Annotated in this window: 41 protein-coding genes and 1 pseudogene (1 of these 42 running past the window's edge); 6 read left to right on the top strand and 36 right to left on the bottom strand. The window is 59.5% G+C overall.

Going from position 1 to position 57,671, the window contains the following annotated elements:
- From LNV06_RS00210 to LNV06_RS00185, 6 genes are all read right to left on the bottom strand, one after another.
- On the bottom strand, window positions 1–1,043 hold the beginning of the coding sequence (locus tag LNV06_RS00210) for a FimV/HubP family polar landmark protein (RefSeq protein WP_263536238.1). Its footprint begins 1,747 nt before the window's first position; 1,043 of the gene's 2,790 nt are visible here — the first part of the coding sequence; the start codon lies at window positions 1,041–1,043; the stop codon falls past the left edge of the window.
- A 283-nt stretch (window positions 1,044–1,326) separates the two neighbouring features.
- Window positions 1,327–2,457 carry an aspartate-semialdehyde dehydrogenase gene (gene asd / locus LNV06_RS00205; RefSeq protein ID WP_263536237.1) on the bottom strand — a complete coding sequence of 377 codons (1,131 nt, stop codon included), beginning with the start codon at window positions 2,455–2,457 and terminating at the stop codon, window positions 1,327–1,329.
- 101 nt (window positions 2,458–2,558) lie between these two features.
- Window positions 2,559–3,650: a 3-isopropylmalate dehydrogenase gene (gene leuB / locus LNV06_RS00200; protein ID WP_263536236.1), complete on the bottom strand. Its 1,092-nt coding sequence runs from the start codon at window positions 3,648–3,650 to the stop codon at window positions 2,559–2,561.
- A gap of 14 nt (window positions 3,651–3,664) precedes the next feature.
- Complete coding sequence (gene leuD, locus LNV06_RS00195; protein WP_263536235.1) at window positions 3,665–4,315, bottom strand: 3-isopropylmalate dehydratase small subunit; 651 nt, start codon at window positions 4,313–4,315, stop codon at window positions 3,665–3,667.
- Window positions 4,316–4,345: 30 nt separating this feature from the next.
- Window positions 4,346–5,758: a 3-isopropylmalate dehydratase large subunit gene (leuC, locus tag LNV06_RS00190; protein WP_263536234.1), complete on the bottom strand. Its 1,413-nt coding sequence runs from the start codon at window positions 5,756–5,758 to the stop codon at window positions 4,346–4,348.
- Window positions 5,759–5,793: 35 nt separating this feature from the next.
- Window positions 5,794–6,687 carry a LysR family transcriptional regulator gene (locus LNV06_RS00185; protein ID WP_263536233.1) on the bottom strand — a complete coding sequence of 298 codons (894 nt, stop codon included), beginning with the start codon at window positions 6,685–6,687 and terminating at the stop codon, window positions 5,794–5,796.
- Window positions 6,688–7,058: 371 nt separating this feature from the next.
- Here LNV06_RS00185 and LNV06_RS00180 point away from each other — a divergent pair, with 371 nt between their 5' ends.
- Entirely contained in the window at window positions 7,059–7,850 is a 792-nt protein-coding gene (locus tag LNV06_RS00180) for a substrate-binding periplasmic protein (RefSeq protein WP_263536232.1), read from the top strand.
- A gap of 17 nt (window positions 7,851–7,867) precedes the next feature.
- On the opposite strand, the gene LNV06_RS00175 is transcribed toward LNV06_RS00180, so the two are convergent.
- The 8 genes from LNV06_RS00175 to scpA form a co-directional block, all read right to left on the bottom strand.
- Window positions 7,868–8,305, bottom strand: a complete 438-nt coding sequence (locus tag LNV06_RS00175) for a PaaI family thioesterase (RefSeq protein WP_263536231.1) — start codon at window positions 8,303–8,305, stop codon at window positions 7,868–7,870.
- Window positions 8,302–8,784: a VOC family protein gene (locus LNV06_RS00170; RefSeq protein ID WP_263536230.1), complete on the bottom strand. Its 483-nt coding sequence runs from the start codon at window positions 8,782–8,784 to the stop codon at window positions 8,302–8,304. The genes LNV06_RS00175 and LNV06_RS00170 overlap by 4 nt, the downstream gene beginning before the upstream one ends.
- 14 nt (window positions 8,785–8,798) lie before the next feature.
- Window positions 8,799–10,889 (bottom strand): acetyl-CoA carboxylase biotin carboxylase subunit, encoded by a 2,091-nt coding sequence (locus LNV06_RS00165; protein WP_263536229.1) that lies wholly within the window; start codon window positions 10,887–10,889, stop codon window positions 8,799–8,801.
- Window positions 10,890–10,927: 38 nt separating this feature from the next.
- The gene (locus tag LNV06_RS00160) at window positions 10,928–11,419 is read right to left on the bottom strand and encodes a hypothetical protein (RefSeq protein WP_263536228.1); all 492 of its coding nucleotides are present in this window, start codon (window positions 11,417–11,419) and stop codon (window positions 10,928–10,930) included.
- Complete coding sequence (locus tag LNV06_RS00155; RefSeq protein WP_102766911.1) at window positions 11,416–12,948, bottom strand: acyl-CoA carboxylase subunit beta; 1,533 nt, start codon at window positions 12,946–12,948, stop codon at window positions 11,416–11,418. Before LNV06_RS00155 ends, LNV06_RS00160 begins: the two co-directional genes overlap by 4 nt.
- Window positions 12,949–13,026: 78 nt before the next feature.
- On the bottom strand, window positions 13,027–14,067 hold the full coding sequence (meaB, locus tag LNV06_RS00150; protein WP_263536227.1) for a methylmalonyl Co-A mutase-associated GTPase MeaB: 1,041 nt from the start codon (window positions 14,065–14,067) through the stop codon (window positions 13,027–13,029).
- Entirely contained in the window at window positions 14,064–14,606 is a 543-nt protein-coding gene (locus LNV06_RS00145; protein ID WP_263536226.1) for a GNAT family N-acetyltransferase, read from the bottom strand. The genes meaB and LNV06_RS00145 overlap by 4 nt, the downstream gene beginning before the upstream one ends.
- Window positions 14,607–14,625: 19 nt before the next feature.
- Window positions 14,626–16,803 (bottom strand): methylmalonyl-CoA mutase, encoded by a 2,178-nt coding sequence (gene scpA / locus LNV06_RS00140; protein WP_263536225.1) that lies wholly within the window; start codon window positions 16,801–16,803, stop codon window positions 14,626–14,628.
- 89 nt (window positions 16,804–16,892) lie between these two features.
- Here scpA and LNV06_RS00135 point away from each other — a divergent pair, with 89 nt between their 5' ends.
- Entirely contained in the window at window positions 16,893–17,558 is a 666-nt protein-coding gene (locus tag LNV06_RS00135) for a GntR family transcriptional regulator (protein ID WP_263536224.1), read from the top strand.
- A gap of 29 nt (window positions 17,559–17,587) precedes the next feature.
- Here the strand turns inward: LNV06_RS00135 and LNV06_RS00130 are convergent, their stop codons facing one another.
- The 6 genes from LNV06_RS00130 to LNV06_RS00105 form a co-directional block, all read right to left on the bottom strand.
- A complete protein-coding gene (locus LNV06_RS00130) occupies window positions 17,588–18,760 on the bottom strand; it encodes a DegT/DnrJ/EryC1/StrS family aminotransferase (RefSeq protein WP_263536223.1) in 1,173 nt (390 codons plus the stop codon).
- A complete protein-coding gene (locus LNV06_RS00125; protein WP_263536222.1) occupies window positions 18,757–19,704 on the bottom strand; it encodes a GDP-L-fucose synthase family protein in 948 nt (315 codons plus the stop codon). The genes LNV06_RS00130 and LNV06_RS00125 overlap by 4 nt, the downstream gene beginning before the upstream one ends.
- Window positions 19,701–20,834, bottom strand: coding sequence for a GDP-mannose 4,6-dehydratase (gene gmd, locus LNV06_RS00120; protein WP_263536221.1), 1,134 nt, complete (start codon window positions 20,832–20,834; stop codon window positions 19,701–19,703). The genes LNV06_RS00125 and gmd overlap by 4 nt, the downstream gene beginning before the upstream one ends.
- A gap of 71 nt (window positions 20,835–20,905) precedes the next feature.
- Window positions 20,906–22,270, bottom strand: a complete 1,365-nt coding sequence (locus LNV06_RS00115; protein ID WP_263536220.1) for a bifunctional glycosyltransferase/class I SAM-dependent methyltransferase — start codon at window positions 22,268–22,270, stop codon at window positions 20,906–20,908.
- 12 nt (window positions 22,271–22,282) lie between these two features.
- The gene (locus LNV06_RS00110) at window positions 22,283–22,879 is read right to left on the bottom strand and encodes an acyltransferase (RefSeq protein ID WP_263536219.1); all 597 of its coding nucleotides are present in this window, start codon (window positions 22,877–22,879) and stop codon (window positions 22,283–22,285) included.
- A 68-nt stretch (window positions 22,880–22,947) separates the two neighbouring features.
- Entirely contained in the window at window positions 22,948–23,904 is a 957-nt protein-coding gene (locus tag LNV06_RS00105) for a glycosyltransferase family 2 protein (protein ID WP_263536218.1), read from the bottom strand.
- Between the two features lie 502 nt (window positions 23,905–24,406).
- Between LNV06_RS00105 and LNV06_RS00100 the strand changes: the two genes are divergently transcribed.
- Window positions 24,407–34,150, top strand: coding sequence for a beta strand repeat-containing protein (locus LNV06_RS00100; protein ID WP_263536217.1), 9,744 nt, complete (start codon window positions 24,407–24,409; stop codon window positions 34,148–34,150).
- 135 nt (window positions 34,151–34,285) lie between these two features.
- The gene (locus LNV06_RS00095; protein ID WP_263536216.1) at window positions 34,286–34,762 is read left to right on the top strand and encodes an acyltransferase; all 477 of its coding nucleotides are present in this window, start codon (window positions 34,286–34,288) and stop codon (window positions 34,760–34,762) included.
- Between the two features lie 44 nt (window positions 34,763–34,806).
- Here LNV06_RS00095 and LNV06_RS00090 read toward each other — a convergent pair whose 3' ends face one another.
- From LNV06_RS00090 to LNV06_RS00030, 13 genes are all read right to left on the bottom strand, one after another.
- Entirely contained in the window at window positions 34,807–35,928 is a 1,122-nt protein-coding gene (locus tag LNV06_RS00090; RefSeq protein ID WP_263536215.1) for a DegT/DnrJ/EryC1/StrS family aminotransferase, read from the bottom strand.
- Entirely contained in the window at window positions 35,918–36,796 is an 879-nt protein-coding gene (locus tag LNV06_RS00085; RefSeq protein WP_263536214.1) for a WxcM-like domain-containing protein, read from the bottom strand. The genes LNV06_RS00090 and LNV06_RS00085 overlap by 11 nt, the downstream gene beginning before the upstream one ends.
- 204 nt (window positions 36,797–37,000) lie before the next feature.
- A complete protein-coding gene (locus LNV06_RS00080) occupies window positions 37,001–37,633 on the bottom strand; it encodes a hypothetical protein (RefSeq protein ID WP_263536213.1) in 633 nt (210 codons plus the stop codon).
- 305 nt (window positions 37,634–37,938) lie between these two features.
- A complete protein-coding gene (locus tag LNV06_RS00075) occupies window positions 37,939–38,733 on the bottom strand; it encodes a glycosyltransferase family 2 protein (RefSeq protein ID WP_263536212.1) in 795 nt (264 codons plus the stop codon).
- Between the two features lie 16 nt (window positions 38,734–38,749).
- A complete protein-coding gene (locus LNV06_RS00070) occupies window positions 38,750–40,015 on the bottom strand; it encodes a TolC family protein (RefSeq protein ID WP_263536211.1) in 1,266 nt (421 codons plus the stop codon).
- A 352-nt stretch (window positions 40,016–40,367) separates the two neighbouring features.
- Window positions 40,368–41,129 carry an O-fucosyltransferase family protein gene (locus LNV06_RS00065; RefSeq protein ID WP_263536210.1) on the bottom strand — a complete coding sequence of 254 codons (762 nt, stop codon included), beginning with the start codon at window positions 41,127–41,129 and terminating at the stop codon, window positions 40,368–40,370.
- A 2-nt stretch (window positions 41,130–41,131) separates the two neighbouring features.
- Window positions 41,132–42,025 carry a transketolase family protein gene (locus LNV06_RS00060; protein ID WP_263536209.1) on the bottom strand — a complete coding sequence of 298 codons (894 nt, stop codon included), beginning with the start codon at window positions 42,023–42,025 and terminating at the stop codon, window positions 41,132–41,134.
- Window positions 42,018–42,848: a transketolase gene (locus LNV06_RS00055; RefSeq protein WP_263536208.1), complete on the bottom strand. Its 831-nt coding sequence runs from the start codon at window positions 42,846–42,848 to the stop codon at window positions 42,018–42,020. Before LNV06_RS00055 ends, LNV06_RS00060 begins: the two co-directional genes overlap by 8 nt.
- Window positions 42,845–43,900 (bottom strand): NAD-dependent epimerase/dehydratase family protein, encoded by a 1,056-nt coding sequence (locus LNV06_RS00050; protein WP_263536207.1) that lies wholly within the window; start codon window positions 43,898–43,900, stop codon window positions 42,845–42,847. The genes LNV06_RS00055 and LNV06_RS00050 overlap by 4 nt, the downstream gene beginning before the upstream one ends.
- Before the next feature lie 8 nt (window positions 43,901–43,908).
- Complete coding sequence (rfbH, locus tag LNV06_RS00045; protein WP_263536206.1) at window positions 43,909–45,261, bottom strand: lipopolysaccharide biosynthesis protein RfbH; 1,353 nt, start codon at window positions 45,259–45,261, stop codon at window positions 43,909–43,911.
- Complete coding sequence (gene rfbG, locus LNV06_RS00040; protein ID WP_263536205.1) at window positions 45,258–46,355, bottom strand: CDP-glucose 4,6-dehydratase; 1,098 nt, start codon at window positions 46,353–46,355, stop codon at window positions 45,258–45,260. Before rfbG ends, rfbH begins: the two co-directional genes overlap by 4 nt.
- A 2-nt stretch (window positions 46,356–46,357) precedes the next feature.
- On the bottom strand, window positions 46,358–47,131 hold the full coding sequence (rfbF, locus tag LNV06_RS00035; RefSeq protein ID WP_263536204.1) for a glucose-1-phosphate cytidylyltransferase: 774 nt from the start codon (window positions 47,129–47,131) through the stop codon (window positions 46,358–46,360).
- Between the two features lie 21 nt (window positions 47,132–47,152).
- Entirely contained in the window at window positions 47,153–48,229 is a 1,077-nt protein-coding gene (locus tag LNV06_RS00030) for a 2Fe-2S iron-sulfur cluster-binding protein (protein ID WP_263536203.1), read from the bottom strand.
- Window positions 48,230–48,565: 336 nt separating this feature from the next.
- Here LNV06_RS00030 and LNV06_RS00025 point away from each other — a divergent pair, with 336 nt between their 5' ends.
- Complete coding sequence (locus tag LNV06_RS00025; protein WP_263536202.1) at window positions 48,566–50,707, top strand: glycosyltransferase family 10 domain-containing protein; 2,142 nt, start codon at window positions 48,566–48,568, stop codon at window positions 50,705–50,707.
- 130 nt (window positions 50,708–50,837) lie between these two features.
- Here LNV06_RS00025 and LNV06_RS00020 read toward each other — a convergent pair whose 3' ends face one another.
- From LNV06_RS00020 to LNV06_RS00010, 3 genes are read right to left on the bottom strand one after another with little or no spacing between them, the layout of a single operon-like run.
- The gene (locus LNV06_RS00020) at window positions 50,838–52,040 is read right to left on the bottom strand and encodes an HlyD family type I secretion periplasmic adaptor subunit (protein WP_263536201.1); all 1,203 of its coding nucleotides are present in this window, start codon (window positions 52,038–52,040) and stop codon (window positions 50,838–50,840) included.
- Window positions 52,041–52,065: 25 nt separating this feature from the next.
- A complete protein-coding gene (locus LNV06_RS00015; RefSeq protein WP_263536200.1) occupies window positions 52,066–54,426 on the bottom strand; it encodes a type I secretion system permease/ATPase in 2,361 nt (786 codons plus the stop codon).
- A gap of 19 nt (window positions 54,427–54,445) precedes the next feature.
- Window positions 54,446–56,344 carry an O-linked N-acetylglucosamine transferase, SPINDLY family protein gene (locus LNV06_RS00010; protein ID WP_263536199.1) on the bottom strand — a complete coding sequence of 633 codons (1,899 nt, stop codon included), beginning with the start codon at window positions 56,342–56,344 and terminating at the stop codon, window positions 54,446–54,448.
- A gap of 516 nt (window positions 56,345–56,860) precedes the next feature.
- Here LNV06_RS00010 and LNV06_RS00005 point away from each other — a divergent pair.
- Window positions 56,861–57,671: pseudogene (locus LNV06_RS00005) on the top strand (heme utilization protein); the annotation flags it as partial.

Below are 57,671 nucleotides of genomic sequence, written 5' to 3'. Positions count from 1 at the left end.
TGCACCTTACCTTTGGCCTGGCGCTCGCTCTGGTCCTTTTCCAAGGTCGGGGCGGCGCTGCTCAAACGCAAGCGGTAAGCGCTGAAATCAGCACTCTGGGCGCGAATCACCTCACGCGCTTCTGGCTCAGGCAGGGCACTCAAGGTTTCACTGCCAGGCACTTGCAGCACCACGCCCGACTTGAGGCGGTTCATATTGCCGCCCAAGAAGGCATCTGGATTGTTGCGATACAGGCCCACCAACATTTGATCCAGGGACACACCGGGCACTTGAGTCTTGTTGGCAATGCGAGCCAGATAGTCGCCCGGCTTGACCTTGTACTCTGACGCACCGCTGGCCGACGAGGCAGCCGACGCCGCGGGCTGAGCCGACTGCGCTGCACGAGCGGCGCTGGCTTCAGCGCGAGACCGAGCGGACTCCAGGGACGGGCGGCTGCTTGGAGCCACTGCCGTTGGTGCAGGAGCCGGCAGCGGCGCCGGTGAAGGCGCGATCGTCTGCGTCTGAGCCGGAGCAGGCGGACTCACCGGCTCGGGACTTGCCGCAGAGATCACGGGTGAAGCCACCACGGCGGGTGCCGTGTTGGCTGGCTTGGGATTCGCCGGGGGGTCAAACAAGAGCGTGTATTCACGCACCAAGCGGCCGCTCGCCCAGGTCAGTTCAAGAATGACATCGACAAAGGGTTCCTGCACCGCCCTGTCACTGCTCACGCGCAAAAAGCTACGACCGTTGCTCTTGGCGATTTGAACTTGAGTGCTGGTCAGAACCGCGTTGTATTCAACGCCGGTGGCTCGGTAAGACTCAGGCGGCGCAATCCGAACCTTCAGCGTGCCCGCTTCTTCTGGGCTCAAGCTGGTGATATCAATCTCGGCCTTGAGAGTTTCGCCCAATGCCGATTGCACCGACAAGCGCCCCAGACCCAAACCCCAAGCCGTGCTGCTGGCCATGGCCAACACAGCGGCTGCGGCAGCCGCCACTTGGGTTCGACCATAACGAGGGCGGCGAAGGCCGCGCTGCGGATTCTGCGAATGTTGCGAGTCTTTCATCGCCAAGCCTTGGGCCAGAGCCCCTGCGCAAATATTTGGTTTCAAGGCGTCCCCCAAAGCAACAAGGCGGGCACCCTTGGGTGTCCGCCTGTTTCGACGATGTTTGTTGTCTGCTCAACAGCGCTCACGATGCCATCCCCATGCGCACTTTCGATTGGAAATCTGAATAGTGGCAAGCATATACGCATAGAAGCTCAGGCAAAGGCTGAAAAGCTCTATAGACGCCGCTCTGATTCAGCCCGTTACAAGCTTGTCGCTTGCCGGCAACGGGCTGTCAGTGGAATTAATTCGCCAGTAGGATGCGCAACATGCGACGCAGCGGCTCGGCCGCGCCCCACAACAACTGGTCGCCAATGGTGAAAGCACCCAGGTACTCGGGGCCCATGGCCAGCTTGCGCAAGCGACCGACAGGAATCGTCATGGTGCCAGTCACGGCCACGGGGGTCAGGTCTTGCACCGTCGCCTCGCGGGTATTCGGCACCACCTTCACCCACTCGTTATCAGCGGCGATCATGGCCTCGATGTCGGCCAGGGGCACGTCCTTCTTCAGCTTGAAGGTCAGGGCCTGGCTGTGGCAGCGCATGGCGCCTACGCGCACGCAGAAGCCGTCCACGGGGATGGCGCTGGAACCGAAGCCCTCGCCGATGCCGAGAATCTTGTTGGTCTCGGCCATACCCTTCCACTCTTCCTTGGACATGCCGTTGCCGAGGTCCTTGTCGATCCAGGGGATCAGCGAACCGCCCAGAGGCACGCCGAAGTTGGCGGTCTCGGCGGCGCTCAAGGAGCGCTGGGTGGCGATGACTTGGCGGTCGATTTCTAGGATGGCGCTCTTGGGGTCATCCAGCAAGGCGCGCACGGATGCATTCAGCGTGCCGTACTGCGTCAGCAGTTCGCGCATGTGCTGGGCACCGCCGCCGCTGGCGGCCTGGTAGGTCTGGGTGCTCATCCACTCGACCAAGCCGGCCTTGTAGAGCGCGCCCACGCCCATCAGCATGCAGGACACGGTGCAGTTGCCGCCGACCCAGTTCTTGCCGCCCTTGGCCAAGGCATCCTTGATCACCGGCAGATTGACCGGGTCCAGAATGATGACGGCGTCCGATTCCATGCGCAGCGTCGAAGCGGCATCGATCCAGTGGCCGTTCCAGCCGGCGGCGCGCAGCTTGGGGAAGACTTCGCTGGTGTAGTCGCCGCCCTGGGCGGAGATGATGATTTCGCAGCGCTTGAGCTGCTCGATATCAAAGGCGTTCTGCAGCTTGGTCTCGTTCTTGGCCTGAGCCGGGGCGGCGCCGCCGGCATTCGAGGTGCTGAAGAACAGCGGCTCGATCAGGTCAAAGTCTTTTTCTGCGCTCATCCGGTCCATCAGGACCGAACCCACCATGCCGCGCCAGCCTACCAATCCAACAAGTGTCGTCATCGCTGTTACCTCTATCGCCCTAAAAAAGAAAAAAGCCTTGGACTTCTTCTTCCCCGGCTTGTGTCGCCGGGGGTGTAGGGGCGAGACAAACCGGAGCTGAACTAGCCCTTAATGGTTTTGGTCATGGTGATGGCCGCAACGACCGCATCACCCATCTCGCGCGTGCCCACTTTTTGAGTGCCCTCACTCCAAATGTCTGCGGTACGCAAACCTTGGGACAACACCGAGCCCACAGCGGCTTCGATACGAGCAGCAGCTTCGGGTTGGTTGAGGGAGAACTTGAGCATCATGGCAGCGGACAGGATTGTAGCCAAAGGATTGGCGATGCCCTTGCCCGCGATGTCCGGCGCACTGCCGTGGCTGGGCTCGTAGAGGCCCTTGTTGTTCTTGTCCAGCGAGGCCGAGGGCAGCATGCCGATGGAGCCGGTCAGCATGGCGGCCGCGTCGGACAAGATGTCGCCGAACATATTGCCGGTCACCATCACGTCGAAGCGTTTGGGCGCCTTGACCAGTTGCATGGCGGCGTTGTCCACATACATATGGTCGAGCTCCACATCGGGATACTCGGCGCCGACTTCGATCATCACGTCCTTCCAGAACTGGAAGGTCTCCAGCACATTGGCCTTGTCCACGGAGGTCACGCGCTTGTTGCGTTTGCGTGCCGCTTGGAAGGCCACATGGGCGATGCGCTCGATCTCCGGGCGCGAATAGCGCATGGTGTCAAAGGCTTCTTCGCTGCCGGGGAAATGCCCGTCGACGGCCGTGCGGCGACCACGCGGCTGTCCGAAATAGATGTCACCGGTCAGCTCACGGATGATGAGGATGTCCAGGCCCGCCACCAACTCGGGCTTCAAGCTCGAGGCATGCGTCAGCTGCTCGTAGCAAATGGCCGGGCGGAAGTTGGCGAACAGGCCCAGGTGCTTGCGCAGGCCCAGAATGGCCTGCTCGGGGCGCAGCGGCCGATCCAACTTGTCGTACTTCCAGTCGCCCACCGCGCCGAACAAAACTGCATCGGCGTCCTTGGCTAGTTGCAGCGTGGAATCGGGCAGCGGATGGCCCGCCGCCTCGTACGCCGCGCCACCCACAGGGGCGGTCTCCAGCTCGAACTTCAAGTCCAAGACATTCAAGACCTTGACGGCCTCGGCCACGATTTCAGAACCGATGCCATCACCGGGAAGAACTGCGATCTTCATTTGCTGGGGCCTCCTCAGGCAATCAAACGGTTGTTCAGCCAGGGCTTGCTGGCCATGCGTTCAGCTTCGTAAGCCTTGATCTTGTCGGCATGACGCAAGGTCAAACCAATATCGTCAAAACCGCCCAGCAAGCAGAACTTGCGGAAGGGCTGGACATCAAAAGGCAGCTCAGCGCCATCCGGCTTGATCACCACCTGGCGCTCCAGATCGATGCTCAGTTGGTAGCCGGGGAATGCCAAAACCTCATCGAACAACTGCGCCACCTGCGACTCCGACAACTGGATCGGCAAGACGCCATTCTTGAAGCAATTGTTAAAAAAGATATCGGCAAAGCTAGGCGCGATCAAGGCACGAAAGCCGTATTGCTCGAGAGCCCAAGGCGCATGTTCACGGCTGGAGCCGCAGCCAAAATTGGCCCGCGCCAGCAGGATGGAGGCGCCTTGATAGCGCGCCTGATTCAGCACGAAATCCGGGTTAGGCCGACGGCTGGCCGGGTCTTGACCGGGCTCGCCCGCGTCCAGATAGCGCCACTCATCGAACAAGTTAGGGCCGAAGCCGCTGCGCTTGATGGACTTGAGGAATTGCTTGGGGATGATGGCATCGGTATCGACGTTCTCGCGATCCATCGGGGCCACCAAGCCCTTGTGCAGATTGAACTTTTCCATGTTTCAGTTCCGGGTTCGTCTAGCGGAGCGTCAAGCCAGTCGGCTGACATCAACGAAATGGCCGCGCATGGCGGCTGCAGCGGCCATGGCCGGGCTGACCAGATGGGTGCGGCCGCCAGCGCCTTGGCGCCCTTCGAAGTTGCGATTGCTGGTGGAGGCGCAGCGCTCGCCGGGCTCCAAGCGGTCGGCATTCATGGCCAAGCACATCGAACAGCCGGGCTCGCGCCATTCAAAGCCTGCAGCCTTGAAGACCTGATCCAAGCCTTCGGCCTCGGCTTGCGCCTTGACCAGACCCGACCCCGGCACCACCAATGCCAATCTCACATTGCTGGCCAAGCGCCCGCCGATGCGGCGCACGACTGCCGCAGCTTCGCGCATGTCTTCAATGCGGCTGTTGGTGCAAGAACCGATGAAAACCTTGTCGATGCGGATGTCGGCCACCGCCTTGTTGGGTTCCAGCGCCATGTATTGCAAGGCGCGTTCGATGGCACCGCGCTTGACTGAGTCTTTTTCTTTGTCCGGATCGGGCACGCGCTGATCAATGCCCAAGACCATTTCGGGCGAAGTGCCCCAGGTGACTTGCGGGCGAATCTGGCTGGCATCCAAATCCACCACGGTGTCGAACTTGGCGCCGGCGTCCGAGTGCAGGCCGCGCCAGTACTGAACCGCCAGGTCCCATTCCACGCCGCTGGGCGAGAAAGGCCGGCCCTTGCAGTAATTGATGGTGGTGTCATCCACGGCGATCAGGCCAGCGCGGGCGCCGGCTTCGATGGCCATATTGCAAACCGTCATGCGGCCTTCCATCGACAGCGCACGGATGGCCGAGCCGCCGAACTCGATGGTGTAGCCAGTGCCGCCGGCGGTGCCGATCTTGCCGATGATGGCCAGCACGATGTCTTTGGCGCCGCAACCGGCCGGCAATGTGCCTTCCACCCGCACCAACATATTCTTGGCCTTCTTGGCCAAGAGCGTTTGCGTGGCCAGCACATGCTCCACTTCGGAGGTGCCGATGCCGTGCGCCAAGGCGCCAAAAGCACCGTGCGTGGAGGTGTGGCTGTCGCCGCAAACCACGGTCATGCCGGGCAGCGTGGCGCCCTGCTCCGGGCCGATCACATGGACGATGCCCTGGCGCTTGTCGTTCATCTTGAACTGGGTCACGCCGTGTCGGTCGCAGTTTTGATCCAGGGTGTCGACCTGCAACTTGGAGATGGGGTCGCTGATGCCGCCACTGCGGTCGGTGGTGGGCACATTGTGGTCGCTGACGGCCAGATTGGCGGACAGGCGCCAAACCTTGCGCGAAGCCAGCTCCAGGCCTTCAAAAGCTTGTGGGCTGGTCACCTCATGCAGCAGATGGCGGTCGATATAGAGCGTGGCCGTGCCGTCCTCTTCGGTGTGGACCACATGCTCGTCCCAAAGCTTGTCGTACAAGGTGCGTGCGTTCATCGCGGGCTTCCTTTGGATTTAGGGGAATTCGTTATTCAGGTTTTTGATTGAGGACACAGCGCATCCACAAAGCGCTGTACCACCGCGGGCAAGCGCTCTTGGCGCATCACACCCAAACAGTATTCGCGCTCGGCCCAGGGCTCGTCCAGACGCAGCAGCTTGACCTCAAACACGCGAGAAAAGCGCTCCGCCGGGCCTTCCGGCAAGACGGCCACGCCCAGGCCGGCTTCAACCAATTGCGCGATGGCATCAAAGCCGCGCACCTGCAGCCGAGCATTCAAGGTTTGTCCGCGCGCAAGCGCTTGCTCGCGCATCAGTTCCTGGGCCGAAGCACCGGCATGCAAGCCGACCAGGTCATAGGCCAGCAAGTCGCTGAAGCTGACTGCATCTTTGCCAGCCAAGTCATGATTCTTGGGCACCAGCACCGCCAAACGGCCGTTGCGGTAGCGCCAGGTCTGCAAGCGGTTGTCCAACATCGGCGGGGTGAAGATGCCCACATCGGCGCGGCCCTCGGCGACAGCCGCCTGCACTTCGGCACTGGTTTGATCTTCCAGGCTGATGCGAATCTGCGGATGCGCTTGGCTGAAGGCGGCCAAATCAGGTGGCAGGCACTCGGCAATCGAGCCGCTATTGGCGGCGATGCGCAAATGGCCCTTGATGCCACGGGCGAACTCCACCACTTCACTTTCCAGTGCGTGCAGCGAGGCATGCAAGGAGCGGATGTGGCGAACAAGCGCGCGGCAGGCTTCCGTGGGTTCAACGCCCCGGGAACGACGCTCAAACAACTGCACACCGAGACGAGCCTCAAGATCCGACACTCGCTTGCTGGCAGCCGCCAGAGCCAAATGCTCACGCTCCGCTCCGCGCGTGATCGAGCGGGTCTGCTCGATGGCCAACACGAGATTGAGGGTGGTGAGGTCCAGGCGCATGGGCAGTGTCTTGTGTGGGGACTGGGAACGGCAATGCAGCTTGATTGAAGGGATAGCGCGCAGGCGCCTTCAAAAAGTCGAACTCGGTTTTTTCAGGTTCGTTAATCTAGCTTTCGCCAACAACTCCTGCAGACCGCAATTTACAAGCGATGCTTCGTATTCTACGAACACAAGCCGAATTTTCACAGCTTTGTGGGCCGCAGCGCTGAATTGAGCCCATCAGCTGCGACTCACACCAGGAACAGAGGGCAAATCGGATGGCACCAAGATCGAATCGATTGAACTCACTCGCCCTAGCATGGCAGGAGCCGCGCTCGCCTGTCCCCAAGCTGGGGCGAGTTGGCTTTCAACGCAATCAATTGGAGTCCTTCATGTCTCGAACTTCCCGAAGCTTGGCGATTGCCGGCCTGATCTTGCAGGGCTCAACCCTGGCCCTGGCCCAAACCGCGCCAGACGTGATTCATATCTGCCACGAGAACGAAGACGCTTACCCCTGGCTGCTCAAGGACAAGCCCGGCTACAGCCAGATCATGATGACGCAGCTAGAAAAGCAATTGGGAACGCCGATCAAGCTGATGCCCATGCCCTGGAAGCAATGCTTGGCCGAACTCAAGGCCGGCAAAGTTGAAGGCGCCATGAACGCAAGCTTCAGCGCCGAACGCGCGGAGTTTGCCCATTACCCCTTGAAGCTTGACGGCGAACCCGACGCGACCAAACGCATGTACCGCGCGACCTATGCTTTGTACAAGACCAAGGGAGCCACGCTCAGCTGGGACGGCAAGACGCTGGGCGCCAATGGCACCGTGGGCGCACAGACAGGCTTTTCCATCGTGGCGCAATTGAAGCAACTCGGCGCCAAGGTGGAAGACAGCTCGCCCACTGCGGATGAATTGCTAGGCCGCGTGGCCTCCGGCCGCTATCTGGCAGCCGCCCTGCAGACCACAGAGGCCGAAGCCTCTTTGAGCAGCGTGCCTTCGCTGCAAGCCAAGATTGAGCGGGTCAACCCGGCGTTGATCGAGAAGCCCTATTTCACCGTTTTCTCTAAACCATTTTTCGCCAAACATGGACAAACGGCGCGGGAAATCTGGCGAATTCAAGGCAAGTTGCGCGAGTCTCCGGAGTTCAAAACTCAGGTTTCGCACCTGATGAAATCGGTCGACTGACGGCCGGAAATCAGAGCTCAAGCACGCGGGATGGCATAGGTGCCAACCGCGTGCGCCACCGGCTCCGGGTCCCCCTCGGAGAACAAATCCACCTCGCCCACCGCCAGCGATTTGCCCACTTTTTTCATGCGGCAAACGCCGATGATGTCTTTGTCGGCTGAGGGTTTGCGCAAGAAGTTGATGTTCAGATTGGTGGTCACCGCCAGCGGTACGATGCCGATCTGGCTGAGCAGGGCCACATAGAGCGCCACATCGGCCACCGTCATCATCACCGGACCGGAAACGGTGCCGCCTGGCCGCAACTCGGCTGGGCCCACCGGATGCCGAATGGTGGCGGTGCCCGCAGCCGCTGCCTCAATACTGCAGCATGTTTGCGGGAACTGCTCCAGCAAAAAGGCCGCCAAGCGGGCCTGGTCGACGCCAGGCTCAGGCGATTGATGTGGGCCGGCGCTCATGCCGAATGCGGGTTGCCAAGCGCTGCAATGACCTCGGCCGGCGCCTGCACCAGCTCGATCAACACGCCCTCGCCACCGATCGGAAACTCGGCGCTGGACTTGGGGTGGATGAAGCAGATGTCGTAACCCGCCGCACCCTTGCGGATGCCGCCCGGCGCGAAGCGCACGCCGTTCGCCGTCATCCACTCGACAGCCTTGGGCAGGTCGTCCACCCACAGGCCCACATGGTTGAGCGGCGTGGTGTGCACGGCCGGCTTCTTCTCGGGATCGAGCGGCTGCATCAGATCGACCTCGATCTTGTGAGGGCCCTGGCCGATGGCGCAGATGTCTTCGTCGACGTTCTCGCGCTCAGAGACGAAGTTGCCGGTGACCTGCAGACCCAGCACATCGACCCAGAGCTTGCGCAAGGCCTGCTTGTCGGGGCCGCCGATGGCGATCTGCTGGATGCCGAGGATCTTGTAAGGCTTGTTGCTGCTCATGGACGCCGCCTCACTCACTCAAAACGCAGGATCAGCTGATCCACCGACAGGCTCTCGCCCACTTTGGCCAGCACCTCGGCCACCTTGACGTCGCGCTCGGCGATCAAGATGTTCTCCATCTTCATGGCCTCGATCACAGCCAGGCGCTCACCGGCTTGCACCGTCTGGCCCGGCTGCGCGGCGATTTGCACCAGCAGGCCCGGCATCGGCGAAAGCAGGAACTTGCTGGTGTCCGGCGGGGCCTTGAAGGGCATTAAGGCCTGCAGCTCGGCGGCACGCGGCGAAAGCACATTGACGAGGATGGCGTAGCCGTTGTGCTGCAGGCGGTAGGCCAGCGGCTGCTTGGCCGTGCCACGCTCGGCCTGGGCCACAAAGGGCTGGCCGTTCACGGTGCCGGTCAGGCGGATGTCGTTCAGGCGCGAGTTGCAGACGATGCGGTAGCTCTTGGCCTCGGCGCCTTCACCGACGCGTACCAGTGCCTCACCCAGGTGCCCCACGAACTCGGAAATGTGCAGGGCGTGGCGGGCTTGCTGGCCGGCCGTGCCCTCGGACACCAGGGCCACGTAGTCGTGCTCGATGCGCACCTCGTGGCCCGGCAGTTGGCCGCTGATGCCGGCCTCGCGTTCCCGCGCCTTGCGGCGGATGAAGCCGGCCAGGGCGACCAGGAACAGCGGATCGCTGTGCGGCACATCCTCGGCGCGGAAGCCACCGCCGTAATGCTGGGCGATGAAGCCGGTGTTGAAATTGCCGGACTTGAAATCCTCATGCGCCAGCAGGGCCGACTGGAAGGGGATGTTGCTGGAAATGCCGCGAATGACAAAGCCATTCAGGGCTACTCGCATCTTGGCGATGGCGTCGGCCCGATCACGTCCATGGACGATGAGCTTGGCGATCATTGAGTCGTAGAACATCGGGATCTCGCCGCCTTCGTAGACGCCGGTGTCGACCCGAACCCCACCGAACGAACCTTGGGCATAACTTTCACCCTGAAGGGTCAGCGTGCTCTGCTCCAGATTGGCCTGCGGCGGTTGGTACTTGACCAGGCGGCCGGTGGAGGGCAGGAAGTTGCGGAAGGGGTCTTCGGCATTGATGCGGCATTCGATCGCCCAGCCTTCGCGCTTGATGTCCTCCTGCTTGAGGCTCAACGGCTCGCCGGCGGCCACGCGGATCATCTGCTCGACCAGGTCCAGGCCGGTGATGCACTCGGTCACCGGGTGCTCCACCTGCAGACGGGTGTTCATCTCCAGGAAGTAAAAGCTCTGATCCTTGCCGACCACGAACTCCACCGTGCCCGCGCTCTGGTAATTCACCGCCTTGGCCAAGGCCACGGCCTGCTCGCCCATGGCCTTGCGGGTGGCTTCGCTGATGAAGGGCGACGGCGCTTCTTCGATCACCTTCTGGTGGCGGCGCTGGATGGAACATTCGCGCTCCCACAGATAGAGCGTGTTGCCCTGGCTGTCGCCAAGCACCTGGATCTCGATGTGGCGCGGCTCCTCGACAAACTTCTCCATGAAGACGCGGTCATCCCCAAAGCTGTTGCGTGCCTCGTTGCGGCAGCTGCTGAAGCCTTCGAAGCATTCCTTGTCGTTGAAGGCGACGCGCAAGCCCTTGCCACCACCGCCGGCGCTGGCCTTGATCATCACCGGGTAGCCGATGCCCTGGGCGATCTTGACCGCCTCTTCAGGCGAGAGGATGGGCTCGTTGTGGCCCGGAATGGTGTTGACCTGGGCCGCATTCGCCAGCTTTTTGGAGGCGATTTTGTCGCCCATGGCGGCGATGGAACCATGCTTGGGGCCGATGAAGGCGATGCCCTCTTCCTCGACCCGGCGCGCGAACTCTTCGTTCTCGCTCAAAAAGCCGTAGCCGGGGTGGATGGCCTGAGCGCCGGTCTGCTTGGCCGCCGCAATGATCTTGTCGGCCACCAGATAGGACTCGCGGCTGGGCGCCGGGCCCAGCAGCACGGCCTCATCGGCCAACTCCACATGGCGGGCGTCCTTGTCGGCCTCGGAGTAGACGGCCACGGTCTTGATGCCCATCTTGCGGGCCGTCTTGATCACTCGGCAAGCGATCTCACCCCGGTTCGCGATCAGAATTTTTTCAAACATGATGTCTTGTCCCCATCAGTAAATTGGTTCGGCCGGCTTCAGCGCGGTTTCGAGAAACGCAGGCGCCCAGCCAGGCAGAGATCGGTCCATTCGACGACGCGGCGCTCGATCCAGGCAGCGCCCTGCCCCTTGGCCGCCGCAGCGCCCTGGTAGGCAAAGCTCAGCATGGCCGGCGCGCGCTGGGCGTACTCGCTGCCATCGCTGAGCGCACCTTCGCGCTGCAGATCGGCCAGGGCCTGGCTGCGCGTCAAGCCATCGACGCGATAAAGCAGAATCACCGGCAGGCTGGCCAGATCGTTGCCGCATGCTTCCACGCGGCTGGCGGCCGATGCGCCGTAGCGCTGCAAGGCGCAGGCCGCGAATTGCTGCTGGGCCGAGGCGGCTTCTGGCGCCGAAGCAGGCTGTGATGCTGCCTCGGCATGGGCTTGCGCGTGGCTCGCCACGCAGTCCGCTGCAGGCAAAGCAGCGTGTACGCTGCCGCAAACCAGCAGCTGCCCGGCCCAGACTACGAGCGCCTTGGCGAAATTCACAGCGGAATGTTCCCGTGCTTGCGCCAGGGGTTGTCCAGCTTCTTGTCCTTGAGCATGACCAGGGAGCGGCAGATGCGCTTGCGGGTTTCATGCGGCTGGATCACATCGTCGATGAAGCCGCGCGCACCGGCGACAAAGGGGTTGGCGAAGCGGGCCTTGTATTCGGCTTCCTTGGCGGCCAGTTTCTCCGGGTCGCCCTTGTCTTCGCGGAAGATGATCTCGACTGCGCCCTTGGCACCCATCACCGCGATTTCGGCGTTAGGCCAGGCGAAGTTGACGTCGCCGCGCAGATGCTTGGAGGCCATCACGTCATAGGCGCCGCCGTAAGCCTTGCGGGTGATGACGGTCACCTTGGGCACCGTGCACTCGGCATAGGCATAAAGCAGCTTGGCGCCATGCTTGATGATGCCGCCGTACTCTTGCGAGGTGCCGGGCATGAAGCCGGGCACATCGACGAAGGTGATCACCGGGATGTTGAAGGCATCGCAGAAGCGCACAAAGCGCGCGGCCTTGATGGAGCTCTTGATGTCCAGGCAGCCGGCCAGCACGAGCGGCTGGTTGGCGACGATGCCCACCGTCTGGCCTTCCATGCGGGCAAAGCCGGTCAGGATGTTCTTGGCGTAGTCGGGCTGCAGCTCGAAGAAGTCGCCGTCGTCGACCGTCTTCTGGATCAGCTCCTTCATGTCATAGGGCTTGTTCGGATTGTCCGGCACCAGGGTGTCGAGGGAATGATCGAGGCGGTTGCCGGGGTCACCGCTGGGCCGGGTCGGCGCCTTCTCGCGGTTGTTCAGCGGCAGGTAGTTGAAGAAGCGGCGCAGCATCAGGATGGCTTCGACATCATTTTCGAAGCTGAGGTCGGCCACGCCGCTCTTGCTGGTGTGGGTGCCGGCGCCGCCGAGCTCTTCGGCCGTCACTTCCTCGTGCGTCACGGTCTTCACCACCTCGGGCCCGGTCACGAACATATAGCTCGAGTCCTTGACCATGAAGATGAAATCGGTCATGGCCGGCGAGTAGACCGCGCCGCCGGCGCAAGGGCCCATGATCATGCTGATCTGCGGGATCACGCCCGAGGCCAGCACATTCTTCTGGAACACATCGGCATAGCCGCCCAGGGAGGCCACGCCTTCCTGAATGCGCGCGCCGCCCGAGTCATTGAGGCCGATCACCGGGGCGCCGACCTTCATGGCCTGGTCCATCACCTTGCAGATTTTCTCGGCATGCGCCTCGGACAAGGCACCGCCGAAGACGGTGAAGTCCTGACTGAAACTGAAGGCCAGGCGGCCGTTGATCATGCCGTAGCCGGTGACCACGCCGTCGCCGGGGATCTTGTTCTCGGCCATGCCGAAATCCACGCAGCGGTGCTCGACAAACATGTCCCATTCTTCGAAGGTGCCTTCGTCGAACAGCAGCTCCAGGCGCTCGCGCGCCGTCAGCTTGCCTTTCTTGTGCTGGGCGGCGATGCGCTTTTCGCCGCCGCCCAGACGGGCCTGGGCACGTTTTTCTTCCAGTCTTTGTTGGATGTCATGCATGGGAAGTCCTTTCGTCGGGCCGTCCCAAGGAAGGACGCGCCCCCTCGGGGGGCAGCCCATTCATTGGGCGTGGGGGTTTCATTTCTGATCTCCGGAGAAGAAATTCAACAGTTGGCGTGCTGCGGTGGAGGGCGCCAGGCGGCCTTGCAGCACATCTTCGGTGATCTGGGGCAGCTGGGCACTCACGGCCGGCGAGCCGGCAAACTGCTGGCGCAAGCCGGCATGGATGCGCTCCCACATCCAACTCTGCGCCTGTTGCTGGCGTTTGGCCAGCCAGTGGCCTTGGGTCTGCTGCAATTCGCGGTAAGCCGTCACCTGGGCCCAGAAGCGCTCCAAGCCTTCGCCCTGCTCGGGCTTGAGCGCGCTGAGCTGCATCACCTGCGGGTGCCAGGTCTTGCCCGCCGTGGCGTGGTCAATGTGGCTGTGGCCGTGGAAGCCGTAGATCCGCAGGCTGGAGCCGATCTGCGCCTGGGCGCGGGTGGCGGCCGCCCAATCGAGATCGGCCTTGTTGATGACGACCAAATCGGCCAGCTCCATCACGCCCTTCTTGATCGCCTGCAAATCATCGCCGGCATTGGGCAGCTGCAGCAGCACATACATGTCCGTCATGCCGGCCACGGCAGTTTCGCTCTGGCCCACACCGACGGTCTCGACGATGACCACATCGAAGGCGGCCGCTTCACAGACCAGCATGGCCTCCCGCGTCTTCTCGGCCACGCCGCCCAGGGTGCCGGTGCTGGGGCTGGGGCGGATGTAGGCGCGCTCGTCCATCGAGAGCCGCTCCATGCGGGTCTTGTCGCCGAGGATGGAGCCGCCCGAGACGCTGCTGCTCGGGTCCACGGCCAACACAGCGACGCGGTGGCCGCGTGCGATCAGAAAGAGGCCCAGGGCCTCGATGAAGGTGCTCTTGCCCACGCCGGGCACGCCCGAGATGCCGAGGCGAAAGCTTTTGCCTGTGTGCGGCAGCAGGTCGGTCAGCAAGGCATCGGCTTGGACGCGGTGATCGCGGCGCGTCGACTCCAGCAAGGTGATGGCCTTGGCCATGGCCCGGCGCTGCTGCGGGCCGTGGCCGGCCAGCAGGGCCGGCGCCAGGCTGGTGCTGGGCGACGCTGCGCTCATTCGCGCCCCGTCCTCTTACCCTGCACGCCCGACCACACCGGTGCAATACCGTCCGGCACCTGGGCCAGGCGAGCCTCATCACCGACATGGGGCAGGCGCCAAAGGTAGTCGATGTCGAACTCACTCTCGCCCACCGCCTTGAAGCCGTGGCGCAGATAGAAACGGTTGGCATCGCTGAGCTTGAGGGCCGAGAGGCTGAGGTTCAGGCCCGCCCCCCGAGCCTGGTCCTTGGCCCAGCTGAGCACCCAGGAGCCGATGCCCTGGCTTTGCGCCGCGGGCTGCAGGTATAGCTGCTCCAGACGCAAGGCTGACGCTTCACCCGCGGGCGTTTCGCGCAGCATCAAGAACCCGACCCGCTCGCTGCCGCGGCAGATGTGGCGCATGGTCTCGGGCTCGAACAAGGCCTCAAAACGTTCACGGCTGCGCGCCAGGTCGAAGCGACCCAGTCGCTCCAGGCTGGGCCGCAAGGCCTCCATGCGCAGCTGGAACAGCGCGTCCAGATCTTCGGCCGCCACCGGCTGCAGCTGATAGGCACTCATGCGTGTCTCAGCGCTTGGCTCAAACCGCGGCAGCTGTTAGCGACTTGCGGATCTGCTCCAGCACATCCTTGGCACTGGCCGGGATCGGAGTGCCGGGGCCGTAGATGCCCTTGACGCCAGCCTCATAGAGCATGTCGTAGTCCTGCGCCGGAATCACACCGCCGACGAAGACGATGATGTCATCGGCCCCGTGCGCCTTCAGCGCCGCGATGATGGCGGGCACCAGCGTCTTGTGACCGGCGGCCAGGGTCGAGATGCCGACCGCATGGACATCGTTTTCGATCGCCTGGCGGGCGCATTCCTCAGGGGTCTGGAACAGCGGGCCGATGTCCACATCAAAACCCAGATCGGCATAGGCCGTGGCCACCACCTTGGCACCACGGTCGTGGCCGTCCTGGCCCAGCTTGGCGACCATCACGCGCGGGCGGCGCCCATGGACGTCAGCAAAGGCCTTGATCTCGTCCTGCAGCTTGGCCCAGCCCTCGGCCGAGTCGTAGGCGGCGGCATAGACGCCGGTGACCTTTTGGGTGTCGGCGCGGTGACGACCGTAGACGGCCTCCAGCGCATCGCTGATCTCGCCCACCGTGGCACGCAGGCGCACGGCCTGAATGCTCAAGTCCAGCAGATTGCCCTGGCCGGACTTGGCGGCTTCGGTCAGAGCATTGAGCGCGGCCTGGACGGCGGCATTGTCGCGGCTGGACTTGATGGCCTTGAGCCGCTCAATCTGGCCGTCACGCACACGGACATTGTCGACATCGAGGATCTCGATCTTGTCTTCCTTGGCCAGCTTGTACTTGTTGACGCCGACGATGACATCGCGGCCCGAGTCGATGGCCGCCTGCTTCTGGGCCGCGCTGGCTTCGATCTTGAGCTTGGCCCAGCCACTGTCCACCGCTTTGACCATGCCGCCCATGGCCTCGACCTCTTCGATGATGGACCAGGCCTTGTCGGCCATGTCCTGCGTCAAAGACTCCATCATGTAGCTGCCGGCCCAGGGGTCGATCACGCTGGTGATGTGGGTCTCTTCCTGGATGATGAGCTGGGTGTTGCGGGCAATGCGCGATGAAAACTCGGTGGGCAGGGCAATCGCCTCGTCCAGCGAGTTGGTGTGCAGGCTTTGCGTGCCACCGAAGACCGCGGCCATGGCCTCGATGGTGGTGCGCACCACATTGTTGTAAGGGTCCTGCTCGGTCAGCGACCAGCCCGAGGTCTGGCTGTGCGTGCGCAGCATCAGGCTTTTCGGATTCTTGGCCTCGAAGCCCTTCATGATCCGGCACCAGAGCAGGCGCGCCGCCCGCATCTTGGCAATCTCCAGATAAAAGTTCATGCCCACCGCCCAGAAGAAGGACAGGCGCGGCGCGAAGTCATCGACATCCAGGCCTTTGGCCAGGGCGGTCTTCACATACTCCTTGCCGTCGGCCAGGGTGAAGGCCAGCTCCAGCGCCTGGTTGGCGCCAGCTTCCTGCATGTGATAACCCGAGATCGAGATCGAGTTGAACTTGGGCATCTTCTGCGCCGTGTACTCGATGATGTCGCCGATGATCTTCATCGAGGGCTCGGGCGGGTAGATGTAGGTGTTGCGGACCATGAACTCCTTGAGGATGTCGTTCTGGATGGTGCCGCTCAACTTGTCCTGCGAAACGCCCTGCTCTTCCGCTGCCACCACATAGCCCGCCAGCACCGGCAAGACGGCGCCGTTCATGGTCATGGAGACGGACACCTTGTCGAGCGGGATCTCGTTGAAGAGGATCTTCATGTCCTCAACCGAATCGATCGCCACGCCGGCCTTGCCGACATCGCCTGTCACGCGCGGATGGTTGCTGTCGTAGCCGCGGTGGGTGGCCAGATCGAAGGCCACCGACACACCTTGCCCGCCAGCCGCCAAGGCCTTGCGGTAGAAGGCATTGCTTTCCTCGGCGGTGGAGAAGCCCGCGTACTGACGGATGGTCCAGGGCCGCACCGCATACATGGTGGCCTGCGGGCCGCGCAGAAAGGGCTCGAAGCCGGGCAAGGTGTCAGCATGGGGCAGACCCGCCGTGTCGGCCGCGGTGTAAAGCGGCTTGACCGACAGGCCTTCGGGCGTGTGCCAGTTCAGGGCCGAGACATCGCCCCCTGGGGCGGATTTGGCGGCGGCTTTTTCCCACTGCGCCAGCGTGGCTTGCGGGAATTCGAACGCTTGCTTCTTGGATTCAGACATCTCTTGGCTCCTGCGGACGCTCCATCATAGCGCGACCATCATTCATAATTATAAATTCAGAATTGACGCTACACTGACGGCAGATCGCCATGAACGCCGACGCCAAGACCCGCCCCGACGCGCCTCGCCCTTTGGCGCCCCGCGCCCTTTATCAAGAAGTGGCCGAACAGTTGCGCCAGCAGATTTTTGGCCGCCAACTGGAGCCAGGTGCCTGGATTGATGAGTTGAAGCTCTGCGCCGAGCTGGGCATCAGCCGCACGCCAATGCGCGAAGCGCTGAAAGTGCTGGCCGTTGAGGGCTTGGTGACCATGAAGCTGCGCCGCGGCGCCTATGTCACCGAAATGAGCGAGCGCGATGTGCGCGAGGCTTATCAGTTATTGGCCTTGCTGGAGAGTGATGCGGCCGGCCAAGTGGCGCGCGCCGCTAGCGCTGAAGAGTTGGCGGACTTGAAACGGCTGCATGAGCAACTCGAGCAGCAAATCGGCCACCGGGACGCGTTTTTCGCCGCCAATGAGCAGTTCCATTTGCGCCTGTTGGAGATTGACGCCAACCGTTGGCGCTCGCAAATCGTCACTGACCTGCGCCGGGTGATGAAGCTCAACCGGCATCACTCGCTGTTCAAGCAAGGGCGCTTGCAAGAGTCGTTACAAGAACACCGCGCGCTCATCCAGGCACTGCTGGCCCGGAATGAGGGCGAAGCTGCGCGGCTGATGCGCGCACACTTCGACAACGGATTGGCTGCGGCGACGGCCTGAAGTTAGGCCGCGCACGAGCACGCTATTCATTAGCGCCAGATCGCACTCAAGGCGGAGATTGCTTCGGGAATGGGGTAGTGGTGATTGCCGACAAACAGGCTGTTTTTGTCTAGGTAGTCGGCGTGGCGCAAGCTGCCATGGATCTCGTGATCAAAGTACTGCACCACAGAGTTCTTGGCGAAATTGCCAGCCACCACGGGTCGGCATTCAAAACCGGCCTCGTTCAGCGCTGCAACCAGTTCAGCCCGAGTACGCTTGCTGCCTGGCTTGATGGTCAGGGCAAAACCAAACCAACTGCTTTCACCCAGCTCCCGCTGAATCGCAAGGCTGGGGTGATCGGCCATGGCGGCCTGCAAGGTCCGGCCGTTCTCGCGGCGCGCTTGAATCAAAGCTGGCAAGCGTTTGGTTTGCTCGATCCCGAGAGCGCCGGAGAGTTCAAGTGGGCGCAGGTTGTAACCGGGTAGCACAAAGCGGAAGGATTCCTCGAAGGGATCATCGCTCTTGGTGCCACTGACATGGTTGTGCTTGGGCAAATTGCGCGTCCAGCCATGGGCACGCAGCGACAGCATTACGTGGTAAAGCTCTTCATCGTCAGTGACGACCATGCCGCCTTCCATCGTGGAGATATGGTGCGAAAAGAAGGCACTAAAGCTGCCCACCACGCCAAAAGTGCCGGTCTGTTTACCCTTGAATGTCGCGCCCATGGACTCACAGTTGTCCTCCATCAGCACGATGTCGCGGCCCGCAACAAGCTTGCGAATGGCGTCAAAATCGTTGGGGTTACCCAACAAATTGACGATCATGATCGCTCGGGTGCGTTCGCCAATTGCAGAAGCCAAAGCTTCTAAGTCGTAATTCAGCGTCTCAGGGTCAATATCGACAAACTTCAGGCGCAAGCCGTATTGATGCAGGGGGTAGTAGGTCGTCGGCCAGGACACCGCCGGCACAATGATTTCATCGCCACGATTGAGCCTCAGCTTGTCGTTCTTGGTATAGAACAGAGCGGCTGTCATCAATAGGTTGGCCGAAGAACCGGAATTCACCATCACGCAATGCTTGCTGCCCGTAAAACGGGCAAAGTCACGCTCAAAGCTCGCAACTTTTTCTCCCATGGTGAAGTGGCCGCTGGCAATCACGCCGGCCATGGCGGCGTACTCCTCTGCACCCCAGGACGAAGTGGCAAGTGGAAACTGATGTGTCATGTCGAAACAACCTTGTCGAGAAAATAGTCGTAGCAGCGCGCAATGCCCTGTTCCAGGCTGATCTTGGGCGCCCAGCCCCAGGCGGTCTGCCGGCTTACATCCACTAGCTTTTGGCGCATGCCCACCGGTTTGCTGAGATCGTGAACGAACTCACCATGCCAGCCCACGACTTGAGCGGCGGCCTCGTAGTAGGCCTTGATCGTGTAGTCATGGCCCAAACCTATATTCATCAAGTCCGGCGCTTGCTCGCCATGTTCGACATGGCGAACGACCGCATCAGCTAGGTCCGCTGCATCCATGAACTCGCGGCGCGCCGAGCCATCACCCCAGATCTCGACCGTTGAGTTGCCTGCCGCCTTGGCTTCATGCAGCTTGCGAATGACCGCTGGAATTAGATGCGAATGCACAGGATCAAACTTGTCAAAGCGCCCATACAAATTGCAAGGAATCAAAGTCTTGTACTGCAACTCCGGCTCTTGGCGACGCAGGTATTGGCAAAGCCGGGTGGCATAGATCTTGGCGAGAGCGTATCCCTCATTGGTAGGCTCAAGCTCGCCGCTCAAGACCTGCTCCTCACGAAGTGGGTTGACGCCATTGCGCGGATACATGCACGAACTGGCCAGATTGATCAGACGCGAGACACCGGCACCATGAGCTGCCAAGATGATGTTGCGCCCCACATCGGTATTGCGCACCAGAAAGTCCACTGGCCGCGCAATATTGGCCTGAATGCCGCCAACCAGCCCCGCAGAATGAATCACCACATCCGGCCTGACTTCACGCACAAAAGCCTGAACCGCATCGAAACGTTCCAAGTCCACGTCGGCGCGGATCGGTGCAATCAAGTCCCAGTCGGCAGCGCCCGGATGCTCCGCAATATTGCGACCCACCATGCCAGCGCCGCCGGTCAGCAGCACCCGCTGCTTAGCAATACGGCTGCTCATTCAATGGTGACCGGCAGTTCATAGCCATGGCGCTTGAGCAGGGCGTGGCGACGCGCCTGGTCCAAATCGGCAGCCACCATCTCGGCAGCCATTTCTTGCACCGTGATTTCTGGCGTCCAGCCCAGCTTGGCCTTCGCCTTGCTGGGATCACCCAGCAGAGTCTCGACTTCTGTCGGGCGGAAATAGCGCGGGTCCACGCGCAGGATTACATCACCCACGGCGAGGGCGGGCGCCTTGTCCGAGTCAGCGATGGCGTCCACGATGGCCACTTCGTCCACACCCTGGCCCTCGAAGCGCAGACTCAAACCCAGTTCACCCGCGGTCATCTGAACGAACTCACGCACGCTGTGTTGCACGCCGGTAGCAATGACGAAGTCCTCGGCATGGTCCTGTTGCAACATCATCCATTGCATGCGCACATAGTCTTTGGCATGACCCCAATCGCGCAAGGCATCCATATTGCCGACGTACAAGCAATGCTCCAAGCCTTGCGCAATATTGCAAAGTCCACGAGTGATCTTGCGCGTTACAAAGGTTTCGCCGCGCCGCGGGCTTTCGTGATTGAACAAAATGCCATTGCAAGCGTAGATGCCATAAGCCTCGCGGTAGTTCACCGTGATCCAGTAGGCATACATCTTGGCCACCGCATAGGGGCTGCGTGGATAAAAAGGGGTGGTTTCGCGCTGAGGCACTTCCTGCACCAGGCCGTACAACTCGCTGGTGCTGGCCTGGTAGAAGCGGGTTGTTTTTTCCAAGCCCAGGATTCGAATCGCTTCTAGCAAACGCAGGGTGCCCATGCCATCGACATCGGCGGTGTACTCTGGAGACTCAAAACTGACGGCTACGTGGCTTTGCGCGCCCAGGTTGTAGACCTCATCCGGTCGAACCTCCTGCATGATGCGAATCAGGTTACTGGTGTCGCTCAAGTCGCCATAGTGCAGATGGAACTGCGGAGATGGCACATGCGGGTCTTGGAAGATATGGTCAACGCGGGCTGTATTGAAGGAAGAGGCGCGGCGCTTGATGCCATGCACCTCATAGCCTTTTTCCAGCAGGAACTCCGCCAAGTAGGAGCCATCTTGCCCAGTAACGCCAGTGATCAGCGCCACTTTCTTTTTTGCTGCTTGCATTGTCCTAACTCCGTTATTCGATGCCGCCTAAAGCAGCACACTGTAAAGCCTCTCGCAGCTATTGAGGCCACTTAGGCGACAACAGCTCTCACCACATATTGCAAAGGCAAGGCATCACGCACCGCGCCCTCTGCATCACGACCTTGAGCAATAGCCATCTGGCGGATCGCGGCCAGGATCGGCTCCCGTCCCGGCTCATCAAAAATTCGCGGCAGGCCAGCCTCGATACGCAAGCCGGCGCGGGCGAACAGCTCAAACAATGTCACGCGGGTGAACCAGCGCAAATGGGTGCGGTCGAGCAAGCCGGCGCTTTCATAACGGAATTCGCCTACGGCCAATCGAGCCTGCAAACTCCAGTGCTGGGCATTCGGAATGCTCGCCACCACACAGCCGCCGGGCGGTAGCACTTTGCGAATCTTGGTGAGCACGGCCCAAGGGTCGCGCAGGTGTTCCAGAACGTCTCCAAACACCCAGCAGTCGCGCGAGGCGTAGTCGCGGTAGAGCGATTCATCAGCGCCTTCAATGTCCAGCGCAGCCATGCCGTCGCAGTAGCGCGCGGCGATTTCAGCTGCCTTAGGGTCCAACTCCATGCCCATGTAGTGAACGTCGGACCGCTGTCGCTTGAGGGCATAGGCCAGAGCCCCCGTGCTGCAGCCGACTTCCAAGATGGCTTTGGCATGCGCCGGGATCATAGCCAGTAAGTCGGGATTGAAGCCCTCGCCCGGCCCCTCGCTGGGCATGGCGCCGGTAGGTTTGGCGGCTTGGCGGGCTTGCACCTCGGCCATCCACTCTTCCAAATGGTAGCCGCCGGTTGCAGAACTGGTACCCATGCCAATATGGTCGATATAGACCTTACGCGTGCCCATCAGCACGTCGTTCTTGGCCCAATCCAGATTGCGCAGCAAATCGGATTGGCCTGCATCGTGTAAAGCCAACATGGGTGCGACCATTGGTGCGCCGTGCTTGATCGGCAAAGGCCATTGGCGCATGACTTCTATATTGCACAGCATGCAAGGTGGATGCAAATAGGCCACCGCACCATAAGCGTAAGGAATGTCGAAACCATCGCGGTTTACATAGGCCACGCCGCCTGCACCATAGTCACAGGGACGCAGCGCTTCGTTGAGTGCCTCGAGAAAGCCCTCGCGCAGCACCACCACATCAGTATCTAGGAACAAGGCTCGCTCGCCCAGCGGCAGGTTCGCAATGGCCCAAGCCATGCCCGGTCCGTGATGAATATTGAACCCCTGGACATGCAGTTCCACGTTCTCAAACTGCTCGGTTACCGCCCGGATCTTGTCGACAAACTCAGGCCCAGAGCCGTCCACCACATGGACTTTATTGGGATAAAAGCGACGCATGGAGGCCAGCATGCCCTGCAACAACTCAGGCGCGTTGTAGGACACGGCAACAACGGGAATGTCATGAATACTCATATCAGTTTCTTTTCAGTTGTTGCCACCAACTTCGTCAGCGACGCGTCCGACCACCGTCGCCGGATTGCCGGCCACGATAGACAGTTCAGGCGCCTCAAAACGCGGCATCAGCACCGCACCGGCAGCAATCACACAACCACGCCCGATGCGAGCGCCCTTCAAAATAGTGACCCGCGAACCGATGAAAACATCGTCTCCAATTTCCACCGCCATGGGCTTGGAGTCGGGCTGGCGACGATGATCCAAACGTAAGTCATGCGAATTGCTGTCCATCACATGAAGCTCTGGGCCGATCAGGCAGCGCGCACCAAAACGAATGGACGCCCCCTCCGAAATCAGCACGCAACGATTATTGAAAACCGTGTCAGCGCCGATTTCAATCAGGGAATCAGGCGTGCGAGATTCGATATAGCTGGCGCCATAGCTGCCTGGAGAACGCGGCACGCCAAAGACTGAGCTCGCCGCCAGGCGGATCCTGCCCGCCCCTTTGAAATGAGTCGGAGTCAACAAGTTGAGAACGCGCGCGCCCTCACCCATCAACTCCATCCTTGCCCGGTCCGAGACATGGAAGAAATAGTGGATCAACAAAGTTCGCACCCATTGGTCCAAATCAAATGGACTGCTGGCGCCAATGAGGGCGCGCAGGCGCTCAAATCGCTTTTGCAATGCCGTCACTGTCAGAACCCGTTGATGACAAGGTACTCTGACCAAAGTTGCTCAAAGCGCTCTTCGGCGCCAGCCTCGCCGGTCGCCATCTGTGGCAAGACCTGACAAAACGGCAACATGTCTTCTTGCTGGCCATAACGCTGAATCAAGGCCGCAGCAATGCCGTGATAGCACAGGCGTGCATGGTATTCACCCAAGCGCCCCAGTTTCTTGCCGCCCAGCGCCAAGGCCACATAGCCCAGGTGTGCGGCCTTCATATGCTTGCCATAGAGCTGCGCCGAATGCCCCCCCCCCCCGGTTCTGAAGTAACCCAAGCGGTCCTGGATATAGGCGATCGGCCCGCGAATACTGGCCGCTAGAAAAAAACCCAGATCCCATAGACCGGCATAAGACACGCCAGCGAACTCATGCTGGAACATCAAGTCCGCAGCATTCGCGCGCATGACGCAGTTGGAAAACTCGCCAAACCAGTTCTGGCACTGCGGCACGGTACTGACAAACATAGCGCCGGCGTCCAGGGTCACCAAACGATTCAAGGAATTGAAGACCCCTTCGGGGATCGGCATGCCCTCAATGGGCTGGCCCCGCTCATTGGCTGTCCATCGGGCACTGATGCTGCATGGGAAGCTTCCTGCTTCATGGGCGTTCAGATGGCGCGCATAAAAGTCGGGGTAGATCACGTCGTCATCCAACAACAAGTGGACAAGTTCTGAGCTGCCATTCCAGAGCTTCAGCAAATGGGTGAAGTTCTGATAAGCGCCAATCTTTGGCCCGGCGGCGATTTCTATTGGCAAACGAGCCCGCAGATAGCCCAGCTCCGGGCTGTTGAGTCGCTCGGTGAACTCACCGTTCGGGCTGTCATCGGAAATGATGATCCGCTGACTCGGACGTGTTTGTGTCGCTAAGCCTGTGAGCAACTCCAGCATGTGCTTGGTCTTGTAAGCCGGAATCAAGGTGGTGATCTTCATGGGCGGGCGGGCGTCCGAGGTCTTGCAGTGGAATGAGCTTGCTGCATTGCGGAACAGATTTAAGCGCAGCAATTCACACCGCCAAGCTCAGAACAGCCAAGTATTGCTACAGCTTTTGAATCTTTTTCCGAAAACTCACGCCCCTAGCATTGCTGAACCTTGCAATCCGTGGGCTCGCCTGCGCGAGCTGCAGATTTCGACGCCACATCCTTATGCCATGAACACGACCATGAATCTCGTCGCTAAATGCCCTTCGCGCGCTCGGGTTTACACCCGGCTCGGGACTTGGGCGATGAACGGCTTGGCTCAAGTTAAAGGCCAGGACGCCGAAATCCGAGTGAACTGCCAAGAGAGTTGGTCGTCGGAGCGATCCTCCGCGTCTTCGTTTTTGGCGGAAATTTCAGTCCCAGTTTTTCAGCGCTGCTGCTGAATTTCATCAACAGCGCCCAACAGGCCGATCGACTTTCGAGCGTCCTCGCGAAATTAACCAAGTGAGCTAACCATGCCCTCATCCATTTTGTCCTTCGGAACGGCAGCGATCCAAAAGTTGAGCACCAAAGGCTTGGCCAAGCTCACCACGGAAGACTGGGCAGCGTTTTCCTCGGACCAAATCGTAGCGCTGACAACCGCCCAGGTGAGTTCACTTGGCTCGTTCGCCATTCGAGCACTCGGCACCGATCAGCTCAGAGCTCTGGAGTCAGATGACTTCCGCGTGCTGAACTCCGCAGCGATTCGCGCGCTGACCACTGACCAGTTCGCCGCCTTGGGGACCGATCAAATCGAACGCCTCACCTCAGCGCAACTGAAGGTGCTGGCCTCCAACCAGATCGCGGGTCTTTCCAGCGACAGCCTGAATGCGCTGACGACCGAACAATTCCGCAGCCTGGGCTCAGCTCAGATCGGCGCCATCAGCACCGATCAGCTGCGCACCATGACCACCGAAGACCTGGCAGCCATCAGCACGGCATCGGTCAGGGGCTTCAGTTCCAGCCAGATTGGCGCATTGACTTCGGACGGCATTGTTGCTCTGAGCACGGCCCAAGTGGCTGCCTTGACCTCTGCCCAGTTGCGCGGGCTCAACAGCGACCAGATCGCCAAGCTGGAAACTGACGACTTGCGCGCGATCAGCACCGCGGCCTTGCGCGCCTTGGGAACGGACCAACTGGCGGCTCTGGGCACCGATCAGATTACCAAGCTGACCTCGGCGCAGGTCAACGCGCTGAGCTCCACTCAAGTCAGCGGTTTAAGCAGCGACAACCTGAACGCCTTCACCACCGAGCAGTTCAAGTTGATGGGCTCGGCCCAGATCGCTGCCATCAACACCGATCAGTTGCGCACCCTGCAGACGGAGGACTTGGCCGCTATCAGCACGGCCGGTATCCGAGGCCTGAGCTCGGCCCAGATCGCTGCGCTGACGACGGACGAAACTGTGGCGCTGACGACCGCGCAATTCTCGGCCCTGACTTCCGCTCAAGTGCGGGGTTTGAACAGCGATCAGCTCTCCAAACTGGAGACCGATGATCTTCGTGCGATCAGCACAGGTGCTTTGCGAGCACTGGGTACGGATCAACTCGCGGCTCTGGGTACGGATCAAATTGGCAAGCTGAGTTCCTCACAGGTCAACGCACTCACCTCCACACAGATCAGCGGGCTGAGCAGCGACAACCTCAACGCCTTCACCACCGAACAGTTCAAGCTGATGGGTTCGGCCCAGATAGGCTCAATCAACACCGATCAGCTACGCACCATGCAAACGGAGGACTTGGCCTCCATTAGCACCAATGGTATCCGCGGACTGAGCTCGGCACAGATCGCCGCGCTGACCACGGACGAAACCGTGGCCCTGACCACGTCCCAGTTCGCTGCGCTGAGTTCCGCCCAAATCAAGGGTCTGACCAGCGATCAACTGTCCAAGCTGGAAACCGATGACCTGCGCGCCATCAACACCGCGGCTCTTCGCGCATTGAGCACTGAGCAGCTTGCCGCCCTGACCACTGATGAAATTGCCAAGCTGAGCACCTCCCAGGTCAACGCCCTCACCTCCACCCAGATCAGCGGGCTGAGCAGCGACAACCTGAACGCCTTCACCACCGAGCAGTTCAAGCAAATGGGCTCGGCCCAGATCGCTTCGATCAACACCGATCAGCTGCGCACCATGAGCACGGAGGATCTAACCTCCATCAGCACCGCCGGCATCCGAGGCCTGAGCTCGAGCCAAATTGGCGCGCTGACCACCGACGAAACCGTGGCCTTGACCACGACCCAGTTCGCAGCACTGACCTCCGGACAGGTACGCGGCTTGAACAGTGATCAGCTCTCCAAGCTGGAAAGCGATGACCTGCGCGCCATCAGTACCGCAGCGATCAAGGCCCTGGGCACGGATCAACTCGCCGCCTTGACGACAGAGGAAATCAGCAAACTGACGACTGCTCAGGTCAATGCGCTCACCTCCACTCAGATCGCAGGCTTGAGCAGCGACAACCTGAACGCCTTCACGACCGAGCAGTTCAAGCTGATGGGTTCGGCCCAAATCGGCGCGATCAACACCGATCAGCTGCGCACAATGACCACCGAGGATCTGGTCGCCATCAGCACCAGCGGCATCCGCGGCTTGAGCTCCGCCCAGATCGCCGCGTTGACGACAGATGAGGCCGTGGCCCTGACCACGGCCCAGTTCGCCGCGTTGACCTCCGCTCAGGTGCGAGGTCTGAACAGCGATCAACTCTCCAACCTGGAGAGTGATGATCTGCGAGCCATCAGCACCGCCGCGCTGCGTGCCCTCGGCACCGATCAGCTGGCAGCCCTCACCACGGATGAGATCAGCAAGCTGAGTTCCGCGCAAGTCAATGCCCTGACCTCGACTCAAGTGGGTGGCCTGAGCAGCGATAACCTGAACGCCTTCACCACTGAGCAATTCAAGCTGATGGGCTCGGCCCAGGTCGGCGCGATCAACACCGATCAATTGCGCACGATGACCACGGAAGACCTGGTGGCCATCAGCACCAACGGCATCCGAGGCCTCAGCTCCACACAAGTGGGTGCGCTGACTACCGACGAGACAGTGGCCATGACCACGGCACAGTTCGCCGCGATGAGCTCGGCGCAAGTGCGTGGCTTGAACAGTGATCAACTCTCCAAGTTGGAAACTGATGATTTGCGCGCCATCAGCACAGCAGCTCTACGCGCCTTGAGTACCGATCAACTCGGAGCCTTGACCACCGACGAAATCAGCAAGCTGACATCCGCTCAGGTCAATGCACTCACATCCACCCAGATCGCCGGGCTGAGCAGCGACAACCTGAATGCATTCACGACGGAGCAGTTCAAGCTGATGGGCTCGGCCCAAATCGGCGCGATCAACACCGATCAGCTGCGCACCATGACGACCGAAGATCTGGTCGCCATCAGCACCAATGGCATTCGTGGTCTGAGTTCGGCCCAGATTGCCGCGCTGACCACCGACGAGACCGTGGCAATGACCACGACCCAATTCGCTGCCCTGACTTCCGCACAAGTGCGTGGTTTGAACAGCGATCAGCTCTCCAAACTGGAGAGCGATGACCTGCGTGCCATCAGCACCGCCGCCATTCGAGCCCTGAGCACCGATCAGCTGGCCGCTTTGACGACCGAGGAAATCAGCAAACTGACCACCGCACAGGTCAACGCCCTCACCTCCGCCCAGATCGCGGGCCTGAGTAGCGACAATCTGAATGCATTCACGACTGAGCAGTTCAAGCTGATGGGCTCGGCCCAAATCGGCGCGATCAACACCGATCAGCTGCGCACGATGACGACCGAAGATCTGGTCGCCATCAGTACCAACGGCATCCGTGGACTGAGTTCGGCCCAGATCGCCGCGCTGACCACCGACGAAACCGTGGCGATGACCACCGCCCAGTTCGCCGCCCTGACCTCCGCACAGGTGAAGGGTTTGACCAGCGACCAGATTTCCAAGTTGGAAAGCGATGACCTGCGCGCCATCACCACAGCACCCGTTCGCGCCTTGGGCACGGATCAACTGGGCGCATTGACCACTGACGAAATTTCCAAGCTTACTTCGGCCCAGGTCAATTCACTCACGTCCACGCAGATCGCGGGCCTGAGCAGCGATAACTTGAACGCCTTCACAACTGAGCAGTTCAAGCTGATGGGCTCGGCACAGATCGGTGCGATCAACACCGATCAACTGCGCACCATGCAGACCGAAGATTTGGTCGCCATCAGCACAGCAGGCATCCGAGGCCTGAGCACGGCGCAGATCGCCGCGCTGACCACCGACGAAACCGTGGCGCTGACCACCGCTCAGTTCGCCGCGCTAACTTCGGTTCAGGTTCGCGGCTTGAACAGCGATCAGCTGGCCAAGTTGGAAAGCGATGACCTGCGTTCGATCAGCACCGCATCACTGCGAGCCCTGGGCACCGAACAGTTGGCGGCACTGAGCACAGATCAAATCGCCCAACTGAGCTCAGCCCAAGTCAATGCCTTGACCTCGACCCAAATTGGCGGTTTGAGCAGCGACAACCTGAACGCTTTTACGACAGAGCAGTTCAAGCTCATGGGCTCGGCACAGATCGGTGCCATCAACACCGATCAACTGCGCACCATGACGACCGAAGATCTGGTCGCCATCAGCACCAACGGCATTCGCGGCCTGAATTCTGCACAGATTGCCGCGTTGACCACGGACGAAACCGTGGCGATGACGACCGCCCAGTTCGCTGCCCTGACCTCAGCCCAAGTACGCGGCCTGAACAGCGATCAAATCGCCAAGCTGGAAACCGATGACCTGCGCGCCATCGGCACCGCAGCCATTCGCGCCCTGAGCACAGATCAGTTGGCCGCATTGACCACTGATGAGATCAGCAAGCTGAGCTCCGCTCAAGTCAATGCCCTGACTTCGACCCAAGTGGGTGGCCTGAGCAGCGATAACTTGAACGCCTTCACGACCGAGCAATTCAAGCTGATGGGATCGGCCCAGATTGGTGCGATCAACACCGATCAGCTGCGCACCATGCAGACTGAAGACTTGGCCGCCATCAGCACCAACGGCATACGAGGTCTGAGTTCGGCCCAAGTCGGCGCGTTGACGACAGACGAAACCGTGGCCCTGACCACCGCTCAGTTCTCGGCCATGACCTCGGCTCAGGTGAAGGGTTTGAACAGCGACCAGCTCGCCAAGCTGGAGAGTGATGACCTGCGGGCCATCAGCACCGCCGCGATTCGGGCCCTGGGCACGGATCAGCTGGCTGCCCTGACCACCGACGAGATCAGCAAGCTCACTTCTGCCCAAGTCAACGCACTCACATCCACTCAAGTCGGCGGCCTGAGCAGCGAAAACTTGAACGCCTTCACCACCGAGCAGTTCAAACTGATGGGCTCGGCCCAGATCGGAGCGATCAACACCGATCAGCTGCGCACGATGACAACGGAAGACCTGGTTGCCATCAGCACTGCCGGCATCCGCGGCCTGAGCTCAGCTCAGATCGGCGCCTTGACGACGGACGAGACCGTGGCCCTCACCACGACCCAGTTCGCCGCCTTGACCTCCGCACAAGTACGTGGATTGAACAGTGACCAACTCTCCAAACTGGAGACCGATGACCTGCGTGCCATCAGCACCGCCGCGATTCGCGCCCTGGGCACGGATCAATTGGCGGCCTTGACCACCGATGAGATCAGCAAGCTGAGCTCTTCACAGGTCAACGCGCTCACCTCGACGCAGATCGCCGGCCTGAGCAGCGACAACCTGAACGCCTTCACGACCGAGCAGTTCAAGCTCATGGGCTCGGCGCAGATCGGTGCCATCAACACTGATCAGCTACGCACCATGACGACCGAGGATTTGGTCGCCATCAGCACCAACGGGATTCGTGGTTTGAGCTCGGCCCAGATTGCAGCGCTGACCACCGACGAGACCGTGGCTCTGACGACGGCCCAGTTCGCCGCGCTGACCTCGGCACAAGTCCGCGGTTTGAATAGCGATCAACTCTCCAAGCTGGAGAGCGATGACCTGCGCGCCATCAGTACTGCTGCAATCCGAGCCCTGGGCACGGATCAGCTGGCCGCATTGACTACTGACGAGATAGGCAAGCTCAGCTCCGCTCAAGTCAACGCCCTGAGCTCGACTCAGATCGCCAGCCTGAGCAGCGACAACCTGAACGCCTTCACGACAGAGCAGTTCAAGTTGATGGGTTCAGCGCAGATTGGGGCGATCAACACCGATCAGCTGCGCACCATGACGACGGAAGATTTGGTTGCCATCAGCACCAACGGCATTCGTGGTCTGAGCACGGCCCAGATTGGCGCCTTGACGACTGACGAAACCGTGGCACTGACCACGTCGCAGTTTGCCGCCCTGACTTCCGGTCAGGTGCGTGGTTTGAACAGCGATCAACTCTCCAAGCTGGAGAGCGATGATCTGCGCGCGATCAGCACCTCCGCCATTCGCGCCCTGGGCACCGATCAGTTGGCCGCCCTCACCACCGAGGAGATCAGCAAACTCACCACCGCACAGGTCAATTCCCTCAGCTCGACGCAAATTGCCGGCCTGAGCAGTGACAACCTGAATGCCTTCACGACCGAACAGTTCAAGCTGATGGGCTCAGCACAGATCGGTGCCATCAATACCGATCAGCTGCGCACCATGACGACCGAGGATCTGGTCGCGATCAGTACCGCTGGCATCCGAGGCCTGAGCTCAAGCCAGATCGCAGCCCTCACCACCGACGAAACCGTGGCCTTGACCACGACCCAGTTCGCCGCACTGACCTCCGCCCAAGTGCGTGGTTTGAATAGCGATCAGCTCTCCAATCTCGAGAGTGATGACCTGCGCGCCATCAGCACCGCGGCGATTCGAGCCCTGGGCACCGATCAGTTGGCTGCCTTGACCACCGACGAGATCGGCAAACTGAGTTCGGCCCAGGTCAACGCGCTCACCTCTACGCAAATTGGCGGCTTGAGCAGTGACAACTTGAACGCCTTCACCACCGAACAGTTCAAGCTGATGGGCTCAGCGCAGATTGGGGCCATCAACACCGATCAGTTGCGCACGATGACGACCGAGGATCTGGTCGCCATCAGCACCAACGGCATCCGCGGTCTGAGTTCGGCGCAAATTGCCGCGCTGACCACCGACGAGTCCGTGGCCCTGACCACAGCCCAGTTCTCGGCCTTGACTTCTGCACAGGTCAAGGGCTTGAACAGCGACCAAATCGCCAAGCTGGAAAGCGATGACTTGAGGGCCATCAGCACCGCCGCAATTCGGGCCTTGGGTACCGATCAGTTGGCGGCCATGACCACCGATGAAATCAGCAAGCTGATCACCTCGCAGGTCAATGCTCTCACCTCCACCCAGATCGCAGGCCTGAGCAGCGACAACCTGAATGCCTTCACGACCGAGCAGTTCAAGCTGATGGGTTCCGCCCAGATCGGTGCGATCAACACCGATCAGCTGCGGAGCATGCAGACGGAAGACTTGGCCGCGATCAGCACCAATGGCATCCGCGGTTTGAGCTCGGCCCAGATCGCCGCGTTGACCACGGACGAGACCGTGGCCCTGACCACGACCCAGTTCGCGGCCCTGACCTCCGCACAAGTGCGTGGTTTGAACAGCGATCAGATCGCCAAGTTGGAAACCGATGACTTGCGCGCCATCAGCACCGCCGCCATTCGTGCCCTGGGCACCGATCAGCTGGCGGCGCTGACCACCGACGAGATCAGCAAGTTGAGCTCCTCACAGGTCAACGCGCTGACATCGACGCAGATCGCTGGCCTGAGCAGCGACAACCTGAACGCCTTCACCACCGAGCAATTCAAGCTGATGGGCTCGGCCCAGATTGGGGCGATCACCACCGATCAGCTGCGTGCGATGAGTACCGAGGATCTGGCCTCGATCAGCACCAGCGGTATCCGCGGCTTCACGTCCGTGCAGCTCGGCGCCCTGACGACCGACGAATTCGTGGCCATGAGCAGCGCACAGTTCTCGCAACTGACAACGCAGCAAATTGGCGGGCTGACGACCGAACAGATGAGCAAGTTCGAGACTGAAGATCTGCGGGCCCTGTCCACCGCAGCCTTGCGCGGCCTGGCCAGCGATCAGTTTGCGGCCTTGGGGACCGATCAGCTGCGTGCCTTGAGCACCGCTCAGGTCGCATCGATGACCACCAGCCAGGTCAAGGGCCTTTCCACCGACAACTTGAACTCGCTGACCACCGAGCAATTCAAGGCCCTCAATTCCGCCCAATTGGGTGCAATGACGAGTGACCAGGTGCGCGGCTTGGCCAGCGACGATCTGTCGTCGATCAGTTCGACCGCCATCCGCGGCTTCACTTCTGATCAGTTGGCCTCGTTGACAACGGACTCTGTGGTGGCCATGAGCACGGCGCAGTTTGCGGCTCTAAGCTCCGCACAGACTTCGGGATTCAACACCGAGCAGATCGCCAATATGCAGACGGAGGATGTGCGAGCCCTGTCGACGGCGGCACTGTCCAAGTTCAGCACCGATCAGTTTGTGGCCTTGAGCTCCGACCAGATCACCAAGCTGAGCAGCAGCCAGATCGCCAGCATCAATTCGGCGCAGGTCCTGGCCATGGGCTCAGATGACCTCAACTCTCTGAGCTCGGCACAGTTCGCTTCACTCACTGCGGTGCAGGTGGCAGGTATCAGTACCGACATGATGCAGGCACTGCAGACTGAGGACCTGCGGGCCTTGAGTGTGTTCGCCATGCGTGCCTTGAACACCGACCAGCTGAATGCGCTGACGACTGACCAAGTCACCTCCCTGACCAATCTACAGCTGACCGCCTTGAGCACCACGCAGATCAGCGGCTGGGCGACCGATGATGTGCAGGCCCTGAGCACCCGCCAAGTGGCTGCACTGACGTCCTCGCAGATCTCCGTGATGTCCACCGACCAAATCAAGGTCATGGCGACGGAGGACCTGCGGGCCATGACGACAGCGGCTGTGCGCGGCCTGAACTCGGCTGATATGACGGCCTTCACCTCGGATCAGGTGGGTGCCTTCTCGAGCAGCCAGTTCGCCAGCTTCTCGAGTGCTCAACTCACCGGCCTGCAGACCGAAGATATCGGAGCCATTGCGACCAGCAGTTTGGTTGGTCTATCGACTTCGGGACTCTCTTCCTTCTCGACCGAGCAGTTCCAAGCGTTGACAACCGACCAAATCCACAGCTTCTCCAGCGCACAGATCCGCGCCTTTACTTCGGATCAGATCGGAACGCTGGCGAGCGATGATGTGGACGCCTTGAGCACGGCGCAGATCGCGGCCTTCACTTCATCGCAAATCCATGCCTTCAGCACCGATCAGTTCCATCGTTTCGGATCGGAAGACATCAAGGCTCTAACCACGGCGCAGATGGCCGGCATCACCACCGATCAGATCGTCAGCCTGACGACCGATCAGATCGCCGGACTTGAAGCTGTCGATATTGCCAAGATGAACATGACTCAAGTGTCCTCATTCACCACCGACCAGATCAGTGCGATGTCGGGTGATCAGTTGGACGCCTTGTTCCTGGCGACACCGATCGTCTTGGACCTGGACGGCAATGGTATTGACACCTTGTCGGCGGCCAGTGGCGTCAACTTCGACTTGAACGCCACCGGTCACGCTCAGAAATGGGGCTGGGTGGGCGGCAACGATGGTCTGCTGGTGATGGATAGAAACCATGACGGCCAGATCAATGACGGCAAGGAGTTGTTCGGCACCGGCACGGTTCTGGCCAACGGCAAACATGCAGCCAACGGCTACCAGGCCATGTCGGGCGAGGACAGCAACCACGATGGCAAGCTGGACCTCCATGACACTCACTTTAAGGATCTACGTGTCTGGGTCGATGCCAACCATGATGGCAAGACCGATGCCGGCGAACTTCGCACATTGACCGAGTTGGGCATCACCGAGATTGGATTGAACGCCAACAAGCACAGCGAGTTGGACAACGGCAATCTGATCGGCTTGGTCTCAGGCTACAAGACCGCGGATGGCGCAAGCCACACGGTGGCGGACGTCTGGTTCAGCAAGGATGTTCAGCCTGAAGGCGCCGCCCACGAGGCCAAACCCGATGTGAAGCTGGGTGACTTGTTGAGCGGCCCATCCGGTAGCCTGCTACAGGAAGCCAATCTGGCCAGTGGATTCACACCGCCCGCGTCGTCCGAGCATGCAGGCCATCTCCTGGTGCCTCGCAAGCACAATGATGAGGAAGATAATCGATTCAATCCTCTGATTTAAGAGGTGTTGATCGCACGGCGGGGAGAAATGCCTCTCCCCGGTGTCCAGGGCGCCTTGGGTCTGCGCAGGTCCCAAGGCGCTTTGGTTTATCTTCATTGCCCATTTTCTTTGATCCACTCTAGCGCGAGCACCGTGATGAGCAGCAACTTCAAAGTCCACCCCACAGCCGATGTGCAAAGCCCAAACATTGGCGCCGGAACCGTGATCTGGCAGTTCTGCGTGGTGCTGCCTGGCGCGCGCATCGGCCAGGACTGCAATGTCAATGCCCAGTGCCTGATCGAAAACGACGTTTTGGTGGGCGACCGAGTCACGGTCAAGTCCGGCGTGCAACTGTGGGACGGGATCACCGTGGAAGACGATGTCTTCATCGGCCCCAATGTGACCTTCACCAACGACAAATATCCGCGCTCGAAAGCCTATCCCGAGGCTTTTCAACGCACCTATGTCGAGCGTGGCGCCTCGATCGGCGCGAACGCTACGATTTTGGGTGGAGTGCGGATTGGGGCGGGCGCTTTGATCGGCGCCGGCAGTGTGGTGACCAAGGATGTGCCAGCAGACGAACTCTGGTTTGGCAACCCGGCGACCTACAAGGGGCCAAGTTCAGTCCGCTAGAAATGGCCGGGCCTTGTCGACCTGGCCCAAGCAGTGCCCATACTTCAAGCCGAGGCGCGCACCGCCTGGATCACTTGCTCGACTTGGGCCTCACTCATGCCGGGCCATATGGGCAAGCTCAGCACCTCCCGGTGCATCGCCTCCGAAATCGGAAAGGCACCCGCCTCGTAGCCCAATTCCGCGTAGGCGGGCTGCAGATGCGGCGGCACCGGGTAATGAATCAAACTGCCCACGCCTCGAGCGGCAAGGCGCCGCTGCAAGCCATCGCGGTCCGCGTGGCGGACCACGAACAAATGCCAAGCCGGCTCAGCCCAATCGGGCACAAAAGGCAGTTGCAAATCCAAGCCGGCCAAACCCTCTAGAAACTGCGCGGCAATCTGCGCTCTTTGCTCGGTGGCGGCACGCAATTGCGGCAACTTGGCCAAGAGAACGGCTGCCTGAATTTCATCCAGTCGTGAGTTAAAGCCCTTAAGCTCGTTGTGGTACTTGACCCGCGATCCGTAGTTGCGCAACACACGAACCGTGTCAAGCAAGGCCTCGTTGGAGCTACTGACGCCGCCGCCGTCTCCAAAGGCGCCCAGGTTCTTACCGGGATAAAAGCTCCAGGCCGAGATGTCCGCCAAATTGCCGATCTGGCGGTCTTTGTACCGGGCCGCATGAGCCTGAGCACAATCGTCCAAAACGCTGAGACCGTGAGCCCTTGCGAGCGCTCGGATCGCGTCCATATCGGCGGGCTGCCCGTACAAATGCACAGGCAGAATCACTTTGGTCTTGCGGGTAATGGCCGCAGCAACTTTCGAGGGGTCCAGATTGAAGGTCTTCTCATCGGGTTCGACCGGCACGGGACTAGCACCGCATTGGCTGACCGCCAGCCAGGTCGCAATGTAGGTGTTGGACGGCACGATGACCTCATCCCCCGGCCCGACGCCGAGCGCCAACAAGGAGAGATGCAGGGCGTCCAGACCGTTGGCGACACCGGCGCAAGCTCGGGCTTCACAAAACTCTGCAAACGCAGTTTCAAAGGCCTTCAACTCCTGCCCCAGCAAGAACCAGCCACTGGCAGCAACGCGCTGCAGAGCTTCATCAATGGCAGGTTTTGACGCCGTATAACTCGGCTGCAGATCCAAGAACGGAACTGAAATAGGGGTCTGTTGCTCAAGCGCCATGACGGTCTCCCTGCACGGCGCGCAAAAACTCGTCGTAATTGCGGATGTAGTCCTCGGCGCTGTAAATATCCGAGGCCAGCACCAAGAGAACGGCATCACGAGAGAACTGGTACTGAATACCCCACACCATCGGAGGGATGTGCAGACCGACGCGGGCGCTGTCCAGCAGGATTTCATCGCGGAACTGGCCGTCGTCCACTACGATGCCGCAACTGCCTTTCACGCAGACCAGGAATTGGTGGCATGCCTTGTGTGCATGCTCACCCCGCACTTCGCGGCTCGGGACGTCATAGACCATGAAAAAGCGCTTAGGTTCGAATGGAAGATGAGCACCCACCTCGCCGAAGGACAAGGCACCGCGCAAGTCGACGATCTTGGGCAAGCGGTGCAAGGCGGCTTGTTTGACATGCAAAACAGGCAAATCGCCGTCAGCAGCTCCGGTGCGGGCGGAGGCCGCTTGACCCGGCAGGTCAAGGTGAGGTGTATTGACGTAACCGGTAATGTGCGCGGGATTGCCCGCGACGATCGCATTGGGCGGTACATCTCGTGTCACGACTGAACCGGGAGTGACTCGGCAATTTGCACCCAAGGTCAGACCAGCACCAATCGTTGCATTGGCGCCGACTCGAGCACCCGAACGCAATACCGTGGTGCTGACGGCTTCGGCCGACGTTGCTTCAACGTCCGTCGCGAAAGAGGCGTTAGACCCAATCACTACGCCAGACTCGAGGACCATGCCCGACCAAAGAAAAACTCCGCCCCCTATTGAGACGCCATCCCCAATGGCAACACCAGAGCTAACGACTGAGTAATCTCCGATAGAAAAATTACTCCCTACCGACGCGGCCGGGTCAACAGAATAGTTCATTGTTTTTCCACTCATATTGCAAACTGCCTTGCCGCAAAAAATACCATCTTCCACAGAACAATTAAAAATTAACGTAGACGGTCAAAAATAGAACTTCAAATACCTCAATAAAGCGAGCCAAGCAGGATTCCGAAAAATCGCCAACAACCCACCAAATTCATTAAAACTCAATACTTCAAGCCACCATCAACTCAAAGACTTCTTTCACGCACCCTGAAATTGAAAGCAATTCTCAGCTATAGAAAATAGGCGATCCCACGATGGGAGGTCCCCCACCCACGCATCACAAGCCCGCAGTTTAACCATCAAAAAGTCGGGGTGCTGATATTCATTCTCAAAGTTCTTGGACGCCAACACAATTTTTGCGCCGGAGTTTATTGGCATAAAACAGGCGCGCATTTGGTTGGCTCTTACCAAGGCGTCATTGAGTGTCACCAAATCATTTTCCGCCCGGACCAAGACACACCGCTGACTGCGTTTGATTGCAGCGACAGTCTTATCTTTGAGATAAGAAAACTTTTGTTTCGCGACGACTAAGTGGTCCTCGACCTTGGCGGTGTCGATCTGACCTGTCGCGTTGGTCGCGAATTCATGCTGAAACAACAATCCTGAAAATTTCTCACGAACTCTTATGCCTTCATTCCCAGGCTCCCCAACCACATCCCAATTGCCGGACTGAAACATGGCATCACACAATTTATTAACAACATCGAATGATGTGCCGGGCGATATCAGCCAGTCGAAAAAAAAGGCGTCCGCCACGCCCGTACACCGACGAATTTGAAAAGCAGTCGCACAAAACTCGCCGACGCTAAAGTAATCATTCTTCATAAACATGAGATCAGGCGTACAAGCAATGTTCTTTCGCGAATTGCCTGATAGGCCACTGTACAAAACCAATTCGGACAACACCAGTGGCCACACTAACGGCAACGTGCCCGTTGGCCCAGACCTGCTGCACCGAAAAATGTACAGATCCGAATCGCCGAAACTCGTGAGCAAGCTGGCTCAAAACTGGCGCAATGTGACGCCACTCCTGATTGAGGTACTGCTCGCTTTCGTGTTGGGGCATACGACTCGAAGCTGAGGCTTGAACTCGACTCTCGTTGACGATCACAGTCTCGAGACCCAGCCTCAAACGCTCAAAACCAAGAGACCGGCAGGTCTAGCCCCACGCCTTTGATCAGGGCCTGTCGTTGTTCGCGCAAACCGTCGTTGGGCGCGGGCCAACGACGGTAGATGTGCAAGAAATCGAGCACCACCGTCAGGTCATTAGAGGTGGTCTGCGTACCGCGGCGTGTGCCGGGATTCACATCCTTGTGCACGACAGCGCCGCCGCCGGGGTAGTAGCTCGGCATGGCCTTGACGCAGACGGCCAGCAGAAAGTCCCAGTCTTCTTGCGAAGCCAGATGCCAATCAACTTCACAGCCTTCCAAGACATCGCGCCGGAAGGCCAGCACATTGTTCGGAATAAAGTTCCTCACAAAGAGTGACTCTACGGGTCGGTCTTTGAGCAGCACCGCGTCAACACGCAAACGCTCGATGCCGGATTCGGAGCGGTTCTCCATCACCACTTGCAGGTCGGAGAAATAAACCTTTTTGCTGCCGCCATCGAGCTTGATCTGATGCGCCAACGTCGCCAAATGCTCGGGCATCAAGCTGTCGTCGTCATCCAGAAAGATCACCCACTCACCACGCGCATGCCGCATGCCCGCGTTGCGACTTAGGGCCGGGCCGGGTGCGCCGGATCGCTTCAAGAAAGTGTCTTCGGGTCGCAGCAATTCGGCCGCCACGAGCGCTGTCTCTTGATCTAGGGCGTCTGCCACCACGATGATCTCAAAGTCGCCCATCGTTTGAGCCCGAATGGAGCCGATGGAACGGCGCAGCAAACTAGCGCGAAGATGGGTCGGAACGATGAAGCTGAAGAAGGGAGTCATGGCTAGATGAGTTGGGCTATTTGATCGGGGTCATCACGCCGCGGCCCATAGACCACAGAATGGCCACGGCCTGTTGACCATCGCTGAGCGCGTTCAAATGCAAGATCCGCAGCCCATAGTAGTCCGACTCCGCGCCAATCACGTCAAACAAGGAACGACGCCCCAACAACTGCCATTGTTGCAAGGTCGCGGTACGTAGACGATCGCTGTTACGCAGTATCTCCACCACGCTGCGGGCGCGCTCAAACGAAGACGTTGCCGACTCATGAACGTCCAGCACACGATAACGGCGCGATTCAATGGAGTCTTCCTTTTGCAGGCGCGCCGCTTCTGCACGTTTGCGCGCAGCGCTCAATCCGTAGTCAGACCCTGGAGTGAAGATCGGAATCGTGACGCTCAGCCCTGCCCCCCAGGCATTGCTTTTGGACAGGCCCGTGTTGGAGTCAAGATTGACGGCCAAACTGACTTGCGGCCGGTTGGCCGCCTGCACGGACTCGGCGTAACTGGACTGGGCCCGAGCCTGGGCGGCAAGTTGCTGTACCTCAGCCGCCTCAGCTGCATCGCTTTGCATCTCATCAACGGGCGGCACGCTCATCAGCAGTGAAGAGTAGCTGGCGCTGGGTGGCAGCACATCACCGACAAAGCGACGCAAGCGCGTCTCAATCTGCCGCAAGGTGCTGCGTGTTTGGTCCACGGTCAATTCGATTTGCTGGCGAGTCTTTTGCGCCTGCACCAACTCGCTGGAACGCCCCTTATCGGACTTGACGATGGTCTCCAAAGACTCAATCAAGCACGACATGCGACGCACATACTGACCGTAGACCTGGATTTGCAGGTGGTAGCGACTGCGATCCAAGGCCAAGGCCACCGTCTGCAAGGCGATCTGCTGCTCGGAGTTGAGCATGCCGTAGCGAGCCGACTCGGCCAACTGGCCGCGCCAATTGGCGAGCTGCTCGATACGACCCGAGCTGTAAAGCGGAGCCGTCACTTGCAGACTGGCATGACCTTGCGAGCCCTTAACTAGCTCTTGATTGCTGGCCTTGTTACCTACGCTGAGCAGCGAGGCCCCCAAGCTGACCTGAGGCATACGAGCGGCGCGGGCCTCTTCCCATTCATCACGGGCCGCCTGGGCTAATAGATTGCTTGCCCCTTGTGCCTGGCTGCGCTGAATGGCCAAGTTCACCAAATCGATCAACTGGCTGCGCGGATCGACTGCCGACGGCTCATATGTACTGGCATCGCGACCGCGACTAGACGGCAGCGCATCTTCTTCGCCGCACATACTAGGGCTTGTGGCTTGATCCTTGGACGCTGGTGCTGGGGCACTGGCGGCAGCGGGTTTGCCGGGTTTTCGCACCGGCGCCTGCGCAAGCGCCAGGCCGGCGGAACTGAATACCAAGATGGCTGCCGCGACAGGCGCGCATTGCTGACAGCATCTTTGGACTGCGGCGATAACAGTGGCCACGTTCTTACCGCGGGGACCGGGCAATAAGGGCCTTAGCTCTTTGGAGTGCTCTCGTAACATAGCTGCTACTTGAACACAGAGCGAGTCCGGCAAATTGGTGAACAACTTGGCAGACTTGGCCTAAATCAGCTCATTGCATGGCCAGGACTCCAGCCTTCCAGGCCCGAACCTAAAAACGACTGAGCAGTTGGAACTCCCGAATCGAACCCAAAAACGCATTGGAGTAACTGGCCGGGTCGCCGTCATGGCGGGAGGGGTACAAGGTCAAACTGTACTTGTCGCGCATGACCGCAGCGGACAACGAGTACTGACTATTGGAGCACACCAGCACATCCGCCAGACGCATCAGCCCATGCACCATCAAGGCTTCGCCACCAATGGCGACCACGGCCTCAATGGGCAAGGCCGACAACAATTCAACCATTTTGGGTGACAAGGGTGTGTCGCTGACGACCAGCAGATGCTTGACGAGACGCACCACCTTAGAGACAGCTCGGCACAAAGCCTCATCGTCTACGATGTAAGTAGCCACGTTGACATAGTCACCGCGACGCACATGCAAGCAGGCATAGCTGTCTTGTCCAAACAATTGCTGGCGTTGGGCTTGCACGGCCGGCGAGAGCTTAAAGCGGTCCACCACAGCAGGCTCGTTAAAACCGCACATGGCCAGACGGATCTTCTCCGGGCCATCAGGCACCAAGTTCCCCGCAGTGGCCGTGCGAAAACTGGCCTTACTCAGGCCGTAATGGTCCAGGTCCCAACCCCAATGCGAGATCTGGCCGCTGGTGCCCGGGGTCGCGACATGCTCTGGGCGATCAAAATAGCGCAAGTCAGCCGCCACGGCTTGCCCGCTTTGCTCCAGATAAAAATAGCCTGCCGCACTGAACAACTGCGCGCCGAGCCCGCCGGTGAAGGTGATGAGTTGGGTCATGCTTAAAGGAATGAGCGAGGTGGTTGATCGAGGCCCCCGAGGGCATTGAGCATGGCTTGAGAGCCGACGGTGCCACAAACCTCGGCACTCAAGGCCAGCGGCATGACCTGGACCTGAGTGCCCTGCACCATGGCTCGCGCCTCCAGCAACCAGGAACCAAAGCCGCCATCCAGCAAATGGTCCTCCACCGTCAACACACGTTCAAACGATGACAGTTGGGCCGCCTGCGCGCGCTTCGAGGCCAACGACCAGAGCGGCATACTGTAGACCGGCTGGTGAGTCCAATCCCCAGGCCAGCCCATCGCAATCCCCAGCCCTGCACCAGTTGTCAGCACCGCCTTGGGACCGCTGCCCGGCCGCACCGGCAACCAGCGCCCGGGCTCAAGTGCAGGTGGTTCGGTATGAAAACATGGCTCGCCGGCTTTGCCCAGACGCAAATAGGACGGCCCAGGATTGGCCACCAGATAGCGCAAGCAAGCTCGCACCTCCATCGGATCGCCCGGCGCAGCAATCAACATATTGGGGAAGGACCGGATCAGCGCGTAGTCTTGCACTGCATGGTGCGAGTAGCCCAGGGCGCCATAGGCGAGGCCGCCACCGACCGAGACCACCGTCACGGGCAAACGGTGGTAATCCACGTCGTTACGAATCTGCTCAGCGCAACGGAAGGTTGGGAAATTGGCAATGGAATAGGTGAAGACATGGTAGCCCTCGGAGGCCATGCCGGCGGCCAAACCGGTCATGTTCTGCTCCGCTACCCCAGCATTGATAAAGCGATCAGGGAACTCGTCGGCAAAGGGCTCAATCACCGAATAGCCCAAATCGCCGACCACCAATGCAATGTGAGGATGGGCGCGTGCCAGCGTAACCAACTCTTGAATAAAAGCATTACGCATGGGCCTGCAGCTCCTTGAGGGCCTGTTCGAGTTGTTCGGCATCGGGTGAGCGGTAATGCCAGTCCACGCTGTTTTCCATGAAACTCACTCCCCGGCCCTTGATCGTGTGCGCAATCAAAACCGAAGGTTGGCCGGACTGCCACGGCGCGCCGGCCAGAGCTTCACTCAGTGCCTGATGGTCATGACCGTCGACCTCTCGCACCGACCAACCGAAGGCGCGCATTTTGTCGGCCAACGGTTCGATGCGAAGTGTTTTCTCCACCGTGGTGAGACTTTGCAATTTGTTGTAGTCAATGATGGCCACCAGATTGTCGAGACCATGGTGCGCCGCAAACATCAAGGCCTCCCAATTGGAGCCCTCGCCCAATTCGCCATCGCTGAGCTGCACAAATGTTCGCCAGGTCTGCCCCCGCTTCTTCGCCGCCAAAGCCTTGCCAACACCGAAGGACAGGCCGTGGCCCAGCGAGCCGGTGGAAAACTCAACGCCTGGCACCTTGTGGCTGATGTGGTTCATCAACATCGAATGGTCTTGCCCATAGCTGAGCAGATCGGCCTCGGTGATAAATCCGGCCTCGGCCAAAGCGGCGTAGATGGCAACGCAAGCGTGGCCTTTACTCAAGATAAAACGGTCACGCTCGACCCACGCGGGCTGGCTGGGATCAAGCTGCATCACTTGTCCGTAAAGCACGGCGACGATGTCGCAAATGGACAGCGCCGAGCCGATATGCGATGCGCGTGCGCGTTGCACCATGCGCAAGGCATTGGCGCGCATGCGCCGCGCAAATTCTTGGGTGTCCACGATGCCTTGAATGACAGAACTCATGGTCTGGCCTTTTGTGCCCAGCGGGCAGTTCTTTGAATGGCCGCATCCAAATCGATACGAACGCGAAGTCCCAACTCGGACTCGACCCTTTGAAGATCGGGGAGGTATGCCTGCGCCGGAACGCCGGCCTGGGGTTGGCGCGCAATCTTGGCGGTGGACGTGGCGCCTAACGCCGCGATCACTCTCTGCGCTAAGTGGGCAATGGAGACCGACTCATGGCCGCCGACGTTATAGGCTCGCGAGCTCTGGCCTCGGAACAAGAGCGTCCAAAGCCACAGTGCCAAATCAGCCGCATAAAGATAACTTCGCAAAGGCGTGCCATCGCCTTGAATGTCAAGATCTTCGCCACGCAGCGCAGCAGCAATGAAGTTACCGATGGCGAACTGTCGGTCCAAGGGCAAATGCGGGCCGACAAAAGCAAAACAGCGCGCGACGGGGATCTCCATGCCGGTCTCGGCTGCGGCCATGGCGCACAGCAACTCGCTGACGCGTTTGCCTTCGCCATAGGCGGAGCTCGGAACCAAACAGTCTGGCGAGCCACTGAAGTCCTCAGGCAATCGCTCCATAAAACTGGGCTGTCGGCCATAGACCGCGCCAGAGCTCAAGAGCAGCAAACGCCCAACGCCGGATTGGCGCGCTTGCATCAACATGTTTTGTGTGCCGTGCACACAGACGTCTAAGACTTCAGCGGGTTTGGGATTCAGGGCAACATCGGTCGCCGCATGGATGGCCCAGCCGCAAGATTGACCTGGGGCCAAAGTGAAGCTGCGCACATCGCCTTGCATCCATTCAATCTCGGGCGCGTCGGCCAACTCAGGATGTTGCACTCGAAAAGACGGCACATTGCGACTCAATACAAGGACACGGGCGTCGAGCGCCAAAGTACGGTTGGCCCACAAAAAGCTGCCCAGCAACCATTTACCAATGAAACCCGTGCCGCCGGTGAGCAGCAGCCTTTGGCCGCGCAAGGCCTGCCAGTCGCCGCCCACTCCGTCCAAGACATGGGCCAGATCCTCGGGCGGCAAGCCCAAGGGTGTCGCGGACAGAGCCATAAAGCCCATCAGAAGTTCAGTCCGAAGAACTCTTCGAGCTTGTCGGCAATGAAATCCAATTGAGGTTCGCCCAAGCCCGGAAAGGTGCCCAGCCAGAAAGTTTGATTCATTACTACATCGGTGTTGGTGAGGCTGCCGCTGACGCGGAAATTTCGGCCCGCCATATAGGGCTGCTTGGTCAAATTACCAGCGAAGAGCAGGCGAGTACCAATCTTGTTTTGCTCCAAGAAATTGATCAGGTCAGCCCGTTTCACACCCGCGCTGTCCCTCAGGATCAAAGGAAAACCAAACCAAGAAGGCTCAGAGCCTGGCGTCGCCTCGGGCAGATGCAAAAACTCAGCACAGCTTTGCAGTCGGCTCATCAGGTAGCTGAAATTGGCGCGGCGCGCGGCGATGAATTCTTCCAAACGATCCAACTGAGCCAGCGCGCAGGCGGCTTGCATATCGCTGATCTTCAGGTTGTAGCCCAGATGGCTGTAGGTGTATTTGTGGTCGTAACCATCCGGCAGATCACCGCCAAGCTCTTTTTTGCTCCAGCAAAAGCGCTTGTTGCAGGTGTTGTCCTTGCCGGGCGGGCAGTAACAGTCACGGCCCCAGTCTCGAAAGGACTCGGCAATCAGCTTGAGTTCAGCGTTGTTCGTGAACACCGCCCCACCCTCGCCCATGGTGATGTGATGCGCAGGATAAAAACTCAAGGTGCCAATGTCACCAAAGCTGCCGACCATCTGCCCCTTGTAAGTGGCTCCGAGCGCGTCACAGCAGTCTTCCACCAGCCACAAGCCATGCTTTTTGCAAAGGGCCGTGACGACATCCAGATTGAAAGGGTTGCCCAGCGAATGCGCCAACATGATCGCTTTGGTCTTGGGCGAGATGGCGGCCTCGATCAAACTGGCGTCAATATTGTGTGTGGCGAGGTCAACATCGACAAAGACTGGCACGGCGCCAAACTGCAAGATGGGATTAACCGTGGTCGGAAAACCCGCAGCCACACCAATCACCTCGTCGCCTGGCTTGATGGCGCGATCGCCAAGGCGGGGGCTGGTCAGGGTAGAAAAAGCTACCAGATTCGCCGAGGAGCCTGAGTTCACCGTAATCAGATGTTTGACGCCAAGAAACTGTGCCAGACGTTGTTCAAACATCGCGTTGAAGCGACCGGTGGTCAGCCATCCGTCCAGTGCGGCATCAACCATCAACTGCAACTCTTTAGCGCCAATCACCTTGCCGGACACCGGCACAAAAGACTCGCCCGGCACGAAGGGCTTGGGGGCGTGCGCAATATCGGCGTATTGCTGAACCAAATCAGCGATCTGGCTGCGCAGCTTGTCGAGCTGGGGTTGAAAGGTAATGGGGTTTGCGCTCATGCTGCGGATTCCGTGGAGTTCGATGACTTGATGTACTGTTCAATTTGATGCAGGCACAGGGCCTGCATGTCATGGCCGGCAAGCCAGGCCTGCTGCCACTCGACGATGCGAGACAGCGCTTGCGCCAGGGTCCAGCGAGGCTGCCAGCCGAGACCTTGCCGAGCCTTGGCAATATCCAGCTTCAGATAGTTGGCTTCATGGGGATGGTCACCAAGGTTCAGCTTCCAGCTCGCACCTTGGCCCCACTCGGATACCAGGCGCTCAACAATCCACTGCACTGGCTGCACATCGTCATCGCGCGGGCCAAAGTTCCAAGCTTCAGCGTGGCTCTGGCCTTGGGTGAACAATCGCTCTGCCAGCACCAAGTAGCCGGACAACGGTTCGAGGACATGTTGCCATGGACGGATGGCATGCGGATTGCGGATGAGCACAGGCTCCTTGCGTTCGAAGGCCCGCAAGATATCAGGCACTAGGCGATCTGCGGCCCAATCACCTCCGCCGATCACATTCCCAGCGCGTGCGCTGGCAAGTGCCACTCGGCCCTGAGACAAAAACGAACGCCGATAAGCGGCAGTCACCAACTCAGCGCAGCCCTTGCTGGCGCTGTAGGGGTCATGCCCGCCCATCGCTTCATTTTCACGATAGCCCCAAACCCACTCACGGTTCTCGTAGCACTTGTCGGTGGTCACATTGACGATGGCACGCAGGCTGTCGCATTGCCTGGCGGCTTCCAACACATGCACCGTGCCCATCACATTGGTGGCGAAGGTCTCCACCGGTTGCTCATACGACAGGCGCACCAGCGGTTGCGCGGCCAAATGCAGCAAGATCTCAGGCTTGCTGCGTTCGAACACGCCTTGGACTGCCGCCAAATCACGGATATCAGCCAGGGTCGAGCTGGCCATGCCAGCGCTCACCTTGGCCTGATCAAACAAGGCGGGATCGGTCGGAGCCGGCAATGCCAAACCATGCACCTCGGCACCCAGTGACTGCAGCCAAAGGGCCAGCCAACTGCCTTTAAAGCCAGTGTGGCCGGTCAGCAGGACACGGCGTCCGCGCCAGAACGTGACGTCGGGGTTCACGACCTTGCTCATCCTCAATCCCATTTCTTCCAGGGCGCTTTGCCACTTGCCCACAAATCATCCAGCAAGACTTTGTCGCGCAAGGTGTCCATGGGCTGCCAGAAACCGTGGTGCTGATAGGCCATCAGTTCACCGCGTGCTGCCAAGGTATCCAAGGGCTCACGTTCCCAAATGGTGCGATCGTCTTCCAGCAGCGAGATCACCTGAGGACTGAGGACAAAAAAGCCTCCATTGATCATGCCGCCCTCGCCGAAAGGCTTCTCCTTGAAGCTCTTGACCTGATCGCCCTCTAGATCCAGCGCACCAAAACGTGCCGGCGGATAGGTAGCAGTGAGCGTAGCTAACTTGCCATGATTGCGGTGGAATTCGATGCTGGCGCTGATGTCGACGTCGCTGACACCGTCGCCATAGGTGAAGCAAAAAGCTTCATCCAACTCCACATACTTGGCCACACGCTTGAGGCGCCCGCCGGTCATGGAATGCTCGCCGGTGTCCACCAAGGTCACATTCCAGGGCTCGGCGCGTTTGTGATGGACTTCCATGCGGTTGGAACGCATATCGAAAGTGATGTCCGACATGTGCATGAAGTAGTTCGAAAAGAACTCCTTGATCACATAACCCTTGTAGCCACAGCAGATCACAAAGTCATTGATGCCGTGATGGGCGTACATCTTGAGGATGTGCCACAGAATCGGCTTGCCCCCGACCTCAACCATGGGCTTGGGCCGAGCGGCGGTTTCTTCGCTGAGTCGCGTGCCCAAGCCACCGGCAAGAATCACTGCTTTCATAAGGACTTCTTTCCTTGTTTTTCAGGCGCTGACAAAGGCATCAGAGTGGAAATCTCGCGGCAGCACCCCAGCTGCCAACAATTGGCGGCGAGCAGCCTCAATCATGGCCAGCGACCCGCAGGCATACACGGCAATGCCCCGCATATCAGGCCGCTGCTGTAGCAAGACATCCTGTACGTGGCCTCGCGCGCCGGTCCAATCGGCCCCTGCGCGCGACAGCACCGGCGTGTAACTGAACCAAGCCGGCATGTCTGGCACGGACCAATAGAGATCGATCGGCAAACGACCGCCCCACAGCAAGTGCAAGGAGCGCGGATGCGCCTCGGCGGGCATGCGCTGCAAGGCTTCCATCATGGCCTTGAGTGGCGCAATGCCAGTGCCGGTCGCGAGAAACACCACATCGCGCCCCGCCACTTCGCGCAGGAAGAAGCTGCCGTGCGGCCCTTCTAGCCTTAGCAAATCGTTCTGCTTCGCCTGCTCAAACCAGTAAGTACTCAGCTGGCCTTGAGCCACGGCACGGACTTGCAACTCTAGGCCGCCATCAGCTGCCGGTGCCGCCGCCAAGGAATAGCTGCGACGCACACCGGTCGGTCCGATGATGTTGAGGTACTGTCCTGGCAAAAACTCCAAGCGGCTGTTCGGCGGCAAGCGCAGTTTGACCCGAAGTACGCCTGGGGCCGGCTGCTCCAATGAAGCGATTCGCGCCGGCAAAGTCTTGACCGAGATGGCAGCGGCAACCCCGAGGTCTTCGGCATCCAACTCCAAATCACAAGTAGCGGCGCTGGCGCAACTCAATATCCAGCCGGCTGCGCGCTCTTCAGGCGACAGCAAACTGTCATCGAGCAGAGCTCGGGTCTGACCTCCCAAGACCTGAACCCTACAGCTGCCGCAACGACCGGTGCGGCAGCTGTGCTCCAGCACCAAACCGGCAGAACGAGCGGCATCCAGCAAGCTGATATCAGCTGGAGCCTCGAACTGCTTTCGATTCGCGAGAGTAACGATGGACGGTTCGATCACGGACGTTGTGCCTGCAAAAAGGCGTTGCATGAGGGAATGCGCTAGGGCGTTGTTAGAGGCCATCAGCAGCTTGCCGGGCATCTTAATCTCGATGCCGAAGCGTCAAGCTTTCGAATAGAACCGGGCTAGCTGCCGAATTCGCACGAATTCGCTCAGTAACGCCAAGGCTGAGTCCAACTAACGCGACCGATTTACGGGTATACGCCGCTTCAATGACGGGAAGACATATCGTTCCGGTCGTGAGGCTAGGCATACGTCCCCTACTCAAAGCGGCTAATCGCCTCGATAGCGCACTCTTTTCCACGCCTTTGACGGACGGGCCAGCCGCTATATTTGCTCCCCGGTGCGCCTGAGTGCGCCCAGACTTGCGTCGCTTTGCAAGCCCATACAGCCGAACCCTTGAGCCCGGACGACTCCATGAATGAACCAGTCAATCGCAGTACCACGGCCTCCCTGAAGCGCCTTCGCGTCGGCGTCTGGAACTATTACGAAGAGATCACGCGCGACGGATTTTTGTTCAAAAACCCGAATACCTCAGTTGGCGCCAATCTACTGAAGCCCTGGTGTGATCTTTACGCGCGCGGTAAGGAGTTGGGCATCGATTTCGTCACACTGGACCAAATCCAAGGTCCCGCTGATCTGGATGCGGTGATCTTCATGGACCGGCCACGCCCCGGAAGGCCGCTGATTGATGCCTTGTTGCAAGCGCCCATCAAGAAGTATTTGATGCTGTTTGAGTGCGACGTTATCAAGCCAGACAACTGGGATACCGCCTACCACCGCCAATTCGATCGAGTTCTGACCTGGAACGATGCTTTGGTTGACGGCGCTCGTTACATCAAGACCAATTTTGCGGCCGATCTACAGCGCCCCTATGACTTCAGCACGCAAAAGTCTTTGTTCGAACGCCGCAAACTGGCAACCGTGATTGCCGGTGCCAAGGCCTCAGCACACCCCAATGAGCTCTACTCCGAGCGGGTGCGGGCGATTCGATGGTTTGAACACAATGCACCTGCGGACTTCGACCTCTATGGCATGGGCTGGGATGCTGCGGAATTTCCGAGTTACTCTGGGGCAGTGCAGGACAAACTCGACACACTGGCAAAGTACCGTTTCTCCATCTGCTACGAGAACGCAAAGAACATCCCAGGCTACATCACCGAGAAAGCGCTGGACTGTTTGCGCGCTGGCACCGTGCCAGTCTATGGCGGCGCGCCGAATATCGAACGCTGGATTCCGGCCGATTGCATCATCGATCTGCGCAGCTTCAGCAGCTATCCAGAGCTCTACAACAAGCTCGCCCATATGAGTGCTGAAGAGCATGGCGCCTACTTAGACCGCATTCAAAACTTCCTCAACGGCCCCAAGGCGTATCCGTTTTCCAGCGAATGTTTCTTCGACACAGTCACTGGCATTCTCAACTGGGACCTGCGAGGTCAAGGTCCGGCCGACCCCAGCCAAGCTGTCACTCTGCAACAAAATTTGACCAGTCTGGCGATTGAATTCCCCCTGTCCTCGCCCCAGACCCCGAGCCCGGCCCGACCAAACGAGCAAGAGCTGCAACGAGATTCCTTCAAGAAGGCCGGAGGCCCCAAGCTGCTTGTGTATTTTGGCTATGGCGACGAGTTACCCGTCTTTACTCGCGCACGCGCGCTCTGGCAGTTCTTCCTGACCCACTATCCCAATGTCGAGGCCATCTTTGCGCGCACAAGTACCAAGCTGCCCCGAGGCGAAGTGCGTCACGACGGTTACGACCTCCTGGTCGGTACCGGCGATGGTCAAAACCTAGCTGCTGCGGAGACGGGTTATGCCGCTTCCGGCATTTGGTCCAGCAAAGAAAACCGCGACACCATTTATCGGCAGCAAGCGGTCTATGACTATCTTTTGCGTCAGCACAATGAGCCCTTCTTTCTGTTCCAAACCACGGTCACCTCAGTGATCGACTTCCGCGGCCTGTCGGCTTTACTCGATTCCTTGCCCACCAGCGGCTGCTTCGCCGGCTCTCCCGCACGTCTGAACTCGCCGCCTGAACTGTCTGGCCTGACGTTTGCCAGTGGCGCGAACTCGCTGTTTTCCAGCGATTTGCTGCAGCTCATGCGTGAGCGCTATGACCCTGAGCATCCGCATGTCAACTACCCCAACGACATCTGGCAGGCCCTGACCTTGGCGGATGTCGAGCGCCGGCCCCTGCCCTTTTTCAGCTTCACCCGACCTCGTTCTCTTGGCTCTCGCCGCAGCAAGGTGCCGGAACTCACGCACCGTCTTTTGGCCATGGGGCATTACCACTTCCGGGTCAAAACGACCAGTGCCGAGGCCGGCTTGGGCCTGCGTGAAGAAATCGACCCCTGGGTGATGGCGGGGATCATGGATGCCATTCTGAACAGCCCACCAGCTCCAGAAGCCAATCAATCATTGATCACTCGTTTGCTCGCCTCAGTGCAACCGAGCAATGGCCAAAGCCTGAGTGCTTTCAGCGAGACCAGCTTCTTCCGTGGCCCACGCAGCTTCCCGCTGCATGACGAGGAGACGGACAGCCTGTTCCCCGATTTGGCAGGCTGAAGCGAATTCGGTAGCCCCCTTCCAATCAGTCCCAAAGAAAAAGGGGCGTCCCGATAAGGGTCGCCCCTTTTGACTCAGGGACTTTGATTTAGGCGCGGCATAGGCCTAGAGGCGCCACATGAAGCCATATTCAACGCTCGCGCATGGCCTCGGTGGACTTCATCATCGGGCGCAAGAGGAAGCTCATCACTGAGCGTTCGCCTGTTTTGATCTCAACAGTGGCCGTCATGCCAGGAATCACAGGCAGTTGCTCCCCCCTGGATTTCAGCAATGTGTTCTTTTCAGCGCTGATGCGCGCCCGGTAATAGCGGGCGTCACCATTGGGCGTTTCGGCATCCCCCAGAGCATCTGGGCTGATGTACTCCACGCGGCCGATCAGCCCACCAAACACATTGAAGTCATAACTCGAAAGTTTCACGGTAGCCTTTTGGCCCACATGAATAAAGCCCACGTCCATGGGTTTAATTCGGGCCTCAACTAACACTCGCCCACCCATAGGAACAATTTCCATGATGGGTGCTCCAGCCGTGATGACCCCGCCCACGGTATTGCTGCGGATGTTCTTCACCAAACCATTGACCGGTGATTTCAGCACGGTGCGGGCGAGCGAGTCCTCGCGGACCACCATTTGTTCGTCCAGCATGGCCAATTCGTTTTGCACCTTGACCAGCTCGCCGCTGGCTTCTTGCTTGAAGCGGCTGATCCGCTCATTGCGCTGCTGCTGCAGCTCGTTGACCTGGCGGCTCAAGCGCATCACTTCCACATTCGACATCAAGCCCTTGGATGAGAGATCCTGAGCCACTTTCATTTCGTTGGACAACAAGGAGGCGCTGCGATTGATGCTGCTCACCGCTTCTTCCAGGAGCTTCCTGCGCAACTCATAAGACTCCGATTCGGCATCAACCAATGCCTTATGACTCTTCAGCTCCGCAGGAAAAGCCAATGGACGGCCTGAAGCTTCGGCACTCAGTCGAGCTGCCGCAGCCTTGAGGGAAAAACGCTTCACCTGCGCTTCGCTTTGCTGCGCTTCTACACGGGTGGGGTCGAGTCGAACCAGCTCTTCGCCCTGCTCCACCTCTTCGCCTTCATGCACCAGCAACTCACTGAGGATGCCAATTTCCATGGTTGAGATGATTTGTTCGCGTCCATCTGGCACCACGCGACCGTCGGTGCGGGTCACCATATCCACCTTGGCTACGGTGGACCAGACCACAGCGACCACGATCGCAGCCAACACCAGATACAAGACCCAGGTTACCCGCGGCAATGGCTCATCGAGTTGGGCCGCGGCCAAACTACTCAAAAACATCCCCTCGTCACGGGCTAGCGTCATCGCTTATCTCTTTTTGAACTACGGTTTACACGGAGGCAGAACGCTGCACCGGCTGGGCCGCCGGGTGCATATGCAAATTGGACTGGGCCTCAGGTGAAGACGCTGGCTGAGTGGGCCGCACCCCAGAGAGCGCTGCCAAGACCTGATCGCGCGGGCCATCCATGACGACACGGCCGCTGTCCATCACTGTGATGCGAGAGACCAACTCCAGCACCGCCGGTCGGTGTGTCACCATCACAAGAGTGCATTCGCCCGCAGCATCACGCAGTTGGCGCAGAAAAGACACTTCGGATTGCGCGTCCATCGAGCTGGTGGGCTCGTCCATCAAAAGCACTTGCGGCTTGCTGATCAAGCTTCGGGCCAGGGCCACCAACTGGCGTTGCCCGCCCGAAAGCAAGCAACCCTGTTCACCGACCGGTAAATCCCAGCCCATAGGATGCGCTGCGACCACACGGTCCAGTCCGGTCAAGCGGGCCACTTCCACCAAACGCGAGGCATCGATGTGAGCACGTCCCATCAACACGTTGTCGCGTAGGCTGCCGTGGAAAAGCCTGGGATCCTGAGACACAAAGCCCACCCGGGCCCGAAACTCCGCCGGGTCCACTTGGCGCAGGTCGATACCGTCCACCTCGACCATGCCTTCGCTTGGCTGATAGAGGCTGGCCATCATGCGCAATACGGTGGACTTGCCACTGCCAATGCGTCCCAGAATGGCCACCCGTTCGCCGGCGCGAATCTTCAAAGTGACGTTCTTCAGAACTTTGGGCGCCACCGCATTGCCCTCGGCCGGATAGGCAAAGCCCACATCGTTGAGCGCAATGCTGCCGCTGAACTTGTTGAGCGGCACATAGTTACGGTCAGACTCCCGCTCGGTCGGTTTCTCCATCAACAGATCCAAGGAGGACATCGCGGCACGCGCGCCTTGATAGCGAGCCGCCAGGCTCACCACCATGCTCAGCGGCGCGATCGCGCGACCGGCAAACATCACGGCGCCGATCAAAGCACCGGCGGTCACCACGCCGTCTTTGATGAGGTAGACGCCCCAGACCAGCATGATCATGGTGATCGCTTGCTGCAGAGTACTGGACAGATTGCTGTTCCAGGCATGCATATCACGGCTGCGCATGGCGGATTCGGCGGCGGCGGCGGAGGTGGTTTCATAGCGACGCAAAAAGCGTCCCTCTGCGCCCGAGGTCTTCAAGTCCTCCAGCCCTTCTACTGCCTCAACCAGCGTGCCATGCAGATCGGCCATTTCCCCCATGTTTTCATTGACCGCCGCACGCATGCGTTTTTGCATCAACAACGAGATGCCCAAAATGACGGGCACCGCCAAGGCGGGCACCCAGCCCAAGGGGCCGCCCACGATAAATGTCATTCCGATGAAGATGATGATGAAGGGCAGGTCCGACACCACCGACATGCTCGCCGATGTGAAGAACTCCCGAACGCACTCGACCTGACCGATGGTGTGGGCATAGGCGCCGGCCGAACTGGGCTTGAACTCCATGCGCACGCCCAGCGACTGGCGGAAAAGCTTGGCGCCCACGATCAAATCGACTTTGCGGCCGGCCAAATCAATCAAATGTGCTCTCAACTGACGAGCGAATAAATCAAACACCAGCGCCAAGGCCGCACCAATCGCCAGCGTCCATAGGGTCACGAATGACTGATTCGGGATTACCTTGTCATAGATGACCGAGGTCACCAGACCCGAGACCAACATCAGGACGTTGCTCAACAAGGCCGCCAGCATGGCGGCGCGGTAGTACGGGATGAAGCGCTTGACCGTTCCCCAAAACCAATGCGGCCCATGATTTCGCAAATGGGGATCGGAACGTGTATGCGCTTGAGATTTCTCTTGCGGCGTCACCAACATGGTGAAACCGCTGTATTCACCCTCAAGCTCGGCCGAGCTTGCCGTGCAGATATTGGCTTCTGCTCCGGGGAAAAGCACTTCATAGCGCCCCTCGGGCTGAGGCTGCGCTGCATCCAAGCGACGCACCAACACACAGGCGTCGCCGTCATTGAGAAGCAACACCGATGGCATCAACAAGGGGTTGAGGTCATCAATTTTGCGGCGTACCAAGCCGGCGTTGTAGCCTGCTTCGCGCATCATGCGCATCGCTTGATCAGGGCCCAAAGTTCCATCGACCGAAGCACCCGCCAAGAGCGACTCTGCAGAGCGTGCGAGCCCATAGTGTTGAGTCAGCCAAACCATGGCCTGCAGCAAAGGGTTGCCGATGTCGCCTTGCGCCTCTTTCTGCCATTCAGGCGTCGGCTCGGCCGCCGGAGCTGTTTCGCGGTCCGCAGCGAGGTAAAGACTCGGCGCGTTTGAGCCGCCCGCAGGTCTGGGGCCGTCAAAGAAGGAATCGTTTCGTTTGCTCACCACAATCCTTCAGCGCAACTCAGTCGGAGCTGCCGACAATTGCTCGCCTATGGTCCAAAGCCATCTTTTCAAACTTGGATTCCAAGTCGCGTACCAAACCTGGAATATCAAACAGCTTGGACTGGCGTCCGTGCTCGGTCAGATAACGTTTGTAAGATTGGGCCCGAGCCGGGTTCAGACCAATTTGCACCGCACGCTGCTCATATTCCGCCAGGGAATACGTGATCAGGTCAGGCAAGCCCACATTCGTGAGCAAACTGCCCGCCATGCGAGAAATATAGGTGCAACCTGAACGGGTCAGGATCGGCGTTCCCATCCACAGACAATCGCTGGCCGTCGTGCCCGCGTTGTAGGGGAAAGTGTCCAGCACCAGGTCAGCCAAAGCGAAACGAGCGAGGTACTCCGCTGGGGCAACCCGTGGCGCGAAGATCAATCGATCTTCAGCAATGCCCTGGGCTGCCGCAGCTTGAATCATATTGGCCTTGGACCATTCGTTATCGGCCAGCAACCACAACACGCTATTGGGCACCTGCTTCAGGATCCTCATCCAGCTGCCAAACACCTCTTCGCTGAACTTGTGGTTGTTATTGAAGGAGCAAAAAACAAAGGCAGATTCCGGCAAGTTGTATGTCGAGCGGCTTGGCGGCGGCGCCACCTCCCGCTGCCGGTCACTGACTTGGTAGCAGTTGTCCAAGTAGATTGGTTTTTCAGTGCAATACGGCAAATACTCCGGCTGCATTACAAAGCGATCAGCAATGATCCAATCCACCCCCGGCAAGGCCGAAGTCGCCGGCAGGCCCAAATAGCTGACCTGAATCGGAGCCGGGCGATAGGCCAAGATATTGGGCCGGGCACCACTGGTCAGACCTTGCAGGTCAACCAAGACGTCAATGCCAGCTTGGGCGATCAGCCGTGCTGCGGTGAAGTCATCCACACCGGCGAGGCGTACATGATGATCCATGCCCTTCAAAATGCGAGCGCGCTGTGCCGTTCCGTCTTCTCGGCTCCAGCAGAACGCAAACACCTCGAAGCGTTCGCGGTCATGCAGCTCAAACAGCTCTGGCGTCAGGAGGCCCACAGCATGCATGCAAAGATCGCCCGAAAGATAGCCCACCTTGATTCGGCCTTGTCGAGCCAATCGCGAGACGGCTTGGCTGTGCAAAGGTTTGTCTTTGTAGGCCAGAACTTTTTCATGCACAAAGCGCTGCGCCACCATCAGCTGTAACGCCGGATCATCGCTGGCACTCAACATCGCCAGTAAAGAGGTCCCCACCAATAATTGGTTATGAGTCACTTGACCGACTGGCTGGTACACCGGCCAGTCGCATTGCTTCTGACGAATGTGTACATAGTGCTGGATCACATCGCTTTGACGTGGATTCAATTCCAAGCTTCGTCTCATCAAGGCTTGTGATTGAGCAAACTGCTTGTGCGTCTCTAGCAAGCGAGCCGAATTGTTCAAGGCGTGGAGTTTCAACTCCAGCAACTCATCGCTGAGGGGTTGACTCGAGGCACAGGCCAGGGCTTCATCGACCGTGCGCCATTCCGCCAGGGCCTCCTCCACCCGGCCCGTGTGTTCCAACTGATGACCCAAATTCAAACGGGCTTGATAAAAAGCCGGGCTCAGCGCCAACGCCCGGCGGTAAGCCTGCTCTGCGTCGTTATGCCGGCGTTCCGCACCCAAGAGCGTGCCCCAGTTGTAACAAGCAACGGGCAGAAAGGGTGAGCTTGAGTTGCCTTCCACCCAAGCCTGATAAAGCTGAATTGCCCATTCAGCGCGACCGGCTGTCTGCAAATCCGACGCCTTGGTCATCAAATCGCCCAGTGCCATCGCGCCCGTTCTAGCTTGCGAGAGCAAGCTCTCCAGTTCCGGTTGCGGAGCAGAAGTGGACTGAATTGAAGGTGCGGGCATATCCATGGCAGTTTCTTCCGTTAAAACGGTTCTTGAAAGCTCACTGCATGTTATGAGCCATGGCCCTGAAGCTAGCGCTTGATTAGCCGCCGAAAACCTCTGCAAATGCGCCCATACCTCCAGCGGCTCTGAGCCGCAAACCCCACTGGCCACGTTCTGCATATCGACCAAGCAGCGCCAAACTTGAGCCCTGAATTGCGAAAAGTCCAGTTTTGCGGCGGTTATCACCGCTTCTCCTCATGGCCATTCAGCACAACATGGCAAGACCTAGAACCGGGCGTTTGTGCGCCTCGGCCTGTGGGTCTTCGCCTGTTTTTGACTCGACTCAAGCCAAGCTAAAGAAAACCGATAACAGACTGATTGAAGCGTAAAGCCTCGGCGATACGTCCGGTCAGCATCGCAAATATTTGCGCGGGCGCCCCCGGGCAGATCAATGTATTCACTTGTCCCTCGAGGACAAGAACCCAGACACCACAGCAAGACAAAACTTGCTGAAGACACCAAAGTTCAGGAGAGCAGATCATGGCATCCGTCGTTACGACTTACACACCCGAGCAGATTGCCGGTCTGTCGACCCTGACCATTCAGAACTTCACAACAGAAGACTGGGCCGCCTTCACCCCTGATCAGTTGGTGGCCTTGACTACCGCCCAGATGTCGGCCATCAACCCTTTGGCCATATCTGCCATTAAAGCCGCCAATATCTTCGCGCTGGAAACAAGAGACCTGCGCCTGATCAGCACGGCCGCAGTGGCCAAGCTGACCACCGAGCAACTCGCGGGCCTGCTCAACGAACAACTGGCGGCTTTCACTACCGCGCAGGTCGCCTCTCTGACCTCCAATCAGATCCGCAACCTCTCGACCAACAGCCTGAATGCGCTGACCACCGCACAATTCGCAGCATTCAGGACGGACCAAGCCCAGGCCCTCAGCAGCGATCAAATCAGCAAACTGAGCACAGATGATCTGAACGCCATGGGCAGCGCGCAGTTTGGCGCATTGAGCTCCGCCCAAATCGCAGGTCTACAAACCGACCAGATTGCCAAACTCGAGTCCGCCGATTTACGAGCCATCTCAACCTCGGCTGTGGCAAAACTCAACACCGATCAGGTGCAGGCACTGAACTCCGAGCAAGTCAAGGTCTTGACTTCTGACCAACTCAAAGCCCTGAGTTCCGATCAGCTCAACACCTTCAACACTGCAGAGCTTGCCGCACTGAGCTCCAACCAAGTTGCCGCCCTGACTGCCGCTCAGTTCGCCGGCCTCTCGGTCAACACCGACCAGATCGGTGCCATCGACACCGCCGACATCACCGCCATCTCCACCGCCGTCG

The organism is Paucibacter sp. Y2R2-4 (assembly GCF_025717535.1).
Classification (GTDB): domain Bacteria; phylum Pseudomonadota; class Gammaproteobacteria; order Burkholderiales; family Burkholderiaceae_C; genus Paucibacter_A.
This window is presented reverse-complemented; position numbering and strand designations above follow the sequence as displayed.

Bases quoted from the DNA above. Each gene is read 5' to 3' on its own strand.
- asd (WP_263536237.1), bottom strand. From the start codon at position 2,457: ATGACGACACTTGTTGGATTGGTAGGCTGGCGCGGCATGGTGGGTTCG.
- leuB (WP_263536236.1), bottom strand. From the start codon at position 3,650: ATGAAGATCGCAGTTCTTCCCGGTGATGGCATCGGTTCTGAAATCGTG.
- leuD (WP_263536235.1), bottom strand. From the start codon at position 4,315: ATGGAAAAGTTCAATCTGCACAAGGGCTTGGTGGCCCCGATGGATCGC.
- leuC (WP_263536234.1), bottom strand. From the start codon at position 5,758: ATGAACGCACGCACCTTGTACGACAAGCTTTGGGACGAGCATGTGGTC.
- LNV06_RS00185 (WP_263536233.1), bottom strand. From the start codon at position 6,687: ATGCGCCTGGACCTCACCACCCTCAATCTCGTGTTGGCCATCGAGCAG.
- LNV06_RS00180 (WP_263536232.1), top strand. From the start codon at position 7,059: ATGTCTCGAACTTCCCGAAGCTTGGCGATTGCCGGCCTGATCTTGCAG.
- LNV06_RS00175 (WP_263536231.1), bottom strand. From the start codon at position 8,305: ATGAGCGCCGGCCCACATCAATCGCCTGAGCCTGGCGTCGACCAGGCC.
- LNV06_RS00170 (WP_263536230.1), bottom strand. From the start codon at position 8,784: ATGAGCAGCAACAAGCCTTACAAGATCCTCGGCATCCAGCAGATCGCC.
- LNV06_RS00165 (WP_263536229.1), bottom strand. From the start codon at position 10,889: ATGTTTGAAAAAATTCTGATCGCGAACCGGGGTGAGATCGCTTGCCGA.
- LNV06_RS00155 (WP_102766911.1), bottom strand. From the start codon at position 12,948: ATGCATGACATCCAACAAAGACTGGAAGAAAAACGTGCCCAGGCCCGT.
- meaB (WP_263536227.1), bottom strand. From the start codon at position 14,067: ATGAGCGCAGCGTCGCCCAGCACCAGCCTGGCGCCGGCCCTGCTGGCC.
- LNV06_RS00145 (WP_263536226.1), bottom strand. From the start codon at position 14,606: ATGAGTGCCTATCAGCTGCAGCCGGTGGCGGCCGAAGATCTGGACGCG.
- scpA (WP_263536225.1), bottom strand. From the start codon at position 16,803: ATGTCTGAATCCAAGAAGCAAGCGTTCGAATTCCCGCAAGCCACGCTG.
- LNV06_RS00135 (WP_263536224.1), top strand. From the start codon at position 16,893: ATGAACGCCGACGCCAAGACCCGCCCCGACGCGCCTCGCCCTTTGGCG.
- LNV06_RS00130 (WP_263536223.1), bottom strand. From the start codon at position 18,760: ATGACACATCAGTTTCCACTTGCCACTTCGTCCTGGGGTGCAGAGGAG.
- LNV06_RS00125 (WP_263536222.1), bottom strand. From the start codon at position 19,704: ATGAGCAGCCGTATTGCTAAGCAGCGGGTGCTGCTGACCGGCGGCGCT.
- gmd (WP_263536221.1), bottom strand. From the start codon at position 20,834: ATGCAAGCAGCAAAAAAGAAAGTGGCGCTGATCACTGGCGTTACTGGG.
- LNV06_RS00115 (WP_263536220.1), bottom strand. From the start codon at position 22,270: ATGAGTATTCATGACATTCCCGTTGTTGCCGTGTCCTACAACGCGCCT.
- LNV06_RS00105 (WP_263536218.1), bottom strand. From the start codon at position 23,904: ATGAAGATCACCACCTTGATTCCGGCTTACAAGACCAAGCACATGCTG.
- LNV06_RS00100 (WP_263536217.1), top strand. From the start codon at position 24,407: ATGCCCTCATCCATTTTGTCCTTCGGAACGGCAGCGATCCAAAAGTTG.
- LNV06_RS00095 (WP_263536216.1), top strand. From the start codon at position 34,286: ATGAGCAGCAACTTCAAAGTCCACCCCACAGCCGATGTGCAAAGCCCA.
- LNV06_RS00090 (WP_263536215.1), bottom strand. From the start codon at position 35,928: ATGGCGCTTGAGCAACAGACCCCTATTTCAGTTCCGTTCTTGGATCTG.
- LNV06_RS00085 (WP_263536214.1), bottom strand. From the start codon at position 36,796: ATGAACTATTCTGTTGACCCGGCCGCGTCGGTAGGGAGTAATTTTTCT.
- LNV06_RS00080 (WP_263536213.1), bottom strand. From the start codon at position 37,633: ATGTTTATGAAGAATGATTACTTTAGCGTCGGCGAGTTTTGTGCGACT.
- LNV06_RS00075 (WP_263536212.1), bottom strand. From the start codon at position 38,733: ATGACTCCCTTCTTCAGCTTCATCGTTCCGACCCATCTTCGCGCTAGT.
- LNV06_RS00070 (WP_263536211.1), bottom strand. From the start codon at position 40,015: ATGTGCGGCGAAGAAGATGCGCTGCCGTCTAGTCGCGGTCGCGATGCC.
- LNV06_RS00065 (WP_263536210.1), bottom strand. From the start codon at position 41,129: ATGACCCAACTCATCACCTTCACCGGCGGGCTCGGCGCGCAGTTGTTC.
- LNV06_RS00060 (WP_263536209.1), bottom strand. From the start codon at position 42,025: ATGCGTAATGCTTTTATTCAAGAGTTGGTTACGCTGGCACGCGCCCAT.
- LNV06_RS00055 (WP_263536208.1), bottom strand. From the start codon at position 42,848: ATGAGTTCTGTCATTCAAGGCATCGTGGACACCCAAGAATTTGCGCGG.
- LNV06_RS00050 (WP_263536207.1), bottom strand. From the start codon at position 43,900: ATGGCTCTGTCCGCGACACCCTTGGGCTTGCCGCCCGAGGATCTGGCC.
- rfbH (WP_263536206.1), bottom strand. From the start codon at position 45,261: ATGAGCGCAAACCCCATTACCTTTCAACCCCAGCTCGACAAGCTGCGC.
- rfbG (WP_263536205.1), bottom strand. From the start codon at position 46,355: ATGAGCAAGGTCGTGAACCCCGACGTCACGTTCTGGCGCGGACGCCGT.
- rfbF (WP_263536204.1), bottom strand. From the start codon at position 47,131: ATGAAAGCAGTGATTCTTGCCGGTGGCTTGGGCACGCGACTCAGCGAA.
- LNV06_RS00030 (WP_263536203.1), bottom strand. From the start codon at position 48,229: ATGCCCGGCAAGCTGCTGATGGCCTCTAACAACGCCCTAGCGCATTCC.
- LNV06_RS00025 (WP_263536202.1), top strand. From the start codon at position 48,566: ATGAATGAACCAGTCAATCGCAGTACCACGGCCTCCCTGAAGCGCCTT.
- LNV06_RS00020 (WP_263536201.1), bottom strand. From the start codon at position 52,040: ATGACGCTAGCCCGTGACGAGGGGATGTTTTTGAGTAGTTTGGCCGCG.
- LNV06_RS00010 (WP_263536199.1), bottom strand. From the start codon at position 56,344: ATGGATATGCCCGCACCTTCAATTCAGTCCACTTCTGCTCCGCAACCG.